The sequence below is a fragment of the Shewanella sp. 10N.286.54.B9 genome (assembly GCF_041468565.1).
Classification (GTDB): Bacteria; Pseudomonadota; Gammaproteobacteria; order Enterobacterales; family Shewanellaceae; genus Shewanella.
The window spans coordinates 57,672-115,342 of sequence record NZ_JBFRIY010000033.1 but is presented as its reverse complement, the minus strand read 5'-3'; the positions used below and the strand labels follow the sequence as shown (position 1 = coordinate 115,342).

At 42.5% G+C, this 57,671-nt stretch carries 44 protein-coding genes and 2 tRNA genes (2 of these 46 cut by a window edge); 27 read left to right on the top strand and 19 right to left on the bottom strand.

Annotation, left to right across the window (positions count from 1 at the left end):
- Positions 1 to 2,130 carry the 5' portion of a M3 family metallopeptidase gene (locus AB4135_RS12020; protein WP_371993129.1) on the bottom strand. The gene continues 48 nt to the left of window position 1, outside the view, so 2,130 of the gene's 2,178 nt are visible here — the first part of the coding sequence; it begins with the start codon at positions 2,128 to 2,130; its stop codon lies off the left edge, out of view.
- Between the two features lie 215 nt (positions 2,131 to 2,345).
- On the opposite strand from AB4135_RS12020, the gene AB4135_RS12015 reads away from it, so the two are divergent.
- The 8 genes from AB4135_RS12015 to rnd all read left to right on the top strand — a co-directional run bounded on the left by AB4135_RS12015 (position 2,346) and on the right by rnd (position 10,773).
- Positions 2,346 to 3,842: a dipeptidase gene (locus AB4135_RS12015; protein WP_371993127.1), complete on the top strand. Its 1,497-nt coding sequence runs from the start codon at positions 2,346 to 2,348 to the stop codon at positions 3,840 to 3,842.
- Positions 3,843 to 4,098: 256 nt separating this feature from the next.
- Complete coding sequence (gene tsaB, locus AB4135_RS12010) at positions 4,099 to 4,815, top strand: tRNA (adenosine(37)-N6)-threonylcarbamoyltransferase complex dimerization subunit type 1 TsaB (protein WP_371993126.1); 717 nt, start codon at positions 4,099 to 4,101, stop codon at positions 4,813 to 4,815.
- A gap of 57 nt (positions 4,816 to 4,872) precedes the next feature.
- Positions 4,873 to 5,181, top strand: a complete 309-nt coding sequence (locus AB4135_RS12005) for a hypothetical protein (protein ID WP_371993124.1) — start codon at positions 4,873 to 4,875, stop codon at positions 5,179 to 5,181.
- Entirely contained in the window at positions 5,174 to 5,881 is a 708-nt protein-coding gene (locus AB4135_RS12000; RefSeq protein ID WP_371993122.1) for a M50 family metallopeptidase, read from the top strand. Before AB4135_RS12005 ends, AB4135_RS12000 begins: the two co-directional genes overlap by 8 nt.
- Before the next feature lie 84 nt (positions 5,882 to 5,965).
- The gene (locus AB4135_RS11995) at positions 5,966 to 6,799 is read left to right on the top strand and encodes a class I SAM-dependent methyltransferase (protein ID WP_371993121.1); all 834 of its coding nucleotides are present in this window, start codon (positions 5,966 to 5,968) and stop codon (positions 6,797 to 6,799) included.
- Between the two features lie 8 nt (positions 6,800 to 6,807).
- Positions 6,808 to 7,689: an alpha/beta hydrolase gene (locus AB4135_RS11990; RefSeq protein WP_371993119.1), complete on the top strand. Its 882-nt coding sequence runs from the start codon at positions 6,808 to 6,810 to the stop codon at positions 7,687 to 7,689.
- Positions 7,690 to 7,868: 179 nt separating this feature from the next.
- Positions 7,869 to 9,542: a long-chain-fatty-acid--CoA ligase FadD gene (gene fadD / locus AB4135_RS11985; RefSeq protein ID WP_371993117.1), complete on the top strand. Its 1,674-nt coding sequence runs from the start codon at positions 7,869 to 7,871 to the stop codon at positions 9,540 to 9,542.
- A gap of 121 nt (positions 9,543 to 9,663) precedes the next feature.
- The gene (gene rnd / locus AB4135_RS11980) at positions 9,664 to 10,773 is read left to right on the top strand and encodes a ribonuclease D (protein WP_371993115.1); all 1,110 of its coding nucleotides are present in this window, start codon (positions 9,664 to 9,666) and stop codon (positions 10,771 to 10,773) included.
- A gap of 93 nt (positions 10,774 to 10,866) precedes the next feature.
- On the opposite strand, the gene minE is transcribed toward rnd, so the two are convergent.
- The 3 genes from minE to minC are packed head-to-tail and all read right to left on the bottom strand — an operon-like array spanning position 10,867 to position 12,630.
- Positions 10,867 to 11,127, bottom strand: coding sequence for a cell division topological specificity factor MinE (gene minE / locus AB4135_RS11975; RefSeq protein ID WP_020912397.1), 261 nt, complete (start codon positions 11,125 to 11,127; stop codon positions 10,867 to 10,869).
- Positions 11,128 to 11,129: 2 nt separating this feature from the next.
- Positions 11,130 to 11,939 (bottom strand): septum site-determining protein MinD, encoded by an 810-nt coding sequence (minD, locus tag AB4135_RS11970; protein ID WP_371993113.1) that lies wholly within the window; start codon positions 11,937 to 11,939, stop codon positions 11,130 to 11,132.
- Between the two features lie 25 nt (positions 11,940 to 11,964).
- Entirely contained in the window at positions 11,965 to 12,630 is a 666-nt protein-coding gene (minC, locus tag AB4135_RS11965) for a septum site-determining protein MinC (protein ID WP_371993111.1), read from the bottom strand.
- A gap of 159 nt (positions 12,631 to 12,789) precedes the next feature.
- Between minC and AB4135_RS11960 the strand changes: the two genes are divergently transcribed.
- From AB4135_RS11960 to AB4135_RS11950, 3 genes are all read left to right on the top strand, one after another.
- Positions 12,790 to 13,071, top strand: a complete 282-nt coding sequence (locus tag AB4135_RS11960) for a YcgL domain-containing protein (RefSeq protein WP_371993157.1) — start codon at positions 12,790 to 12,792, stop codon at positions 13,069 to 13,071.
- Positions 13,072 to 13,103: 32 nt separating this feature from the next.
- Positions 13,104 to 14,105: a lytic transglycosylase domain-containing protein gene (locus AB4135_RS11955; protein ID WP_371993109.1), complete on the top strand. Its 1,002-nt coding sequence runs from the start codon at positions 13,104 to 13,106 to the stop codon at positions 14,103 to 14,105.
- A gap of 186 nt (positions 14,106 to 14,291) precedes the next feature.
- On the top strand, positions 14,292 to 14,732 hold the full coding sequence (locus AB4135_RS11950; RefSeq protein ID WP_371993107.1) for a YcgN family cysteine cluster protein: 441 nt from the start codon (positions 14,292 to 14,294) through the stop codon (positions 14,730 to 14,732).
- Between the two features lie 95 nt (positions 14,733 to 14,827).
- Here AB4135_RS11950 and AB4135_RS11945 read toward each other — a convergent pair whose 3' ends face one another.
- Both AB4135_RS11945 and gloB read right to left on the bottom strand, forming a co-directional pair.
- Positions 14,828 to 16,390: a LysM peptidoglycan-binding domain-containing protein gene (locus tag AB4135_RS11945; RefSeq protein ID WP_371993105.1), complete on the bottom strand. Its 1,563-nt coding sequence runs from the start codon at positions 16,388 to 16,390 to the stop codon at positions 14,828 to 14,830.
- Positions 16,391 to 16,480: 90 nt separating this feature from the next.
- Positions 16,481 to 17,257, bottom strand: coding sequence for a hydroxyacylglutathione hydrolase (gloB, locus tag AB4135_RS11940; protein ID WP_371993103.1), 777 nt, complete (start codon positions 17,255 to 17,257; stop codon positions 16,481 to 16,483).
- A 107-nt stretch (positions 17,258 to 17,364) separates the two neighbouring features.
- On the opposite strand from gloB, the gene AB4135_RS11935 reads away from it, so the two are divergent.
- Positions 17,365 to 18,099 (top strand): class I SAM-dependent methyltransferase, encoded by a 735-nt coding sequence (locus AB4135_RS11935; RefSeq protein WP_371993102.1) that lies wholly within the window; start codon positions 17,365 to 17,367, stop codon positions 18,097 to 18,099.
- A gap of 16 nt (positions 18,100 to 18,115) precedes the next feature.
- Positions 18,116 to 19,012: a LysR substrate-binding domain-containing protein gene (locus AB4135_RS11930; RefSeq protein WP_371993100.1), complete on the top strand. Its 897-nt coding sequence runs from the start codon at positions 18,116 to 18,118 to the stop codon at positions 19,010 to 19,012.
- A 15-nt stretch (positions 19,013 to 19,027) separates the two neighbouring features.
- Here the strand turns inward: AB4135_RS11930 and rnhA are convergent, their stop codons facing one another.
- Positions 19,028 to 19,507 (bottom strand): ribonuclease HI, encoded by a 480-nt coding sequence (gene rnhA / locus AB4135_RS11925; protein ID WP_371993098.1) that lies wholly within the window; start codon positions 19,505 to 19,507, stop codon positions 19,028 to 19,030.
- Positions 19,508 to 19,578: 71 nt separating this feature from the next.
- Between rnhA and dnaQ the strand changes: the two genes are divergently transcribed.
- The 4 genes from dnaQ to AB4135_RS11905 all read left to right on the top strand — a co-directional run bounded on the left by dnaQ (position 19,579) and on the right by AB4135_RS11905 (position 22,000).
- Positions 19,579 to 20,307 (top strand): DNA polymerase III subunit epsilon, encoded by a 729-nt coding sequence (dnaQ, locus tag AB4135_RS11920; RefSeq protein WP_220739913.1) that lies wholly within the window; start codon positions 19,579 to 19,581, stop codon positions 20,305 to 20,307.
- Between the two features lie 10 nt (positions 20,308 to 20,317).
- Positions 20,318 to 21,637, top strand: coding sequence for a TIGR03503 family protein (locus tag AB4135_RS11915; RefSeq protein WP_371993096.1), 1,320 nt, complete (start codon positions 20,318 to 20,320; stop codon positions 21,635 to 21,637).
- A gap of 126 nt (positions 21,638 to 21,763) precedes the next feature.
- Positions 21,764 to 21,840, top strand: a tRNA-Asp gene (locus AB4135_RS11910).
- Positions 21,841 to 21,923: 83 nt separating this feature from the next.
- Positions 21,924 to 22,000 (top strand) — tRNA-Asp (locus AB4135_RS11905).
- A 114-nt stretch (positions 22,001 to 22,114) separates the two neighbouring features.
- On the opposite strand, the gene AB4135_RS11900 is transcribed toward AB4135_RS11905, so the two are convergent.
- Positions 22,115 to 23,110 carry a bifunctional oligoribonuclease/PAP phosphatase NrnA gene (locus tag AB4135_RS11900; protein WP_371993094.1) on the bottom strand — a complete coding sequence of 332 codons (996 nt, stop codon included), beginning with the start codon at positions 23,108 to 23,110 and terminating at the stop codon, positions 22,115 to 22,117.
- Positions 23,111 to 23,900: 790 nt separating this feature from the next.
- Here AB4135_RS11900 and aspT point away from each other — a divergent pair.
- The 5 genes from aspT (at position 23,901) to AB4135_RS11875 (ending at position 30,573) form a co-directional block, all read left to right on the top strand.
- Entirely contained in the window at positions 23,901 to 25,604 is a 1,704-nt protein-coding gene (aspT, locus tag AB4135_RS11895; protein ID WP_371993092.1) for an aspartate-alanine antiporter, read from the top strand.
- 98 nt (positions 25,605 to 25,702) lie between these two features.
- Positions 25,703 to 27,322, top strand: coding sequence for a bifunctional aspartate transaminase/aspartate 4-decarboxylase (locus AB4135_RS11890; RefSeq protein WP_371993091.1), 1,620 nt, complete (start codon positions 25,703 to 25,705; stop codon positions 27,320 to 27,322).
- A 268-nt stretch (positions 27,323 to 27,590) separates the two neighbouring features.
- Positions 27,591 to 28,769 (top strand): patatin-like phospholipase family protein, encoded by a 1,179-nt coding sequence (locus tag AB4135_RS11885; RefSeq protein WP_371993089.1) that lies wholly within the window; start codon positions 27,591 to 27,593, stop codon positions 28,767 to 28,769.
- A gap of 19 nt (positions 28,770 to 28,788) precedes the next feature.
- Entirely contained in the window at positions 28,789 to 29,217 is a 429-nt protein-coding gene (locus tag AB4135_RS11880; RefSeq protein WP_371993087.1) for a hypothetical protein, read from the top strand.
- Between the two features lie 247 nt (positions 29,218 to 29,464).
- Positions 29,465 to 30,573, top strand: a protein-coding gene (locus tag AB4135_RS11875; RefSeq protein WP_371993086.1) for an IS3 family transposase whose coding sequence is annotated in 2 segments (ribosomal slippage) — positions 29,465 to 29,717 and positions 29,717 to 30,573 — 1,110 coding nt in all. Because the reading frame shifts where the segments join, the coding sequence is not laid out codon by codon here.
- 802 nt (positions 30,574 to 31,375) lie between these two features.
- Here AB4135_RS11875 and AB4135_RS11870 read toward each other — a convergent pair.
- The 5 genes from AB4135_RS11870 to AB4135_RS11850 all read right to left on the bottom strand — a co-directional run bounded on the left by AB4135_RS11870 (position 31,376) and on the right by AB4135_RS11850 (position 38,501).
- A complete protein-coding gene (locus AB4135_RS11870; RefSeq protein WP_371993084.1) occupies positions 31,376 to 33,475 on the bottom strand; it encodes a carboxylesterase family protein in 2,100 nt (699 codons plus the stop codon).
- A 403-nt stretch (positions 33,476 to 33,878) separates the two neighbouring features.
- A complete protein-coding gene (locus AB4135_RS11865; protein ID WP_371993083.1) occupies positions 33,879 to 35,561 on the bottom strand; it encodes a hypothetical protein in 1,683 nt (560 codons plus the stop codon).
- Between the two features lie 446 nt (positions 35,562 to 36,007).
- Positions 36,008 to 37,399: an FUSC family protein gene (locus AB4135_RS11860; RefSeq protein ID WP_371993081.1), complete on the bottom strand. Its 1,392-nt coding sequence runs from the start codon at positions 37,397 to 37,399 to the stop codon at positions 36,008 to 36,010.
- A gap of 12 nt (positions 37,400 to 37,411) precedes the next feature.
- Positions 37,412 to 38,275 (bottom strand): HlyD family secretion protein, encoded by an 864-nt coding sequence (locus tag AB4135_RS11855; protein WP_371993079.1) that lies wholly within the window; start codon positions 38,273 to 38,275, stop codon positions 37,412 to 37,414.
- Between the two features lie 13 nt (positions 38,276 to 38,288).
- On the bottom strand, positions 38,289 to 38,501 hold the full coding sequence (locus AB4135_RS11850; protein ID WP_371993077.1) for a DUF1656 domain-containing protein: 213 nt from the start codon (positions 38,499 to 38,501) through the stop codon (positions 38,289 to 38,291).
- A gap of 229 nt (positions 38,502 to 38,730) precedes the next feature.
- Here AB4135_RS11850 and AB4135_RS11845 point away from each other — a divergent pair, with 229 nt between their 5' ends.
- From AB4135_RS11845 to AB4135_RS11830, 4 genes are all read left to right on the top strand, one after another.
- The gene (locus tag AB4135_RS11845) at positions 38,731 to 39,639 is read left to right on the top strand and encodes a LysR family transcriptional regulator (protein WP_371993075.1); all 909 of its coding nucleotides are present in this window, start codon (positions 38,731 to 38,733) and stop codon (positions 39,637 to 39,639) included.
- 328 nt (positions 39,640 to 39,967) lie between these two features.
- Positions 39,968 to 41,650, top strand: a complete 1,683-nt coding sequence (locus tag AB4135_RS11840; protein ID WP_371993074.1) for a hypothetical protein — start codon at positions 39,968 to 39,970, stop codon at positions 41,648 to 41,650.
- A 79-nt stretch (positions 41,651 to 41,729) separates the two neighbouring features.
- Positions 41,730 to 42,899, top strand: a complete 1,170-nt coding sequence (locus AB4135_RS11835; protein WP_371993072.1) for a BamA/TamA family outer membrane protein — start codon at positions 41,730 to 41,732, stop codon at positions 42,897 to 42,899.
- A 658-nt stretch (positions 42,900 to 43,557) separates the two neighbouring features.
- Complete coding sequence (locus tag AB4135_RS11830) at positions 43,558 to 45,375, top strand: cation:proton antiporter (RefSeq protein ID WP_371993071.1); 1,818 nt, start codon at positions 43,558 to 43,560, stop codon at positions 45,373 to 45,375.
- A 68-nt stretch (positions 45,376 to 45,443) separates the two neighbouring features.
- On the opposite strand, the gene fadE is transcribed toward AB4135_RS11830, so the two are convergent.
- Positions 45,444 to 47,891, bottom strand: coding sequence for an acyl-CoA dehydrogenase FadE (gene fadE / locus AB4135_RS11825; protein ID WP_371993069.1), 2,448 nt, complete (start codon positions 47,889 to 47,891; stop codon positions 45,444 to 45,446).
- A gap of 243 nt (positions 47,892 to 48,134) precedes the next feature.
- Between fadE and AB4135_RS11820 the strand changes: the two genes are divergently transcribed.
- Complete coding sequence (locus tag AB4135_RS11820) at positions 48,135 to 48,911, top strand: class II glutamine amidotransferase (protein ID WP_371993156.1); 777 nt, start codon at positions 48,135 to 48,137, stop codon at positions 48,909 to 48,911.
- A gap of 126 nt (positions 48,912 to 49,037) precedes the next feature.
- Here AB4135_RS11820 and AB4135_RS11815 read toward each other — a convergent pair whose 3' ends face one another.
- The 5 genes from AB4135_RS11815 to AB4135_RS11795 all read right to left on the bottom strand — a co-directional run.
- Positions 49,038 to 49,655: a MarC family protein gene (locus tag AB4135_RS11815; RefSeq protein WP_371993067.1), complete on the bottom strand. Its 618-nt coding sequence runs from the start codon at positions 49,653 to 49,655 to the stop codon at positions 49,038 to 49,040.
- A 116-nt stretch (positions 49,656 to 49,771) separates the two neighbouring features.
- Complete coding sequence (locus AB4135_RS11810) at positions 49,772 to 50,863, bottom strand: two-component system response regulator (RefSeq protein WP_371993066.1); 1,092 nt, start codon at positions 50,861 to 50,863, stop codon at positions 49,772 to 49,774.
- 37 nt (positions 50,864 to 50,900) lie between these two features.
- The gene (locus AB4135_RS11805) at positions 50,901 to 56,399 is read right to left on the bottom strand and encodes a response regulator (RefSeq protein WP_371993064.1); all 5,499 of its coding nucleotides are present in this window, start codon (positions 56,397 to 56,399) and stop codon (positions 50,901 to 50,903) included.
- 276 nt (positions 56,400 to 56,675) lie between these two features.
- On the bottom strand, positions 56,676 to 57,482 hold the full coding sequence (locus AB4135_RS11800; protein ID WP_371993062.1) for a DUF3108 domain-containing protein: 807 nt from the start codon (positions 57,480 to 57,482) through the stop codon (positions 56,676 to 56,678).
- A gap of 30 nt (positions 57,483 to 57,512) precedes the next feature.
- Positions 57,513 to 57,671: the 3' portion of an MGMT family protein gene (locus tag AB4135_RS11795; RefSeq protein WP_259649875.1), read on the bottom strand. It continues 195 nt past the right edge of the window; 159 of the gene's 354 nt are visible here — the last part of the coding sequence; its start codon lies beyond the right edge, outside the window — the gene reads right to left on this strand; it ends in the stop codon at positions 57,513 to 57,515.

The window sequence follows — 57,671 nt, the reverse complement described above, 5'->3', positions numbered from 1 at the left end:
TTCTTTACCACGGAACTGTTTATACAGTTTCATTGGATCTTCGCTACCGCCTTGCGACAGAACGTTATCTCTAAAGGCATCAGCTGTTGCTTTGTCAAAAATACCGTTCTCTTTGAACGCTTCAAAAGCATCAGCACCTAAGATATCTGACCAAAGGTAGCTGTAGTAACCTGCAGAGTATCCGCCAGAGAAGATATGCGAGAAGTAAGTACTGCGGTAACGTGGGGCGATTTCACTGATCAATCCCATTTTGTTCAGTGATTCAGCTTCAAATTTTGCAGCATCTTTTGGCATAAAGTCAGTCACTGTGTGCCAATCTAAATCAAGCTTGGTTGCCGCCATGTACTCTACAGTTGCAAAGCCTTGGTTGAATTTGCTCGCAGCTTGAATTTTCTTTACTAGCTCTTGTGGGATCACTTCACCGGTTTTGTAATGCTTAGCAAACTGCGCCAATACTTCTGGTTGCGTCATCCAGTTTTCCATCACTTGTGATGGGAACTCAACGTAGTCGCGTGGTACTGAAGTCCCAGCTTGAGAGCGATATTCAACATCTGACAACATACCATGTAGTGCATGACCAAATTCATGGAATAGTGTGCTAGCTTCATCGAATGTTAACAGTGCCGGCTCGTTGCCTACTGGGCGTGGGTAGTTCAGAACGTTCACAATGATTGGCTTAGAATCAACACCGTTCATGTTGTACTGTTGACGATATGAGTTCATCCAAGCGCCACCACGTTTGCTGTCGCGTACGTAATAGTCACCCATAAAGATTGCCATTAACTCGCCATCTTTGTCGTAGACTTCCCATGTACGCACTTCATCATTGTACTTAGGCAGGTCAGTACGCTCTTTCACTGTAATACCGAATAAGCGGTTGGCAGTATAGAATACACCTTTAAGGGTGTTTTCTAATGAGAAGTAAGGGCGTGTTTGCTGCTCATTAAAGCTGTACTTAGCGACACGGATCTTGTCTGAATAGTACCACCAATCCCAACCAGCAAGCTTAAAATCACCGCCTTCAGAATCGATTAATTCTTGCATATCGGCAACTTCAGCTTCAGCTTGCGCTAATGCAGCTGGCCATACTTTGTTCAGCAAGCCGTATACGTTTTCAGGTGTTTGTGCTGTGCGCTCTTCAAGTACAAAGTGAGCGTGAGTTTTGTAACCCATTAGTTGTGCTCGTTCTGCGCGCAATGCCGCCATCTTCGCAAGGATTTTTTTGTTATCGTTTGCGTTGTTATTGTTACCGCGCTCTACATAACCTTTATAGATTTTCTCGCGCAGTTCTCGGCTATCGGCATAAGTTAAAAATGGCGTGATTGAAGGGCGTGAAGTGGTAAACACCCATTTGCCTTCATGGCCACGTTTTGTCGCTGTTTGCGCTGCAACGCTGATCACATCTTCCGGTAAACCGGCTAAATCGGCTTTATTATCGATAACGAGTTCGAATGCATTGGTTTCAGCGAGCAGATTGTCACCAAACTCTAGGCTTAGCTTACCAATTTGTTCATTAAGTGCGCGCAGTTTGGTTTTGTCTGCATCACTTAAGTTAGCACCGCCACGAGTGAAAGACTTATAGGTGTCTTGCAGTAGTTTTGCTTGAGCAACATTTAAGTTCAGTGCGTCACGTTGGTCATAGACGGCTTTTACTTTTTGAAATAGTGCGTCGTTTAACAATACGTCATCACCAGCGGCAGAAAGCATCGGAGAGACTTCCTTCGAGATAGCTTGAAGCTGCTCGTTGGTGTCTGCGCCTGTTAAGTTATAAAAAACGCTGGCAACTTTGCTGGTTAACTCACCTGAAAACTCCATAGCTTCAATGGTATTTGCAAAAGAGGGTGCTTCAGGGTTATCGATTATCGCTTGAATTTCGGCTTTATGTTGTGCAATACCCGCTTTAAAAGCAGGTAGGTAGTGTTCAGGCTTAATCTTTGAAAAATCTGGGATGCCGAAATAGGTATCATATGGCTTAAAGAATGGGTTGCCGGCATTGTTGTCAATTATTTGCTGAGCAACAACATTGGGTGCTGTTTGGTTGTCGGTTGTATTATTCGCGCTGCTGCATGCGCCAAGAGAAAGTGTGATTGCTATAGCTGCAACCAAAGGTTTGAGGGTTGATCCCTTCATAGTTTAAATCCCCGAATTTTTACTTGTTTTAATTTTCGCCAATATCTTTGCATTGACGTTAACGTCATTAAATATCACGGTTAGTGGTGTTAAATCTATTAAAAATACGTATTGTTTGTAACAAATGTTTTGAATGGGCATTTTTTATAACTTTACCCGCAAAAGTTGTGGCAAACTGAGTTGTTTTTCTACTAATAATTATAAAATGGACACCCATGAAACGTTTAGCCTTGCTGTTTATCACTCTGCTGTCTCTTCCCTGCAGTGCAATAGAATCTCAATCAGACAAAGTTGCTCATTACGCTGTTGCACAATATGCCGACGATATGCTTGCTAGTCTTGCGACACTCGTAAAATTCAATACAGTTGCGATTGAAGGGCAAACGCCTGACACCAATCCACAATTCATTGGTTTCAAACAGGAACTTAAAAGTTTGAGCGACAAACTAGGTTTAGATTATGTTGACCATGGCTATGTGATTTTGATTGGACTTGGTCAACAGGAAGACAAACTTGGCGTGATTACCCACGGTGATGTACAACCAGCCAACCCAGCATTGTGGCAGCAAAGCCCATATTTATTAGATATGACATCTGAGCCCGGTAAACTTATTGGCCGCGGCACCGAAGATGATAAAGGGCCAATCGTGACTGCGATGTATGCGATGAAGTCTATTAAAGATAAGCAGATAAAACTTAATAAACGAATAGAGTTGATGGTTTACATGGCGGAGGAATCCGACTGGGAGCCGCTTAAAGCGTTTTTGAAGAACTTCACTCCAGCCAATATCAACATCACTATCGATGCTGAATACCCTGTTGTGACGGCCGAGAAGGGTTGGAGCAAAATTGAATTTATGATCCCAAGTGTTAATCTCGAGGTTTCATTTAAGGGGAAAGCTACACTTGAACGCTTCTCTGGTGGTTATTTTGCTAGCCAAGTGCCTCAACAAGCTCAAGCAGAAATTAATTTTGCTGATAAGGAGTTAATTCAGCAGTTAAAGGCAGCAGCTAAAACACAACCCGCAATGACATATCGTTTTGCGCAAAACGGTTCGACAGTTACTATTTTTGCTGATGGTAAAGCAGCCCACTCTTCAACACCTGAAGATGGTGTCAATGCGGTGACTCATCTGGCACAACTGCTCGCTATCCATCAGTGGCCTAAAAACACAGCATCACTTACACAGCAATTTATCCATGAAATGGTTGGCATGGGAATTTATGCAGAGCAGTTTGGTGATATTGCATATAAAGATGATTTTATGGGGCCGATGAGTTTAGCGCCTACCATCGTGAAAACAGGTAAGCAGGGCACACAAGTAATGATTAATCTGCGTCGGCCTATAGGCAAGACGCCAGAGAGACTCGACCGCCAGACTCATGAAGCACTGGAGCGTTGGCAGCAAAAACATCAAGTTAAGTTAGCAAAGGTTGAAACCTATTGGGGAAAGCCTATGGTGATGCAAGATGCGCCGCATCTTAATACACTGCTCGATGTCTATTCTCATTTTACCGGGGTTAAAGATCCGCAACCGGTTGCTATTGGCGGTTCAACAAACAGTAAATTGTTCCCTAACGCATTGAGCTTTGGTCCTGCTATGCCAGGCATTGAGTATACAGGGCATACTGAAAATGAATTTATCACCTATAAGCAGTTTATGTTGAATCTAAAAATGTACACGGCTGCTTTTGTTGAGTTAGCTAAGTAATAGACAGTCTAGTGAGCATATGCGCTGCTAGGTTAGCGGCTAAAGATAGATTACAGTCAACGGCAGTAAAACTATTTTGCAGTTCTACTTAAAGCCAGCGGGGGAGTTAGGTATAATCCCCGCTCTTTATCGTTAACTAAGCTGCATTTTATATATTTAACACTGAATATATTGACAGCTAGTATTCGCTACATACGTGGGAGCTTACGTGACAGCTTTCGTGTTGAGCCTGAATTTTGAGTTTGGTAAGTAATAGATGACAGAACAGTCCATAGAAGCAACTTCGCTGAGCATACTCGCTCTAGATACATGTACCGAGTCGTGCTCTGCTGCGTTAACCCATAATCGACAAGTGTATTGCGAGCAAGCAGATGCACCGCGCGAGCACAGCCAAAGGTTATTGCCAATGGTTAAGTCGGTGTTATCTCAAGCTGATATCAAGTTGAGTGATGTCGACTTAATCGCTTATGGTCGAGGCCCAGGTAGTTTTACCGGGATCAGGATCTGCACCAGTATCACCCAAGGTTTAGCATTGGGGCAATCACTCCCTGTCATCGGGATCTCAACCCTTGCGACCATGGCACAAGCTGCTATTGAAGCTGGAGCCAAACAGGTTTTAGCTGCTATTGATGCGCGTATGGGTGAAGTCTATTGGGGGCAGTTTATTGCCGTTGATGGTATTGCCACATTAGCCAATGAAGAGGTTGTTAGCGCACCAGAATCGATAGTGTTAAGCTTGGATGAAACGCAAACGATTACCGCCTGTGGCACCGGTTTTGATGCCTATCCACAATTACTGGCAATCGCTGGTGGCCTTCCTGTGTGTGAGCTTGCTAAATTTCCAGATGCTAAGTATATGGCGATATTAGCGCAACAAGGTTATCTAAATGGCTTGAGCACGAGTGTTGACGAGCTTAAGCCTGTCTATTTACGTGATACCGTGACCTGGAAAAAATTACCAGGAAAAGAATGATCTGAACTTAAGCTGATTACGCATAAGACAGTGATTTAATAAGTTAAGGACGATTGGATGCAAATTAATTCAAGTCAACTTACCGCTTCTAAAGTTGAAGTCAATAAGTCGATAGGAACTAATCAGCCTACTGCTGTGCGGGTGGATGCTGCCGAACAAGTGCTGCCGATCCAAGCACAGCAGTCTTACCAATTTAACGACTATAACGAAGATGAAGCCGCACTTAAATCTCGACTCGGTGCTCATATAGAGTATGAGAATGATACTCGTGGCCAGCGAGGGGCTGTGGCTGAATACCTTACTAATCAGCATGCAGCAAAGCGCGAAGAGATCCAACAGATGGTAGGCATTGATACCTATGCCTAGCACTTTGCAACACTCGTCAAAGACTCCAATTTCGTCTGGTACGCCTAGCAGAGGTAGATTTTTTCTCGAATTATTGGTGGCTTTTCTGGTCACAAAACTACCGTTTGTGAGTGTGCCGTTTAAATGGCTCGAAAGCTATTTTCATGAGTTATCACATGGCTTAGCGACACTTTTCACTGGTGGAGCCGTTAGTCATATTCAGCTGTTTCCTAATGGAGCTGGACTTTGCTTCAGCCAAGGTGGTTGGTCATTAGCCATTGGCTTTGCAGGTTATTTTGGTGCTGCGTTGTGGGGCTATTTGATTTTTACATTTGCGACTTGGCCTAAGGGGATCCGCTTTAGCTTCGGTCTGTTAGGCGCGGGCGTTATCTTAACGACTTTGCTCTGGGCAAGAGATCTACTAACCATTTCGATTCTAGTGTCGCTCGCATTGTTATTTTTAATGCCGTTAAAGCTTAACCTTAATCGATATTTAGCCACCAGTTTGCGCATTATGGGCTTGATGGTTATTTTAAATGCATTGGCGAGTCCTACCGTATTATTTGGCCTTGAAGGGCAGGGTGATGCCAATATGCTTGCAGAGCAAAGTTGGATACCCGCTTGGTTCTGGGTGCTCGTTTGGCTTGCAACGAGTGCGTTTATGCTATTTCTATGTTGGCGCCGAGTTGACCGTCAAGCAGAAAAACGCCAGATTAAATAACAAAGTGTAAATCTCTGTTTCTTAGGCTTGGATTTTAAGCTATTGACTGTTAGGTTGATGCCAGCCTTTATATGGAGATATCTAATGAAAATGAATACCCTAGCCGCCAGCCTAATTCTGACTAGCGCGTTTGGCCTATCAACACTAAGCGCTACTGCAAATGCGCATGTCCACGAAAATGCCGCACTCGATACCGCGGTATCTAGTGATTTTCGCCAAACTAAAAATTCAGCCCGTGATACATACCGACACCCCAAAGAGACCATTGAGTTTTTTGGCGTAGAGCCTTCAGATACGGTTATTGAGTTATGGCCGGGTGGCGGTTGGTATGCTGAAATACTGGCGCCTTACCTTGCAGAGAAAGGCCATTATATTGGTGGGAATTTTAATGCTAACCCCGATGATGAAAAGCAGCGCAATGGCTACCGAGCCAAGGCGGGCAAAAAGTTTGAAAAGTGGATCGCGGATAATAAAGCAAAACTGGGTAACGCCTCCACCGTCACTTTCGATCCTCCTAGTTTTTACGCAATGGGCGACGACAACAGTGCTGACGTCGTACTCACTTTCAGAAACTTACATAACTGGGCAATGAAAGGTTATTTAGAGCCTGTATTTGATTCGGCTTATAAAGTGCTTAAATCTGGTGGTACATTTGGTATCGTTGAGCATCGAGCGAATCCTGGTATGGACGCTAAGACAGGTTATATGGATCAAGCTCAAATGATAAAACTAGCGGAAAAAGCGGGTTTTACCTTTGTAGAAAGTTCAGAGATTAACGCAAATGCAAAAGATACTAAAGATTACCCAAAAGGTGTTTGGACCTTACCGCCACGTTTAGCACTTGATGATCAAGACAAAGAAAAGTATCTCGCAATTGGTGAAAGCGATAGAATGACGCTGAAATTCACCAAAAAATAATAAGCAATATGGAAAAGTCTTGCGCGCAAGAAAATGAAATAACGATTCAATTACCCCATATAAAATTAGCTGCAAAACTATGGGGTTCGCAGGACAAACCATTAATATTGGCGTTGCATGGTTGGTTAGACAACGCCAATAGTTTTCTCCCTTTAAGTCACTATTTAACTGACTATCAAATCATGGCAATAGATTGGCCTGGTCATGGGCTATCTGAGCATCGCCCAGGCAAATATCCCCTGCATTGGATTGATTACCTCTATGATTTGGATGCGCTGTTAACAGCGTTGCCTGCAGAACAACAACCCACAGCCATTTTAGGACACTCTTTAGGGGGCATTATTGCATCCGCTTACACGGCTGCATTCCCTGAAAAGGTCGCAACTTTGGTGTTAGTCGAAGCATTATCTCCTCTCTATGAAAAAGAGAGTAAAGTGAAGCCACGTCTTAATAACAGCTTTAAATCACACCGACGTTACCTGCAAGTTGAGGCTAGAAACAGCAATGTTTATCGGGATATTTCTGTTGCTGTCAATGCTCGTCATAAACTTACTGCGTTAGATGTGGCATGGTGCGAAATTCTAACTCAACGCAATATGCAAAAGCTTGATTGTGGAGTAAGCTGGCGCAGTGATCCCCGCTTAAAATTAGATTCCCCATTGAGACTCGCTTATTCCCAAGTTGACGCATTAATGCAGGCCCATGAGGTCGATACATTGTTGATTCTGGGTAGCCAAGGCTTCACCCAACTTAGCAGTGCAATTCCCACTGCGAAACGTTGGTTCAATCAGCTTGAAGTCGAGGAAATTGAGGGAGATCATCATCTTCACATGGGTAGTGCGAAAGCGGTTTCATTTGCCATAGATAGATTCCTTAAAGCCAAAGGCTGAAAAAGGGACTAGGTTTTTCGTTACATATATGTGATGATAATCAAAATTTAAACGCTTGTATGATTTATTGGCGTTTCTTATAAATATAAAGATTTGACAGTGTTTAGCTTGTTTATTGGCAAGCTGCAAACGACCGTTGAGGTATTGTTTCCCTTAGGTGGAAATATTAGGAGATTTTTGTGGATCAACTTTGGATTAATAACCTGCCAGACGATGTGCCTTCTGAAATAAATGTAGAGCAATATGCCTCGTTAGTGGATCTATTTGAAACATCGGTTTCTAAATATGCTGATCAACCTGCATTTGTGAATATGGGGGCAACGTTAACCTATCGCAAATTAGAAGAGCGCAGCCGCGCGTTTGCTGCATACTTGCAAAATGAATTGAAGCTGAATAAAGGCGACCGTGTTGCCATCATGATGCCAAATTTATTGCAATATCCAATTGCTCTGTTTGGCATATTACGCGCAGGCATGGTTGTTGTTAACGTTAATCCGCTATACACCCCCAGAGAGCTTAAACATCAATTGACCGACTCTGGTGCCAAAGCGATTGTGGTAGTGTCTAATTTTGCCCACACATTAGATAAAGTCGTTGCAGAGACCCCTGTTGAAAGCGTTATTTTAACTGGCTTAGGCGATCTGTTGAGTGCGCCTAAACGTACAGTGGTTAATTTTGTCGTAAAGTATATTAAAAAGATGGTGCCTAAATACCATCTTCCGCAAGCTATTTCGATGCGAAAAGCGTTATCGAAAGGGCGACGTATGCAATATGTTAAGCCCGTGGTCAAAAAAGATGATTTAGCTTTCTTACAGTACACTGGTGGTACAACAGGTGTTTCCAAAGGGGCGATGCTTAGTCACGGCAATGTGGTCAGTAATTTGCTGCAAGCTGACGCAGCATACGGCTCGTTACTGGTTAACGGTAAAGAGTTCGTTGTCACTGCGCTGCCGCTTTATCATATTTTTGCTTTAACAGTTAACTGCTTGTTATTCATACATAAAGGTGCGAATAACTTGTTGATTACTAACCCAAGAGATCTGCCTGCTTTTATTAGTGAGTTAGATAAACACCCTTTCACAGCACTAACTGGCGTCAACACCCTGTTTAATGCACTAGTGAATTCTGAAGAGTTCACTAAGCTAGATTTCACCGATCTTAAACTGTCTATTGGTGGCGGTATGGCTGTGCAACGTGCAGTAGCCGATAAATGGCAAGGGATCACTCAAACGCGTTTATTAGAGGGTTATGGCCTTACCGAAGCATCACCATTGGTCACTTGCTGCCCTTATAACCTAGAGGGCTACAATGGCTCTATTGGCTTTCCTGTATCGAACACTGATATTCAAGTCAGAGATGAAGAGGGCAAGATACTCGCTCAAGGCGAGACTGGAGAGTTGTTTGCTAAAGGACCGCAGGTCATGGTCGGTTATTGGAATCGTCCCGAAGAGACTGCGAATGTTATCGATGCTAATGGCTACTTGGCAACGGGCGATATTGGTTACATGGACGATAAAGGCTTCTTCTTTATTGTTGATCGTAAAAAGGACATGATTTTAGTTTCTGGCTTTAATGTGTTCCCGAACGAAGTGGAAGAGGTTGTTGCCTTGCATCCAAAAGTCATCGAAGTGGCGGCCGTTGGCGTGCCCCATGAGGTTTCGGGTGAGCTTGTAAAAGTATTTGTGGTCGCAAATGATAAATCTTTAACCAAAGAGGATATTATCAAGCACTGCCGCGAACATTTGACGGGATATAAAATCCCTAAGCTGGTAGAATTTAGGGATGAACTGCCCAAAACGAACGTAGGAAAAATTCTACGTCGTGAATTGAGAGATGAAGCTAAGAGCGATTAACTGCGATTAGTTCTTTCATAAAAGAGTGGTAGTTGCCACTTTTTATAGACTAAAGCCGGCGAATGCCGGCTTTTGCATTATTTGGTCGAGTTAAGCTTATTTCAGGATTTTGGAGAAGACTTTGTTAGCGTTTCAATATATTGACGATGATACCAGTTTAGCGGCGCTAGTCGCGCAATACCGTGAAGCCAAATTACTGGTGATAGACACTGAATTTGTCAGAACTCGTACTTATTACGCTCGCCTAGGGCTTATTCAAGCTTATGACGGTAAAACCCTCGCCCTGATTGATCCACTCGCAGTGAGTAATCTCGACCTATTTTGGGCTTTATTGACCGATAACAATATCATTAAGCTACTCCACTCATGCAGCGAAGATCTCGAAGTTTTTGCCAAGAATGGAGCTTGTCAGCCCAATAAACTGTTTGATAGCCAAATTGCTGCAGGCCTTTGTGGCATGGGCTATGGGCTAGGCTATGCAAAGTTAGTTGAGCAAACACTGGATATCACGCTTGATAAGGGCGAGTCTCGCACCGATTGGCTAAAGCGACCATTGAGCGAAGCACAGCTAAATTATGCCGCAAACGATGTTTACTACCTCTACGAGCTATACCCACAACTGGTTGAGAAACTAGAATCGCAGGGCAGGTTAAGTTGGGTCTATGAAGATGGTGAGCGTATGACCCAAGGTCGTCTTGATGCCCCGGATCCTGAAGTTGCTTACCTTAAAGTAAAAAATGCATTCCAACTGTTGCCGCGACAGTTAGCAGTGTTAAAAGCGTTAGCTAAATGGCGCCTTAAACGTGCACTGATTAAAGACTTAGCGCTTGGATTTGTCGTCAAAGACCACGCCTTGATTGCACTGGCTAAAAAGATGCCTAAAAACAGTAATGATCTGTATAAACTAACAGAGCTTACCGAGCAAGAGAAGCGGATTCATGGTAAAGAACTGGTTAAAATTATTGCCAATGTTAGTTTTGAAGAACTACCAAAACCTTTGGATGTACTTGCGTTAAAAACAGGCTATAAAGCAGCTTTCAAAAGCATCAAACAGTGTATTGCAGAGCAAGCAGAAACGCAGAACGTACCGATTGAACTGCTTGGTTCAAAGAAGTTGATCCATGAATATCTACAATGGGTATGGGACGGTAAAACCGCAGAGGTACCTTTAATACTCAGTGGTTGGCGTAAAGGTATTGTCAGTGATGCGCTTAATGACCTTAAGCTTTAACGGCTAGAAATTGTTAGTCGTCATTTAAATTAGAAACACCCGCGAAATGCGGGTGTTTTTGACTTAAGTAGTGACTTAAACAGTAAATTAAATTTAGCTCTGCTCAGGCAAAGTTACATTAAGCTCAAGTACTGATAGGTTGTCGTCATTCTGATCAAGTTGCACGGATACTTGGTCTGCGCCCACTTTTACATATTTACGAATCACCTCAATGATCTCCTGCTTCATTTGCGGAAAATAATCGGGGGCGTCTCTCTCGCCACGTTGATGAGCGACAATGATCTGCAAACGTTCTTTGGCTGTTGCCGCAGTACTCGGTTTCTTCTTCGTTTTAAAATAATCAAGTAATGACATAATTAGCTACCAAAAATTCGTTTTAAGAAACCTTTCTTCTCTTCCGTAAGGAACCGGAAAGGCAGTTCTGCACCCAGTAAGCGCTCAACAGCATCGCTATAAGCCATTCCCGCGTCGCTCTCATTATCAATAATAACAGGTACGCCAGAGTTTGATGCTTTAAGTACTGCTTGTGACTCAGGAATAACGCCCAATAGCGGTATTGCTAGGATCTCTTCTACATCTTCTACGCTAAGCATTTCACCGGTTGTTACGCGGGCTGGTGAGTAACGGGTAAGAAGAAGAAACTCTTTAACTGGCTCAAGCCCTTCTTCAGCACGCTTAGATTTGCTTTGTAGCATACCTAAAATACGGTCTGAATCTCGGACAGAACTCACCTCAGGGTTGGTTGTCACAATGGCAATATCGGCAAAGTAGAGTGCCATCATAGCGCCCGTTTCTATACCAGCAGGCGAATCACAAATAATGTACTCGAAATCCTTTGCCAAGTTATCGAGGACTGTTCCAACCCCTTCTTTGGTTAAGGCATCTTTATCGCGAGTTTGGGAGGCTGGTAATACAAATAACTTAGGGCATCGTTTGTCTTTAATCAGTGCTTGGTTTAGATTTGCTTCACCATTAATGACATTAACAAAATCATAAACGACACGTCGCTCACAACCCATGATTAAATCGAGATTACGTAGGCCAATATCAAAATCAATCACTACGGTTTTATGGCCTTTTAATGCTAGGCCAGTTGCAATAGCTGCACTTGAGGTTGTTTTCCCCACACCGCCTTTTCCAGACGTGACAACAATAATTTGCGCCATTTATTATTCCTTTTTATTTGCGCTCTTACAGAGGCAATGATTCAACCGTAAGCGAGTCGCCTTCTAGGCGAATACAACCACTCTGTGCGGCTTCGTTTTGCTGAAGATGTTCAGTTAACCAGTATTGACCAGCAATCGATACCAGTTCTGCTTCAATTTTTTGTGCCACTATCACGGCATTCTTGTCACCGGCTGCGCCAGCCATAGCTTTGCCGCGCAATGCACCATAGACGTGGATACTGCCATCGGCGATAACTTCGGCGCCATTGCCAACTGCGCCTATGACGATAAGATCGCCGTTTTTCGCATAAATTTGCTGACCAGAACGGACGTTCTGTTTGACAATTTTAGTGGTCTTTGGCATTTGAGGTTGGCTAGTCGCCGCTTTTCCCGATTTAACAATGGCTAAACCAATTGATTTGGCCATATCATTAATAACAGGTAATGCGTTGGTGATACCGACAATAATAAGTTGGCGACTGGTTAAAATCTCTTTTAAACCTAAAAGGTCGAAGTCACTGGTTTTAATCGCACTTAAATTAACCACTAAAGGCGCACCAAGAAAAAACTGAGGTGCAATCGCAAGTTTACTGTCTAATTCCGTTGCTATAACTGCCATATCCTGGCTATTAATATGCAGAACAGAAAGAGTAAAAGAGGAGCCTTTTAATTCGAGGCTGGGTGTTTGCATTCCTGTATGACTCTCTAGAAAAATTCAGCGCAACGCTGATATCCATTAAATTACCGCCAAACCCAGCATTTTCGGGCAGAACGGGTATATTCCTAACAGTCCATGTTATAGTGTGACGCATAAGCTGGCAAGTTGAATAGTCTGGAAATTGAGTCGTATATGATCTGTGCTGTGTATAAAAGTTTAAGAAAAGCGGATAGCTACCTTTTTGTGGAAAAACGTAATGAATTTGAACGAGTTCCTGAAGCATTGATGGCAATGTTTGGCGAGCCGCAATTGGTGATGATGCTGCCAATTGATAAGCGTGATCACCTCGGTTTTGCTGATATTAAAAAAGTAAAAACTGAGCTGAATGATAAAGGATTTTATTTACAGTTACCGCCACCTGTGGTTAATTTGTTAGAACAACATAAGAAAGACATTGGTTTTAACCCCGAATAACAGCATTTATTTTTTGGGGTAAGGGAATATTTATGCTACTGAGTAAGCAAGCTTTGACATTAACCTGTGGGTTAGTGCTCTCTTTTAACGCGATAGCAAGTGATACAACGAGTGCAAACAAAGGGAGTTTTAGCGAGTATGTCGCCGAGCTGAAACTTGAAGCTGCAACGCAAGGCGTGACAGAGCAGACCATCAATGATGTTTTTCCCAAAATAAAAATGTTCAAAAAGGCGGTTGCTTCAGACAAGGCACAGCCTGAAACGAAATTGACTCTTGAAACATACCTACCAAGGGTCGTGCCTGACTGGAAAGTTGAAAAAGCGCGTAACTTATTCAAAACTCATCAAGTCGAACTTGAGAGGATCGGTAAGTTATACGGGGTGCAGCCGCGTTTTATTGTTGCTTTATGGGGCGTAGAGTCAAACTTTGGCAAGCTTACTGGTAGTTATCCAGTGTTATCAGTCACGGCTTCATTAGCTTATGAAGGACGTCGTGAAGCCTTCTTTAAAAAAGAGTTTTTCGCAGCGTTGAAAATAGCTGAAGAGCAGCAATTTACCTTTGAGCAGATGAAAGGTTCATGGGCTGGGGCCATGGGGCAAACTCAGTTTATGCCAACCTCATTTCTAGCTTATGCTCAGGACGGCGATGGCGATGGTAAAAAAGACATTTGGAATAACAGCAGCGATGCGTTTGCGTCTGCGGCTTACTACCTACAGCAAGCGGGCTGGAAAGAGTCTGAAACTTGGGGCAGGCAGGTAAAGACGCCTACGGACTTCGACGCGAAACTCGCCGATTTAGACGTTAAAAAGACCTTTTCACAATGGCAAGCATTGGGGGTTAGACGCTTTAATGGCAACGATCTTCCAAATCGAGATGACATGATGATCTCTATGGTGATGCCTGATGGTGAAACTGGTCGTAAGTATTTAGTTTATGATAATTATCGTGGGCTTCTACGTTGGAATAAATCGAATTATTTCGCCATTTCAGTTGCTTATCTATCTGAACGTATCAAGTATCCACCCATTAGCTAATACCAATAAGTAAGTAACGAAAAATAGCGGCTAATGAGCCGCTATTTTACTATTTGGCCATAATTTTATGTTCAGCCATATTCATTTTTCAAGCCTGCAATAACTGCGTTCACAAAGGTGCAACGACAGTGGTGGCTGGTGTACAATAGTGCTTCTTTTGAATTGAACCGAGTTGTAAGTTTTAGCATGGCATTTTGGAATGAAAAAACATTAGCAGAGATGGACACTTCTGAGTGGGAGTCCTTGTGTGATGGATGTGGTAAGTGTTGCCTCAACAAGTTGATTGACGATGAAACTGAACAGCTTTACTACACCAACGCAGCCTGTTTGTTATTAGATGCTAAGCAGGGTCATTGCAAGAGTTATGAGCAGCGCTTTAGTTTTGTGCCTACCTGCACTAAGGTGACCATGGAGAACTTAGCAATGCTAACTTGGTTACCGGATAGCTGCTCATACAAAAGGTTAAATGAAGGTCGGGGTCTACCTAGTTGGCACCCTCTTAAAACAGGCTCTAAAGAAGCGATGATTGAGGCTGGGATGTCAGTGGCAGGTAAAGTGACTTGCGAAACCAAGATCCGTGATATTGAAGATCACATCGTTATTTGGCCAATGAAAGATGTTGATTAACCTCCCGTCACAGCGCCTTTAATAAAAATGCCGACAAGGTAACTTGTCGGCATTTTTTGTTTTTCTTCAGTAGCTATAAAGGTCTACCTAGGGGACTAAGCTCTTACTTTTGTCATATCAACATAAAGTTTAAGTGTTTGCCCTGGTTGAATATATTTACTCTTTTCAAGTTTGTTCCAACGCACAAGATCACTGACCTTAACATTGAATTTACTGGCTATTCTGGCGAGAGAATCACCGCTACGTACCTTATAGTTAACGGTACGCATCACTTCCTTTAATCCTTGGTTGCTAGCGGTACTGTTACCAGTCCAAATCACTAGGTTTTGCCCGATCTGCAACGGATCTTTAGGTGCCATACTATTCCAGCTTGCAAGCTGAGCCGTTTTGACTTTGTGCTGCTTCGCTATTTTCCAAAACGAGTCACCAGACTTGACCGTGTAGTTCAGCTTTTGCTGACCGCGAGTCTTATTCTGCTTACGGTTTTTGCGTTGGTCAGCTGAAAGTAAGTATTCATCTAAATTCTTCGCTGCAACGGGAATAAGTAGGAATTTACCAGCAACAATGGTATTGCCATTAATATCATTGACTGACTTTAACGCAGATACGGTTGTACGGTAACGTTTAGCGATAAGACCTAAGCTGTCGCCAGACTTAATTTTATAGCGTTCCCAGTTAAGTCTTTCATTGGTTTTAGTGTCGTTCAGCGCTATTTTAAACGCCGAGGCTTTCTCAACCGGTAACACTAAGTTGTGAGGCCCATCAGGTGCTGTCGCCCAGCGGTTAAAACCTGGGTTTAACTTATGTAATTCTGATGTGGTCATACCGGCAATGTCAGCCGCTAAAGCAAGATCAATTTGACTGCCAATCTCTACGACTTCAATCTGTGGCTCGTTGCTGATAGGTGTTAGCGTAATACCGTATTTATCGGCATTTTTGATCACATCAGCAAGCGCTAAAAGCTGTGGTACATAGCGCTCAGTTTCACGCGGTAGGTTCAAGTGCCAAAAGTCAGTGGGGATCCCTTTACGCTTGTTTCGCTTAGCGGCATTAATGACACGCCCTTCACCGGTATTATAGGCTGCAATCGCATATAACCAGTTATCGCCGGTTTTGTCGTATAAATACTCAAGCATATCAAGTGCAGCAACGGTTGCAGCTGGTACATCTCGGCGGCCGTCATACCACCAGTTCATCTGCAGGCCAAAGTGACGTGCCATTGGTGAGGTAAATTGCCATAAACCTGATGCAGCGCCGTGTGAATAGGCAAATGGGTCAAATGCGCTTTCTACAATCGGTAATAATGCCAGCTCTATTGGCAAGTTACGTTGCTCTATCTCTTCAACGATTAAGAACATGAAAGGCGTAGCCCGCTCTGAAACACGTATTAGGTGCTGCGGGTGCTTGATATACCAGTCGCGGTACTGTCTAACCAATTTTTCATCTGGAATATCCATCTTAAGTTCTAGACGAATGCGCTCCCAAATATCAGTTACCTCAACAACTTCGGCGACATCTGGCTTTACAGGTTCTTTGGTGACTTTTTCTGCGACGACAGGTGTAACAGTAGGTCCTTCTGCAGTCGTTTGGTTGCTTAAGTGTTGGCAACCTGTCAGCAGGGCAATCCCCCCTGCGACAAATAAAATGGGTACGCGCATCTAAAATGTGTGTCCTTTATTTAGGCCCAAAAAAACCAGACTATATCTGGCTTAGCGGCACTGGATTAGCGAGACATTGTAGAGTATTTTTTAAAAGTTGTCTTTCCATTGACGCAGAAGTGCAAAGCAATTCACGTCACTTTTTATAGGTTGTTGGAATTGCTCAACTAAAGATTGCTGAATTTCTGTGCTATAACTACGTAAAAAAGGGTTTATCGCTTTTTCTTGGGCTATTGACGATGGCAAAGTCGGTATATTACTCGCTCTTAGGTGTTCGGCATGGCGAGTGTACTGTTGAAGTTGAACGTTGCTAGGATCGACACTATTGGCAAAGCGAAGGTTTGCTAAAGTGTATTCATGGGTACAGTAGACTTTTTTATCGTCTCCAATCTGGGCCAGCCGTGTTAACGATGTCAGCATTTGCTGTGGTGTTCCTTCAAACAAACGGCCACAGCCCGCGCTGAAAAGCGTATCGCCGCAAAAAAGCGCATCTTCTATAACATAGGCTATATGACCTAATGTGTGCCCAGGTACTTCAATCACTTCTGCTTTAAGGTCAATACCTTGTAGTGTTAAGCTTGTACAATCTTGTAGCGGGTTGCTAACCCCTTCAATATTTTCCGCTGCAGGTCCATAAACAGGGATATTGCTGCCATAATAGCTTAGAAGCTTGGTAATACCGCCTGTGTGGTCATGGTGGTGATGAGTGATGAGCACTCCAAGAAGCGGGATCTGTTTATCGCTCAAGAACTTAATCACCACATCGGCATCACCAGGGTCGACAACATAAGCACCATTAATATTTGGAGCTTGAATAGCCCATATATAGTTATCATCAAAGGCAGGTAATGGTGTGACAGTTAACATAATCAGTCCTAATAATTTGAGCGCTAAAACAAGTTTACTTAGAATAGCTATTGTTTGTACATGGCTTTCGTTATTAAAGTAGAACATCAGCAACTTAGGAGATAGCATTGACTCATTCAGGTGTTCCGCTAAAACCCTATCATTGGTCAGAGTTACCAAATGGTCAGGTGATCCGTGAAAGCGTTGAAGAAGCAATGTTTTCGTGGTGGCCGAGAGTATTCGGTTATTACATGTTAAGCCTTGGACCATTGAGTGCAAAGATTGATAAAACAGGCGTTGGAGTCAGTTGCCAATACTCTTTGTTCGATGAACCGGAAGCCGACATACTGGCAGATTACACTCAATTGCCGATCCAAAATGCCAGTGTCGATGCCGTGGTAATGAATTTTTTACTGGAGTTTGAAACCGATCCCTATCGTTTGCTACGGGAAGTCGATCGGGTGTTGATCTCTGGTGGTCACCTTATTATTGCTGGCTTTAACCCGTTAAGCCCGATGTTTGTTGGCAAAATGCTGCCTAAATACCAGCAAGAGATCCCTTGGAATGGTCGCTTCTTTATGCCGTCGAGAGTTAAAGATTGGTTAGGGCTTTTAGGGTATCAAGTGGTAGCCGACGAGCGTTTGTTACACCATCATCTGCTAAAAGAGCTTAAAACTGACAGTATCTGGTCACACGCGTTGAAGTCGTGGCTACCAAGTAGTGGCAGTGTTTATGTGTTAGTGGCAAGAAAGCTTGAAACACCGCTAACCCCAGTTAGAGCTAAGCGCAAAGTTAAACAGCCAAACTGGTCAACGGCGCCAACAGCAGGGCGTACAGGCCATACTTCTCAGTCTTCAAAATAATGGATTTACACAATTAATGCGTATTACCTTAAAACAACTCGCCATTTTTGAAGCCGTTGCCCGTAGCGGCCAAGTGGCAAAAGCTGCTGAAATGGTTAATCTGTCATCTCCTGCAGCCTCTATGGCGCTCTCTGAGCTTGAGAAGCAACTTGATGCGCGCTTATTCGAACGTATAGGTAATCGACTTAGATTGAACTCCCAAGGCAGTATGTTGTTGCCACTTGCGACAGATGCATTGCAAAAAATTGATCAAATAGAACATGCTTTTTCGCCGGCAGGCAGTGAGCTTGGCGGGGATCTAAATGTGAGTGCCAGCTCCACCATAGGTAACTATTTATTGGCGAAAAGCGCAGTGGCATTTTGTCAGCAGCATACCAATACCCAAGTTAATGTTGATATTGATAACAGCCAAGCGGTCATTAATGCTGTGCTCGAATTTCGAAGTGAAGTGGGTTTTATTGAAGGGCAATGCCTCGATAGCCGCATTGCTGTAGAAGCGTGGCATAAAGACTGCTTACTCATTTTCTGTCATCCAGCACATCCGCTTGCAGGGAAAACGGTAATGCCCAGTCAACTAGCAGGTCAACCTTGGGTGATGAGAGAAGAGGGCTCTGGCACCCGAGATTACTTTGTAAATGCTGCAAACATGCTTGATATGCAGCCGCAAGAAAAGTTTCGATTCTCGACTCCTGACGCGATTAAACAAGCGGTTAAACAAGGAGCCGGATTAGGTGTGCTGTCGGAATTAACTCTGGAAAAAGAGATCTGTCGTAAAGAACTGGCTGTCATCAATGTCGAGGGCTTATTGCTTGAACGAAAATTTTACCGAATACACCATAAGAGCCGAAATTTTACCGCTATCGGTGCGGCGTTCATCGATTTTTGCCAAGATTTTTTAAACACCGATAGCTAGAGTTGTCTAAAAAGATTAACTCTGCTGCGCGAGATAGCCGCTGTCTTCCTGAGTTGGCTTTTTCTCAGCGGCTTGGCGCGCCAAGTCATCACAACGCTCGTTCTCAACATGGCCTGCATGGCCTTTAACCCAGCGCCAATCAATTTGGTGCCGCTGCGAAACAGCATCAAGACGCTGCCATAAATCGACATTTTTTACCGCTTGCTTGGTGGAAGTAACCCAGCCGTTGCGTTTCCAGCCATGGATCCATTGAGTGATCCCTTGGCGCATATATTGGCTATCGCTGGTTAATATCACTTGGCAGGGGACTTTTAGCGTCTCTAATGCCACAATGGGAGCGAGCATCTCCATGCGGTTATTAGTGGTCAATGCAAAACCATCGGCCAGTTCGTGAGTATGTTTTTTATACTTCATTACAATGCCGTAGCCCCCAGGCCCGGGGTTTCCTAAGCAAGAACCGTCGGTAAAGATAGAGATCTGTTTCAGTCCAGTCATCAAGTTGGTACCATAGCGAAAGTGCTGGGCGAGTATACCCAAAAATTTAACTGAGAAATGCATTAATTCACATGAACATTATTTCAAGCGCTAAACGCCAAATTATTCTCGATACCGAAACCACAGGTATGAACCAATCTAGTGGTCCTATTTATCTTGGTCATAGAATCATTGAGATTGGTTGTGTTGAAGTGGTTAACCGCAAGCTAACCGGACGTCATTACCACGAATACATCAATCCGCTGCAGCCGATTGATGAAGAAGCGATAGAAGTTCATGGGATCACCAATGAATTTGTCGCAGACAAGCCTAAGTTTCATCAAATAGCGCAGAGCTTTATTGAGTTTATCGACGGCGCAGAAATCGTGGCACATAACGCAAACTTCGACGTTAGCTTTATGGATCATGAGTTTTCGATGTTACAGCCTATAGGGCCGAAGACTGCTGAAATTTGTCAAATACTCGATTCTCTGGCCATCGCCAAGCACCTTCATCCTGGACAGAAAAATAACCTAGATGCCTTGTGTAAGCGTTACGGTATTGATAACTCTCGCCGCGATCTTCACGGCGCATTACTTGATGCCGAGATCTTAGCTGACGTTTACCTCATCATGACGGGTGGGCAAACTAAGTTTAATCTATCAAGTGAAAAAGCGGGTCAAGAGGGCGGTGGTATAAATCGACTCCCTAAAGATCGAGCAAAACTTAAAGTGATCAGCGCATCGGCCGATGAACTAACTAGACATGAAGAGCGACTCGACTTGGTCGCTAAATCTGGGCAGTGTATCTGGCGAGGATAGATTTTTATCTATGATTAAACGCGTAACAACATATGTGGCGGCGATACTTATTGGGCTTTTGCTAAGCCGTATCGCCATTGCTGACGTCATTCTTTCATCTCAAGCTTCTGAATTAAAAAACCGTTTTAGAATTGACCATATGGTCGATAGTGTCACCTTGCTTATTCAACGGGAATACGGCAGTGCACCAGTGATTGTGGTGCAGCCAGATGGCAGTAAATGGTACGCCAGTCGTCACCCAGAATCTGTAAAGTGGATGGATGGATTGACCGGGGATATGATCACCATTGAAAACCCGATGCCAGGTCCTTGGCAGCTTATTGGGAGAGTGGTAGAAGGGTCGGTTATCGATAAAGTCTCCAAACTTGCAATCGACGTTGATCCTATCCCACAACCTCTTTACCAAGGTGAACGTCTAAAGCTAACAACACGTTTGATTGGGGATGATGAGCAAGTTCGCTTACCAGGCTTAGATTACCTGATGAGTTGGACGGCGAAATTTATCAGCGACAACAATCCAGGTGATGAAAACTTTGCCGCTGGCAGTTTTATTGTAGGTAACTATCGCGACAATGGTGAAAAGCTTGATGAAACTCCTGATGACGGGATCTTTACCAGTAAAATAAACCTAACCCAAGCTTGGGGCGGTTATACTTTACAAGTCGATGCGAAGAACGCCGTGCTTGAGCGCCAATATTCTGAAGCATTTACCTTGTCAACACGACCTATTAATGTAGAGATTGTCGCGCCAGAAAGCGCTGAAGCGGGTCGGTGGGATCTGCACCTCACCGTAGATGCCAATGAGTTGTTGTTATCGCAAACGCACATAGAAGCTGAAATAGTCGGTCCTGCTGGAATGCGGTTATTAGAAACAATTTCAGATATTACTGAAGCTGATAGTCGGTTTCACTTAAAACCTGTTAATGACTTTGGTAGTTATCGAATCAAGTTAACAGCAGTGAGCACCACTAAAGCTGGGCGCGAGATCTACTTGACCTTGCCAGAGCTATTTTTTAATTTTGTGAAACCGCCAGAGCCGCCGCCTTCAAAAGAGGAACTTGCGGCAAAGGCTGAATTACTCGCTAAGCAGGCAGAAGACTCAGCAAAACAAGATGCAATATTTTGGTTGATTACTATCAATACGGGTTTACTTATTTTGGGCATTTTGATTTTACTGTTTGTCCGTAAACGGAGTAATTTGAAAAAAGCATTAGCTGCAACCCAAGCAAGAATAGATAAAGAGTCCCGTCAACAGAAGATGACTATGGAGCTTGATGAGATTGATCTGATGATGCCGGAAGATTTTGATGAACCTAAAACTGGAAATTAAACAAAAATCACGAATGCTGTACGTTAAATATCAAAATTGAGTGTTTTTTAGCTGGTTAGTAATGTTTGCTGCAAAAACTTATTGACGGAGTTTAACAGTCTACGTATTATTCATCGCACTTGATGTGGAGCGGTAGTTCAGTTGGTTAGAATACCGGCCTGTCACGCCGGGGGTCGCGAGTTCGAGTCTCGTCCGTTCCGCCAATCAAGTGCTAAAATTTAAGCTATTTGTTAGTGACATAACGAATAGAATAAGAACTAAGATAATTGGTTTTTATTAGAGTTTTGGAGCGGTAGTTCAGTTGGTTAGAATACCGGCCTGTCACGCCGGGGGTCGCGAGTTCGAGTCTCGTCCGTTCCGCCAATAAAGACGAAAGCCTCTGCAGAAATGCAGAGGCTTTTTTCGTTGCTGAACTTTTGTTGCAAGTAAGAGTGTAATCTTGTGACTTACACTCTTTATTGGCTGATTTGAGTTTGTTTAAGCACTGCGTCTCAAAGCTAAAATTGAATCTATTATTGGCGATAAGTGAAGCTCTTTATCTGTGATGAATTCACTGAAAAAATCTTTAAATACAATACCGCCTGCCATGTGTGGATGGCCGCCACCAAAACCAAAGTTTTTAATGTTTAGTTGTTCTCTCACTACCTTAGCAACATCAACATATTGGCATTCTGAGCGCAGTGAGAGCTGAATACCACGTTGACTGGACTGTGCGACGACCACAACATCTAATTCATTAACCGTCAGTAAGAAGTCACCTAAAATACCTAGCATGTTTTTTGGGCAATCAATCGACACCGTTGCAAGCCCCACACCGTCAGTTTGTTTTACTGACTGGCAAACGTGCTCAAATAAGTTGAGCTCCGAATAAGTGATTTCATTGCGACAGATTTTATTCACTAATGCCAAATCTGCCTGTTGATTGAACATTACAAAGGCTTTTAGATCAGCAGAACAAACGCCACGGGTCATATGTGCGGTGTCAATCTTAAGACCGACTAATAATGCAGTAGCAACGTCTTTAGACATGTTAATGTTGAAAGCTTGGTAATACTCAAACAATATCGTTGCCGTAGCCCCATAGTCTTCTCTTACATCACTAAACCATAAATTATTTGGTGGGGTAACCACATGGTGGTCAATCACTGCTATCTCTTCACCCGTCATATCGGTGACATTGCGCTCGCCAATACAACCATCGATGGTAATGATTTTATCCATGGTGGTTAGCTGAGCTTTGCTGCAATGGCTCACTGGTATGTTTAGCCACTTAATCATGTTAGATAATGATATACGGTCAATTTCGCCGTTATAAACAATAATTGCATCAATCCCCAGCTCTTTGAGTAGTACTGACATGGCATAGGCAGAAGCAATGGCATCGTGATCTGGGTAATCATGAGCTTGAATAACAACACGCTGTAAAGAAGATAACCGTTGTACAAAATTAATTAATGCCGATGTTTTAATCATATATTTTACTTTATTATTAATAAGTGTTCGGAGTAACTTTATAGCCTCAACAACATAACACTACAGCCTTCTTTTAGTCTGAAATACATTGGTAAGGGTCAATTAAGAGGTGTTATCACTTCGAGTAAATATACTCCGCAAACCTCATCCTTGATTCTTACTGTGCTTTGACAGTCACAATTCCGTTTATTTACCGACAATAGCCTATTTTTTTTGAGTTTGCCATTGCTTTGGTTATTTGTTGAGGCTTTGATTTACCTGCAAATAATGTTGATTGTGTTTCGTGAAAGGGACCTAGTCGTTAGTCATCATTGGCTGTGAAATAATGCTCCATCAGTAATAAATTAGTAGTACGCCCGTTTGCTCAGTGCTCTATCATTCTCGACACTGTCTAATATATTGATCTCAGATCATTAATTACTCCTTTGAAGCTTGGTAAATCCCCCGTTAATAGTAAAGTTGCTCCGTTATAAACCTTTAACCTTGAACTTCATTTTAAGCTTTATAACACTCTAACCTGATCCTATTGCAGTAAAAATTGCAGTAAAAAGTTAAGCCTAATCCAGTCTAGGGTGACTTTAAAAGAGACATAATTAGACTGTGTTGTTCCCACTTCTGACCCGCTTTAAATAAGTCAACTCGTTAACTTGATGGGTTCGGTCCTTCAAACAGCATTAATTTGTTTGCTCATTAGTCTCTATTATGCCCGCCGTAGCCAGTGATGAGTCACTGAGTTCGACCAAAAATGTAAACAAACTCTTTAAACCTAAAACTCTAGGCAACAATAATTATGCATATTATTGAAAATTTATTTGCTATATCACCTTATATTGCGCTGTTTATTACGCTCGCATTGGGTTATGCCGTTGGCAAAATCACTATTGGCCGTTTTGTCCTTGGTGGTGTCGCGGGAACCTTATTGATGGGGGTCTTAATTGGTCAATTTGGTGTGCAGATTGACCCAGGTGTAAAAACCATCTTCTTCGCATTGTTTATCTACGCAGTAGGTTATCAAGGCGGGCCACAATTCTTTAGTGCGCTCAACTTTAAGACGATCAACATTCTGCTATCGGCAGTGGTGATGACCGTTACTGGTTTAGTCTGTGTACTCGCCGCAGCTAAGTTCTTTGATCTTGATAGTGGCACTGCAGCAGGCCTTGCCGCTGGTGGATTAACCCAGTCAGCCATTATAGGTACAGCAGGTGATGCTATTGCCAAATTAGGCGGTGTCACTGAAGAAGCTAAAAGCTTAATGCAAACCAACGTTGCTGTCGGTTACGCAGTGACTTATATCTTCGGCTCACTTGGCCCAATCTTAATGGTGTCGTGGTTAATCCCTTCAGTCATGAAGTGGGATATTCGTGAAGAAGCCTTGAAATTAGCTGATAAATTATCAACGGGTAAACCTGAGCTAGCACCCGGTGAATTCAACGCTATCACCGATTTAGTCTCTAGAGCCTATGAACTCGATAGCCAGAGTCAATTGATTGGTAAAAATATTCAAGAAGTTAATCGGGATTTGTTAGATGTTGCTATTGAAATGGTGACTCGTGATGGTCAAACCATTGAAACTAACAAATCTGTAGCGCTTCAAGTTGGTGACGTAATTGTACTGACTGGTCGTAGACAAACGATTGCGAGTAATGCTGCAGCTGAAGGTCATGAAGTGACCTTGCCTGCACAAACATCACTGATTGAAGAGAATCGTCAGCTAGTCGCTAAAAACGCCAAATTTATCGGTAAAACCTTAGCGCAGATAAAAGCTGAAACCAATAGGGATGCACGTCGTGGCGTTTATATCACTGACGTGATCCGCGGCGGAAATTCACAACTTATCACCCCTGATCTAGTGGTTCATAAAGATGACATTATCCAATTAACGGGTTCTGCCATTGATATTAACCGTGTTGAAAAAAACATCGGTAAACGCTTGAGTTCTGCTTTTGCAACTGACTATGTGTTCTTCGGTATCGGTATGGTGGCAGGCTTATTAATTGGCTTGATTCACTTCGAAATTGCTGGGATCCCGGTAACGATAGGTTCTGGTGCTGGTTGTTTAATTTCTGGCCTATTTATGGGCTGGTTACGAAGTCGTAAACCGAATATCGCAACCTTGCCGCTAGGTGCAACAAACTTTATTCGCGACTTTGGTTTAGCAGTATTTGTCGGCATTGTTGGCCTACAAGCAGGTCCACAAGCAATTGATACCGTTAAAGAGCATGGTTTAACTTTGTTGTTCTTAGGTATGGCTGTGACCATCATTCCACAGATTGTTTCGTTCATTTTCAATTATTACGTGCTTAACATTCGAAACCCAATTGAAGCGCTAGGTTGTATAAGTGGTGGCCGTAGTGCTAACCCCGCCTTTGCAGCGTTACTTGAAAAAGCAGGTAATGCCACTCCAGTGTTCTCATTCACTGTGACTTACGCCATTGCCAATGTGTTGCTAACCCTTTGGGGACCAATCATTGTCGGCATTATCTCCGCTAGCTAGTTAACCTCAGACGGCCGGTGTTAGTGATAACCACCTAGCATCGGACGTTACCCAAATTTGTTCAATTTACAAAATTTAAGCCAATAAAGGTGCATATTATGACTACTCAACATACGCCAGCTATTGCTGCAATAGATTTCACAAAATTCGCAGACTTAAGCCCATTCGAACTTAAAGACAAACTGATTGATGTCGCTAAATCTGTGCCAGACCGCGCTCTACTTGATGCAGGTCGTGGTAACCCTAACTTCTTAGCGACACTGCCTCGTAAAGCATTTGTTGGTTTAGGTGAGTTCGCGATTGAAGAATCTGAGCGCACATACTCATATTTAAACGAAGGTTTTGGTGGTATTCCTGATGGTGTAGGGATTGTTGAACGCTTTGATACTTTTGCTAAAGCGAATAAAGCAAAAGAAGGCGTACAGTTTTTACAAAAAGCAGTGAGCTATGCAAAAGATCGTTTAGGTATTGAAAAGCAAGTATTCCTTAACGAATTTGTTAATGCATACCTAGCGTGTAACTACCCAGTGCCTCCGCGTATGCTGACAAATATCGAAAAAGTGGTTAAGCAGTACATTGGTGAAGAGATGTATGGCACTGTGCCAATGAATGAAGACTTTGATTTATTTGCTACTGAAGGTGGCACAGCGTCAATGACGTATACATTTGCAACTATGTTCCATAATGGTTTACTTAAAAAAGGCGATAAAATTGCCTTAACAACACCCATTTTTACGCCTTACTTAGAAATACCTGAGCTTGCTGAGTATGACTTGGAAGTTGTAGAAATTCGTTTAGATGAAGAAACGTGGCAGTTACCGCAGTCAGAAATTGAAAAATTAGCTGACAAAGACATTAAGCTGTTATGTGTCGTGAACCCGGCAAATCCGGCATCAGTGAAATTTTCTGATGACACCATGACAAGACTTGCTGACTTTGTGAATACTCAACGTAGTGACTTATTCATTATTACTGATGATGTGTATAGCACATTTGCTGATAACTTTGTGTCGTTGTTTGCGATACTGCCATACAACACTTTATGTGTGTATTCATTCTCTAAATACTTTGGCGCGACAGGCTGGCGTTTAGGCACCATTGGTATTCATCACAAAAACGTATTTGATGATGCTATGCGTGCATTACCAGAAGCCCACCAGCAGCAATTGGATAATCGTTATAAAACCATGACGCCAGAACCTCGTGATGTGAAGTTTATTGACCGTATCGTCGCTGATAGCCGTGCAGTCGCATTAAATCACACCGCAGGCTTATCATTACCACAGCAAGTACAAATGGCATTGTTCTCGTTAAGTTGTTTAATGGACATCGAAGGCAACTATAAAGCCGCTTGTAAGCGTATTATTCGTGAACGTTATATTACCTTGTATAAAAATATGGGCATTGAAGTTGAAGCGAATGAAGATCGTGTTGATTACTACACCTTGCTTGAGCTCGATACTCTCGGTGGCAAGTTATATGGCGCTGAATTTGTTGAGTGGTTTAAAGCGAATGGCAAGGGTAAAGACTTTCTGTTTGTCCTTGCTCATAAAACTGGCGTGATTTTGCTACCTGGTAAAGGTTTTGATGTGGTGCATTCATCTGTACGAGTATCACTCGCCAACCTCACACATCACGAATATGAGTTGATAGGAAAAGAAACTCGCATTGTACTTGATGACTACTTTACTGAATATACAGGCTCGCTAACAGCCTAAAAGGTTAAAACATTTTCAAGGTATTTAAAAGGATCCTGCTTGAGAAGGATCCTTTTTTATATACGGAAAACTAGCGCCTTAAGAGGGGTTAATCCTTCATATGCGATTAATCGTTTACCACCATGCCGTTTACACTATTGAACAATATACCGCGTTCTACAGTTCGCATTATTCATTTGGGCACAGGCGTTTTCAGCAGGGAGCAATTGTCGCCTATTAACAATTAATGTCACTACTGCAACAAGTGATCTTAGCGGAGGAATTATTCATGGTTCGTACTAAAGGTTCAATAATCATCGTGTTTTTAGCGATGTTTGTCACGGCATGCAGTTCAACACACACGTTAGATAATCGGGTGAGTAAAGAGAACTACCGAATGGCGACACTTGAGGCGGTGAATGATACTCATGATGGCGAACCATATAGAGTATGGGCCGATGACTCATCCGACTTTTTGTTCAACGAAATAGACGGTACCACTCCGCTGAGAGTCGATGGGGATAGGCTCAATATTCTGGTGCTATCTGGTGGAGGAGCTAATGGTGCATTCGGTGCTGGAGTAATTAATGGTCTCTATGATAACCATCAATTGCAAGAGTATAGCGTGATCACGGGGATCAGCGCGGGTTCGCTCATTGCGCCTTTTGTCTTTGTCGGCGGGCAAGAGATCTCACGCTTAAAGAGTGTCATGTTAAGCATCAATGACGAGATGATCCTAGGGGAGGAGAACTTTCTCAATACTATTTTTAGAGACGCATTTACAGATGGTCAGAAAATGTATGAGTTTATTGAGAACGTATATACACCAGAAATGATTGCGTTAATTGCAGAGCAGCATAAAGCGGGCAAGCGTCTATTTATCGGAACAACACACTTCGACTCCGAAGAGTTAGTTGTTTGGAACATCGGTCGTATTGCTGAAAGTGACCTACCTAATAAAATCGTTTTGATCCATCAAATTATTGCTGGAAGCGCTTCAATACCCGGGGTATTCCCACCACAGTTTATTGAGGTTAACCACAATGGACAAGCATTAGAAGAGCTGCACGTTGATGGTGGCTTGACTGTTCAAATGTTTTTTGAGGTGGTTAATATCGATTATAGCAAAGTGAACAAAGCCCTCGGACTTACGACGAAACCACAGGTGCACGTGATCCGTAATGGAATGCTCAAGGTACCTTATCAGGCAACGGAGGATAAAGGTGTTGAACTATTAAGTAGAAGTTTAACCAGTATGACGGTGCAGCAAGCGAAAGGGGATCTCTATAGAATGATTTACTTTAGTAAAATGAGCAACTTAAACCTCGCCTTTACATATATTGATGAACAATTTGATGTCGTCAAAGAAACAAAAGATATGTTTGATCTGCAGTACATGAAAGCTTTATATGATTATGGTTATCGCAAAGCTGAACACAATAAACTTTGGGACACTGAAGTTCCATAAATTTACCTAGGTTACCAACATGAACAAAACACTTATTAATATCTGCGTTCTTACTTTAGCCGGCTATGTCAGTGGCGTTTCCGCACAAGATCTTGACACAACACAGCTTGAGCAAAATATGGAACAGCTGATCACGGTCAAGCAAGAAGGTGAATTGTTTGTCACGATTGATGAGGAGGCAAGTTATGAGTCGATTGAATACAAGGGCTTTCTTCTAGAGAGGTTTAGCGAGATCTACGTAAGTCGTCAACAAGCTAAAGAGTTCAAGCTTGAACAAGCGAGTAAATTTTACATTTATGGTGAAAAAGATATTGATACTGTAAGCCGAAAGATTGAAAAGAGGATTAATCTAGATACGCCTAGATTTTTCTCTGTTGATTTATACCGAGATTATCACGGACAGTCTGGAGAATTTAACTTTGTCGCGAAAGTAATAGAGTATAAATAACTCTCAAAGCCCGCTCTTATGCGGGCTTTATTCTATGCACTTCTACATTACCATTCAGTGACTAAACCTGCAGTGCTTTATACCAATCCCATTCGGTCGCTTGATAATTTAGTAGAAATATAATCGCTTTAATCTACCGATTAACCAAGCGGGTTGTTGCTAATGATTACTCGCCGGGTAATCCCCCCGAAAAACCACGGTGTTCATAAGTAGAATTTTCTCGTAATCTGTAACTAGGAGATTCTCAATGAAAAAATCAAGATTTAGCGACAGCCAAATACTATCAATTCTTAAGCAAGCTGATGCAGGCTCACCTGTTCCAGAGCTTTGCCGTGAGCACGGTATGAGCAGCGCCTCTTTTTACAAATGGCGCTCCAAATATGGCGGTATGGACGCCTCGTTAATGGGACGACTTAAAGAGCTAGAAGATGAAAACCGTCGCCTTAAAAAGATGTATGCAGAAGAGCGACTCAAAGCCGAGCTGATCCAGGAAGCCATGGCAAAAAAGTGGTAAAGCCGTCTCTGCGGTGCGAGATGGCAAGGAACGCCGTAAGCTCTAGGGAAGTGAGTATCCGTTTGGCCTGTAGCACCTTCCACGTCAGCGAAAGTTGCTATCGCTACCAGCCTAAAAACTCAGACGAAAACGCTGTCATAGCTGACTGGCTAATTCGATTGACGAACAACCAACGTAACTGGGGTTTTGGCCTGTGCTTTCTTCATCTACGTAACGTCAAAGGCTTTGGTTGGAACCATAAACGTGTTTATCGAATTTATCGTGAGCTTGAGTTAAACCTTCGTATCAAACCTAAGAAGCGATTGGTTCGTGAAAAACCACAGCCACTAGCGGTACCTGAAAAAGCCAACGAATGTTGGTCAATGGACTTTATGCATGATCAACTTGCAGACGGCCGTTCAGTCAGATTATTTAATGTGATCGATGACTTTAATCGAGAAGGGTTAGCTATCGAAGTGGATTTTTCTTTGCCAGCAATCCGTGTGCAAAGAACACTTGAGCAGATCATTGAGTGGCGTGGAAAACCGAAGTCTATACGGTGTGATAATGGGCCTGAGTATATCAGCAGTTTACTTGTAGCTTGGGCTGAGAAGCATCAAATAGCGCTTTGCTATATCCAACCAGGCAACCCTCAGCAAAACGCCTATATCGAACGCTACAATAGAACTGTACGTTATGATTGGCTATCTCATTACCTGTTTGACTCTGTGACCGAGCTACAAAACTTTGCAACTGAATGGCTTTGGGTTTATAACAATGAACGACCAAACATGGCATTGGGAGGAATAACCCCCATGCAGCGTTTAGCCCAAATTAACAAGTCTACTTCTGAACTCCATTAAAAATGGGGGGATTACCGCTGCAACAGTGGGTGCACTGGGTGATATAGGGACATGGCGACATTAGTCTTTATCAAAATTATACCAATCAGTATAAAGATTTGATCGCTCAGCGAGAGTTTAGTGGCTTTGAGGTAAGGTCATTAAATGCTCCTCGGTAACTGCTCCTCGGTAACTGCTCCTGCGTTACTCTCGATAATTGCTCCTGCATTATTCTACCTTCGACCATCCTTGGTCTCGTACCTCCTATATCCATATAGTCGTGCATGAATGACATTCACCACATCTGACCTCCAGGGATGGAGGGAATGCCTTAAGCATGTCAGGAACATGCTAGGCCATGTGGTTTGCAGTGAATGAAAGAGCATAGTTAATCTAGGTTCAAGTTCATTAACGCAGCATCAGAGTCGCTAAAACTCGCCTGTAGGAGTGTTTTGGCTTGCTACTTCTGCGTAAATAAATTCATAAGGGAACAACCATTATGTCATTATTCACTTTGAATTAGCCTGCCTTGAGTTAGCGTGCCAAAAACGCTCTGAGTAGATCAACTTCTTATACTGATGGGTATTACACCTATCGTACTGCTGAAATTATTTTGATTTAAAAGTATAGAACAGCAACGGTTACAATGCTTTATACATAAACAGGAGATGGGGCGAAATGGAGGTCAGTTGAAGTAGGTTTTGGAGCGCCGTTTGTTATTTAAATCAACATCTTAATTAAATTCACTTCGTGATATTCGTTGGTTTATTGATAGCGACTGGCACAAACGCTAGCCGCTATTTTATGACGCGATATTTAACTATTAGTTGTCAAAGTAACCAAATATCAGCCCTTGATTATCAAGCCCAGTTAAACGTCCATCTCTTAATTTTGCGTCAATACCTGGTTGCATTGTTTTGTCCCATTGAGTGACTGCTCGAATATTAGACTCAGAGTCAATGACAAGAACGTTATCAGTGGCAGTATCATACTGATTATTGGAAAATAATTCATCGTTAAACCAAAGACGCGACATCTTATCCATTAACTCAGTATCTTCACTGCTTGGTTTTATCAGGCTACCGGCCATGTTGTACGGTTGATTAAACATAAAGGGTAACTCCGCTCCATCGCAGATTTTACCTATGCAGGCAATCGATTTCAGTAAGTCGTTAAGATAGATCTCTTCTCCTTCGTTATATACTGTCCAGCTATTAAAACTCGCTTTATAGCTGAACTGATATAGTGTGACAGGGGTAAGTCCTTTATCGCTACTTTGTTTGGCTTTAACATGAGCTGGACCACTATAGGTCATGTCATTAACCAATTGATTAAACTGCGTCATGTTAGTCGTTGCACCCGATAATTCACTTTCAGCATTGGGCGCGAAGTCAGTCAATGCTAAAAGGTTATTGATGAGCTCGCCATTACCTAAACCAAAGAAAAACTTGCTGATTGCTTGGTAAGCGGTGTCTGGAAGGATATCGCCTAATTCTAACTGCGCGGTGATCTCATCCGGTGTGAGTTGATCAAGTTGTTGTGCCAGCAAATCAAGGTTCTGCTGAGATGCTAACCAAGCTTGGATCTCAGTCGCTGATAGGCCAATATCGTTAGGCGTATCATTCATCTGTTGGATCGATTGAATGAGAGTTGGGACCAATGACGTTAGACTCGGTAAGAATGCCGTAGTGGCTGCATTATCACGATTAAAACCGATAACCGTTGGTACTGTAAAATCAGTTTTTGCTGGCTGCTCGATTAAATGGTAACCGCTGATTTCGGGCTTCAGAAAACCTTTTGCACGATACTCAATGTAAGGCGAAAATGGGGTTAAATGAGACAGCGGGGTACTTTTACTATCCAACTTAGCGGCAAGACACAAGCCACTACCTACCAAATCGTTGGTATCGATACAATCTAAACCAGACCATGCGCCGATTTTTTGTACGGGAGCCAGTGTTTTTGCTTGTAACTGCATGATCTGCTCAATGTCGAGATCATTGAGTGATAAAATCGGTGCACTTTCACCGAACAGGTCGACAGCATACTGCTGCAGTTTATCGTTAAAGGCTTGCGCCTGCTCGTAAGGTTTATAGTCAAAACCATAGGGGTTACTTTGCATTATTGCACGTTGAAAGTAATCTCCCGTAATACTCTCTTTACTCTGATTTTGTTGTAAAATACCAGCGGACATCGCACCAGCACCTTGCCCCATTACGGTAACGTTTTTAGGATCTCCGCCAAATAAGTCGATGTTTTTGTTAACCCACTCTAATGCACGCTTTTGATCGCCTAAGCCAAAATTACCACCTTCTGGTTGTTTACTGCCATCAACCCAATAACTGCCCAAAAGGCCAAGGCGATAGTTGAATGTCACCGCAATAAAAGGTTTGTCATCTAGTGCCCCTTGAGCTACTACATTATCAGCTTGGATAAGAGGTTCAGCACCAGAGCCTGTCTCAAAATCACCACCATGAATAAAGACATACACGGGTAACGAAGCTGTCGCATCGGTATGTTCTGGGCGCCAAATATTAAGGTTCAAGCAATCCTCAGCTTGTGTTTGAGTTGTTTTACGATTCTGCGGGCAAGAATTACCAAAGGTTGTTGCGTCATTGATGGATGCAATAGCGTTGACTTCACTGTGGGAAAAGCGATGCGCGGTAGCGTATGGGATCCCTTTAAAAGATTCGAGTTCGATTCGGGTTGCTTGACCGTCAAGATCATTGACTACGACTGATTCTTTTAACGCTTTTATATTACTGTCACCTATTTTTAGGTTAATTTGTTCCGTTGGTAAAGGCTCTACCGGCTCAGGGAGTTCAGGTAAAGGATCGGTGTTTTCAGGTTTGTCATCATCACTACAGGCAGCTAACGATAGTGAAATAAATGCAGCAAATGCTAGGCGTGAAAGCGTGGTCATTAAAGACTCCATGTAACAGTTCATTAAATTTTTGATCTTGTAGAAATGACACTCAACTCTCTGTATTAGAATTGAATCGTGTAAACGCCATTATCTGGTTCAATCTATGGGTGCATGATAGTGCTATTTTTAATCACAACGTAATCACCTATGAAGGATGAAACCCTCTTAAGTTGAGCCTAAGTTACTGTCAAATCGACGAGGGCTAGTTAAGAGTGAGTACTTTGTTGAAATTAGACTTTTTAGTCTGATTTTATGAATGAACCTTGGTATAAAGTGAGAAAGCCGAGCGACTCAAAATAACGAATATTGTGGGGGATTTCTTTACTGTAGACATAAAGCGACCCAGCGTTAGGCTGAGTCGCGAAGGAGTATTGAAACGATGGTATTATAGAGCTTGGTGCTAGAATCGATAACCAAGATTGAGGGTAAAGGAGTTTCTTGTTTCCCCTTTATTGTATAAACCGGTTAAGTTTAAATTGCGGCCTATTTGTTTGTTAAATCCAATGAGGTAGGCCCACTGATTGAGTTCCACGCCAACATCATAAGTAAAATCACGGCCTAATGCATCGATATAGCCAAGGTTACCGGTCATTGATGACTTTAGGCCTTGGTATTCCGCACCTATGAACACTTGTGCGCGAAAATCTAGAAATTGATAGCCCAGCATGGGTTGAACAGTAATAATGCTATCGCCCCAGTTTTCTTGGCCATCTAAACGCGTTTTAGAGTAAGTCGCCGTTACCGAAGCAAAAAACTCTTTATAACCAACAGACAGTGTCGTGCCGACTCCAGCTAAATCATATTCAAGGTGCAAGGGGACACTAAGCTCTCCCGGCGAACATACATCCACACCTTGGCTTGCTATCGCGCTACAGGCGAGTTTACCCCCGACAACGCCGAGCTTATCCTCAAAGACATCTTTCATTTTACCGGTATATTGAGCGTCAACAACCGCATCTACGTTCACATTGCCGACAAAGCCAAAGACATTCCAAAATGGTAAAATATTCATATCGGCTCTAAACGTATAGCTTTCGGCGTTAACCGTTCCTATTGAACTTGAAGGATCAAAAAAATCATCCAAATTAGCACCCATAATATTAAAAGAGTCAAAACCTACATCCATATTTTGGTTACGATATGCCACAGAGAAGCCAAATGGCAAAGGGACATCGATACCTTGCTGGCGTACTAAATCTCCCATGAGTGGAAATAGCCTATCAAGATCTACTTTCTCTTCACGAATACGAGGATCTGATACGGTAGAAAGTAAGCCTTCATCCATCACCATTACACCATGTACATCGTCGTAAAAAGCAACCGGTGTAATGGTGTTGCGATAACTAACCGCTTTTTTACCTTGTTTGCCGCTTGCCTCAATCACTTTGCTTTTCATTACGGTTTTTCCGCTAGCTAGCGTTGTAAATTCAAGGTTTTGTGAATAATGTTCAACTCGATATCCATCATAATCGTAGGGCTTAGTATTGGTAATAACCATTTTGGTTGCTTTACCATTCATGACTGTTAACTTGACGCGCATAAACCTGAAATAGGCAATATCTTGTGGTAGCCCGTATTTAGAATAGTTAAAGCTAATCTCTAACTCTTGCGGAGAAACGTTATTAATGATGACTGAGGATTTATCATAGCTGTCCAAATAATTTTTTAAGCGATACTCAATTTTTGTTAATTTCTCAATATTTCCGATAACATCTTCTTTAGTATCTAACTTATTTTTATCATATTTGATTCTAAGGTCGATATTACCCCGATTATCAATGCTTTGAACTAAGAATACAGCAGAGTCAGTCACTTCATCACCGACCTCTATCCGGCGCTGAACATGCTCGACCAGTTGATCGCCGTTAGAAAGAGAGCTTAAGCCGAGTTGTAAAATATCATCAGAAATACCGTATTGTTCGAAAATACTTTGTTGCTTGGTATTTACGGGGGTATTTATTTCATTTATGTCAGCTGCAGTGGCGTAGTGGCCAATAGTCAACGCGATGGTCAAAGGTATCGTTTTAAGCACTGTGCCGGCTATAGATACATTGTTAACGAGTCGAGCGTGAATATTCTGCATTGCTTTACCTTTAATATTGCCGGTTATGGCGGGTTAAATATTGAAATCTGGTATTAGAAACTGAATCCGTTATAAGATTTTTAAACAAGTTCAGTTCGTTAAAGTATTTGTGTGAAGCTTTTGCTCGCCTCTTGTGATGGGGGTATTTTATGAACAAATTCAAAAAAGCGAGAATCGTCTATGAAGGACGCCACCCTTCAATAGCAAAATGGTAGGGTAGGGTAGAAGCGAAAGTGATGTTGTTATTGGCTTTATTGTCTTTGTGAATAGTTATAAATAGTTTTATATCGAAATGATCAAGACTGACTTATTGATGCCCCTCACAGAGAGTGAAGAACATCTACATGGCGTTTATGGCTATATGTCAAAACTAAGATATTTGGATACCTAAGCAGCTTAGGTATCCATGGGTATTTCAATATTAAGTAGGATACTATTTAGACCATTTAAATTTGAAATAAGCGAACATAGAAATGTGATATCGATAAGCATATCAACATGATAACTAACATTAAAACGGGTGTGATGATGTCATATTGTGGTGTTCCATGCATTGCATTCATGGTCATCAATAGCAGCAGGTTGCCGCCCAACATTCGATGAACTGCAAGTGACGGTTTACGGCATAAACCATAGATAAACAACATATTGAACACATAAAAAGCGATGAGTTGCCAAAGCTCAGTAATATGGGGTAATAATAAACTGTATTGGGCAATAAAAAGTGTTCCCCAACCCAGAGCAACCCATTGTGCTTGTTTAATCAGCGAGCCAGGCATTTGCACTGTTATATTGGCCAAAGCGGCACCAATGAGCGGGAAAATAGGCCCACTAGGAATGGCGAAATAGATCCATAATCCGAAACAAGTCGCAGAGATAGCCATGGCCGTGAATGCTTTTCTAAGGTTTAATTGCCATAAATTTGGGTTGGGATTATTACTAAGGTTCTGTTTTGAATTATGAGCGAGTTCGTTCCAATACTCATTTAACATTTTAATGTCGGCGCTATCTCCACCAATAGCTTTTTTGAGTAAAGTAAGTTCACACTGCAGCTGCTCAAGGCTATCTTTGAGTGTTTGCTTACATTTGACGGCGGTTATAAGACTATTTAAGCGTTGGATATGCTTTTCAGTGTGGCCACAAGCATTGGTTATATCCTGCCATTTAGCTTTGTGATGCTGTAGTCGGTAACTGGCCACTAAGGGAAGTGATAACAGCTCATTAAGTCTATCAACTTGCACTTGGCTAATAGGTACAGCGGAGTTGCTCGTTAGCCGTTTACTGTCGGCTAACGACTTTTCGAGCGCGAGATACGCCGCTTCAAACTGCTTAGTGACAATATTCAAGGTATCGAAATAAATGGACTCCGTTGTCGTTGGCCATAGAAAACGATATACCGCTGAATACACCAGCACACCCAGGGTCGTTTCTTGAATCCTTAATATAGCGATATTAAATGAAACTTCGCCGCTGGCACTGCCCATCATCGCTACTATCGAAAAGACCATGAATGCCATTGTGAATGCGTAGCCGTATTTTAGGTGGTTACTAAAAAAGACGCTAATGCCCAAAAATACCACAAAGAGGCTAATAAAAATAAATTGATCTTGGGAAAAAAGACTGATCAGTATCAGGGCAATGCAGATACCGATGAGTGTACCTAGTAGGCGTAGCTGACCTTTTTTTACTCCATGACCAAATGTCTCGTTCGCGGAGATAGCAATAATGGTGACAGCCGCCCAGTAGGGTTTATCCCATTGAAATAGCAACGCTAAAGCAATGGCCAAACCAATAGATAGGGAAATTTTTATGGCTTCTTTTGTTGAGGGGTTTAGCATAACACTCTCACTTTAAGATTTTACTATTTTGACCGATGCAGTCATACCTACACGTAACTGTAACTTGGGCGGAAGAGCGCTAAGTCTTATCTTGACTGGGATCCTTTGGGCGAGCCTTATCCATTGAAAACTTGGGTTTACATTGGGTAATAGAGAGTTGCCAGTACTGCCATCGGATTTTGCGATACCGTAGCCAATGCTTTGCACCTCGCCTTCGAGTATCTCGTCGTCATGCATAAGGAGTGTGACCTGAACTTTATTATGGATATTGACGTCGTTGAGATCTGTTTCTTTGAAAAAGCCTTCAACCCAAAAGCTTGATTCATCAATTAACGCAACAACAGGGGAGTTGGCAATGACTTGCGAACCCACTCGATAGTTTAAGTTGGTGATGTATCCATCAGTAGGCGCTGTTACTTGGGTGTACTTAAGGTTTAATGTCGCTTCATTGACCTGTGCTTTTGCAAGTAATACGTTAGCTTGAGCCGTTTCAATAGCATTTTGTAAGTTGTTTAACGTTAATTCTGATTGTGCTCCAGGCGTCAACTTTTCGAGATTAACAGCGCGGTGAGCCTCATTCTTAGCTTTCGCTAATAAGGCTTCAGCCTGCTTTTGACTAGCAATCCCTTTATTGAGATTAACTTGGTAAATGCTAGGGTCTATTTCAAACAGCAGATCGCCTTGCTTAACATGAGCATTATCAGCTACCAACATGTTGATTATTTGGCCTGTAACTCTGGGAGTTATCTGAATAACATGGGCGCGTACTTGTCCATCTCGTGTCCAGGGGTTAGCTAAGTATGTTTGGTATTGCTGGTAAATTATGCCCAAAGCAGCGGTGACAATTAACAGCGTAACTATATAACGTTTAAACATTGAATCGTCCCTTTTAAAAAATAGCAATAAATTGGCTGATAATACCAACAAAGATGATTATGATAGACAGCTCCACAATGGCGGGAGCGACTACATCTTGGTACCAGCCAAGTCTAGTGGCGATATAAGTGAAAACGCTCGTCAACAAATATGCTAGAGTTCCAACAAGTAATAACGGAGGAAAATAGACATCGCCGAGTGCTATTTCATGAGGCATTGTGTTCATACGTGTAGCCTTACTGGGTAGAATGGGGTTAAACAAGGCGCTTTTTGAAAGTCTTATTTAGTAGAAGACTGATATTACCCGCTTTAGTGTTTGCTGGTTAATCACCTATGATGGACGAGCCCCTACAAATATTTAAAGTGTAATCAACAGCAGGCTTAGTCTAATCTTAGACAAATAGGATTGATAACGGCTATTTTTCGTGATATCAAGCGTTTTACGGAGTGGGATTATGAATTTCAGTTTAGAGCAACTACTTGCTTTTGTTACTGTTTATGAACAGCGAGCCTTTAGCAAAGCGGCTGTTAAATTGAATAAACACCGCACGACTATCGGTCAGGTTATAACTAATTTAGAAGATCAGCTCGCGATTACTTTATTTGAAAGAATAGGCCGGATAGTTGAACCAACAGAAGATGCGACCTTGCTCTACTATTATGCGAAACAGGCAATTGAGCAAACTCGCACTTTTGACCGTGTTGCATTAAGTTTGTCATTCGGTGAATTGGCATCAATCACGATCGCTTATTCTAGCTTTATCCCTCAGCAGTTATTAACGGTAATACGACGCAAGCTTATTAGTGACTTCCCATCAATGAGGGTCAATTTATTAGTAAGGTCTAAAGCTGAGATTAAGCAAGGTATTCAAGAGGGGACGATTCACTTTGGTATGGTAAACATATTCGAAAGTAAAGTGATTAACAGTATTGATTCAGTATTAATGCGCAATATGCCCTTTGTACCTTTTACCTCTGTGGATAGCTCTTTAGCGCAGTTACCTGGGGATCAAACCTTCAATAAAATGAAATCAACTCGACAATTTGTGCTTAAATCGATGTTAGATGATGATATGGCTGAAAGAGTCATTCTCTCTTCAAACTATGAAGTACTCGACCAACAAACGTTAATTATTAGAATGGTGCAAGAAGGATTAGGTTGGGCTTTATTACCACGTAGCACCTTACTTGCAGAGTACTATTCTGACAATATTGTACAGATAAAAGCCGACCAGATTAAAGAAGGCGTTAATGTCCCTGTATCTCTTTGGTGCCCGCACTCTAAGCAGATCGCAATCGTAAAAAAGTCAATTGTTAAATGTATCACAGACCATATTGATGCCGTTGATGCTGTTGCACGTTGATTAACTCACATTGGCAACTTCTTATACATGAGTTGCCGATGATATGACTAAGATGAGCCCCTATTAACGGTAAGAGCATAAGCTAAACCGCTTCGTAAAAAGATTTCCTAACAGCTGTCGCTATAGGTGAGGATGTCATCCTTCATACGCGATTACCTTCCCCCTGTCTTAGTCCATAGAATTGCTTCCCTGAGATGCAGCTTTGTACGTAATGATATCCAGTTTTATATGGAAAACATAAGCGAATATACCTTGGTGCCGCTCATCAATTTTTAACGGCACATAGCTTTAAAGCTGAGCATGCCTAAACCATAAAAGTGATCAAGCTATGGGCACACTACAATATATATTAAATACATCACCTTACTTTCCTATTTTGGCTACCTTAGTATTTGGATTTTTAATTGGGAAAATAACCATAGGCCGCTTTTACCTCGGTAGCATTCTCGGAATATTAATTATGGGGGTAGTTATTGGCCAAATAGGGGTTGAAATAGATCCATCATTAAGATGGATATTATTTGGTCTTTTTATGTATGTCGTTGGATATCAAGGTTGCTATCAGTTTATTAATACCCTACAAATTCATAAAAAGTCGATATTACTTGCAAGCATATTGATGAGTGTTGTTCCTTTAATCGCGGTTGCGATAGCGAGCCAGTTATTTGATATAGGCATATACACTGCGATTGGCATTGCTGCTGGTAGTTTTATTCATCCTGAAATAATGTCGGTAACCACTGAAGCAATTCAACAATTTGTGGGGCTAAGTAATCAGGGCAAAACAGTGGCTATAAATGAGCTTTATATGGGGTATGCGTTAACGGTCATTTTTGGTATTGCGGGCCCAGTCATTATCCTAAAATGGATATTTCCCATAATGGTGAAGTGGAACAACACTGATAAAGATCTACACCTACAGCAGGGTTCATTCTATGATAATTCCAGTAGAGGGAACCGTGCCAACACTGTCGCTAATGTTGTCCGACGTTCTTTTCAAGTGAATGTTGATAGTACGGTAATAGGAAAGACGATTCAGCAACTTAATGCTCCCTCTGTTGATGTTACTTTTGAATTAGAGTCGAATGATAAAGATGAGTCCAGCCATATTAGCGCAGGTGATATCATTACGATTACAGGTCGAAGTAATACTCTATTTTATTTCGATGATAATATATTAGGAAGTGAATTATCGTTAGAAGATAATGTGTCTATTGTCGATGGCAGTACGATGGTAATGATCAGTGCTAGCCATTTTGTTGGCAGTACATTGCAGCAAATTAAACGTAAAGTGAATGAAAATACATTCCGTGAAGTGTGTTTTACTAGAATAGTCAGAGCAAGAAAAGAGATACTTATTACGCCTGAAATAGTATTGCAGAAAAACGATATTCTGCAGCTGACAGGCAATGACGTAGATATTAAATTAGCTGAAAGTTACTTCAAAACGTTTGCTGAAGATGCTTGGTATCATCAGCTGTTATTTGGATTTGGGTTGGTCATTGCTTATTTGATCAGCCTTTGGCATATCAGCCTTGGTGGCCTATACCTTTATTTTAGTTTGGGCATAACGAGTTTAATTTCAGGCGGTGTCATTGGTTACTTGTGTAATAGGAACGTGCCATTAGCCTTATTTCCGAATGAAACAGCGTGTCATATTCGCAGGCTGTCACTCGCTGGTTTTGTTGCTATCTCAGGGCTTTATTTCGGTCCTATCACTATGAGTGTAATCAGCGATGTTGGCGTTGATGTGTTTCTCATCGGTTGTGGCGTCGTTATTACTTCTCAGCTGGTTTCTTTTGCTATTTGTTATTTATTATTTAGGCTTAAATCCTCTGCGGACATTTCAAGTATTGTAAACGGAAGTCATAGTGCGGGCATTGGTTTTCCAGACTTATATGGCCGGGACTTTAATCGTTCAGTAATATTTTCATTTTCTGTGTCTTATGTTTCTTCGAGTGTGTTAATGCTAATGATGGTCTCAATAGTACTAAGATTCATACCAAGCTAATTAAATGTATTAAAATAATATTTAAGTTTGGTTATTTAATTAGTAAGTCAGTTTATATTTAATGAGTAGATAGATAATAATGAGTAAGAATATCTTGTTGTGCATGTTGCTTACGGCTTCATCTTCAGTTGTCGCTGAAAAGTCGTATTTCTTTGATGAAAAAGATGGTCAATTCGATTTAGGTTACCATTTAGCTGAGAATGCATATGGCTTTCTGCCAATTCCTGTATTAATTACCGAGCCTGCCGTGGGCATTGGTGGGGGTCTTATTGGCTTATTTCTTCATGAGTCAGAAGAGGAAAAAGAGCATCGCAGGCAGCAGGCTTTAAGTTCTATAGACGGGGGGGCTCAGCTTATTCCTGCTGCGATGACAATGGTTGGCGCTGGTGGTACTGCAAACGGTACCTGGTTTGCGTTGGCGGGGCACCGACACTCATGGATGAATGACAGTATTCGATACACCGTTATTGGGGGGGCTGCTAATGCCAACCTAGAAATATATACCCGTTTAGGCGGGCTTTTACCTCCTGAAAATGCAATACAGTTTGATACCACGACGGAAGCACTTTTTGCATTACAAAAAGTGCAGTTTAGAGTTGCTGGTACGCCCCTGATGCTGGGTATGAAACAATTGTGGACAGAGTCTAGCGTTAGTTCTTCCAATGCGTTAGTTGATTGGATCCTACAAAACACATTGGGGGATAAAAGCACCACCTCAGGTTTAGGGTTACTTGCTGAGTACGACACCCGCGATAATCTGTTTTTTCCTAAAAAGGGCTATAAATTCTCTGCTGAATATATGTTTTATGATCAGAGTTTAGGCTCTGATACTGACTATCAAACTTTGGGGGTATCTGGTGAAATGTTCTTTCCTTTTTCAAAGCATTGGACCTTTGCGCTAGCGGGAAGTTTTGATGAGTTGTATGCCGGAGACACCAGTTTATCGCCGACGACTAAACCTTATGTGGATCTTAGAGGCGTTGCCGCTTTTCGCTACCAGGGCGAACAAGTAGGCGTTATTCAATCGCAATTGATGTATCACATTGATCATCGATGGACGGTATCTGCATTTTATGGCTATGGTATAACCAATGATGAGTCTGTTGAGCAAAGCGGCGGATCAGTCAATGCGTACGGTGTGGGCTTTAGATATCAACTGGCACGGCGCTATGGCATTCATATGGGGATAGACCTAGCCACCAGCGGTGACGAAAATGCTATTTATTTTAAATTGGGTTCAGGTTTTTAGTACTTCTAGCTTGCTGATTGTAGAAGGTTAGGCTGGCAGCCCCAAACGTTTTAGTTCGCTATTAGTTTTATCAAGCTACGCTTTCGCTTCGCCCACACAAGAGCCGAAAGGAAAAGTGCTTGTCCCCGCTATTGATTACATAAGAGTCAAGTTCTCAGCGCCCCGGCGATATTTAAACAGTAAAATTTTCAACGGAGGGCGAGATTGTTGTCTGTTCGATTGGTGACTTAAGTGTACCTGCAGATTTTACTGCATGTGAAGATGTATCGGGTTCAAAGCCTCTAATGCCAAGAGTTAGTGCTTTGATAACCCAGTGCAGTGGTAACTGAGGCTGTCAAAAATATCGATGTTTTTGTAGAGTTTACATGGTGAATTGTGTTCCATACAGGATTTGGCATTTCCTCCACTCTTGGAGGTCAGAAGTATTAGCAGCGAGCCTCAGTTACCTCTGCACGTAAGCCGACCGCAGGTCATTGGAACTACCTTTGGCGGAAGATAACTCACTTTTATCCAATAGTGAGTTAGCGCTTAGTGAATGTGCACATTGATGATCTCTTATCGAATTCTATAGTTAACTTATAGCGATAATTTTTACATTGGACGCTTTTACTTCTATGTTAACAATGTAGTGACGCCAATTATTGAATAAGGAAATTGTATGCTTGAGCAGATCACCGCGATGCTCGCTTTGTTGGGGGTTTTATCCCTTTTTTGTCAATGGCTTGGCTGGCGACTTAGGCTGCCTGCCATTTTACCTTTGTTACTCTGTGGACTACTGCTTGGGCCAGCTGTTGACTTTTTAAACCCAGATGCAATTTTTGGCGATCTACTATTCCCGATTATCTCGTTAGGTGTGGCGGTGATTTTGTTTGAAGGCGCGCTGACGTTAAACTTCAAAGAGATCAGTGAACATGGAGGCATGGTAACGCGTTTAGTCACTGTAGGCACGGCTATCACATGGGCGTGCATCAGTGTGGCAACGCATTATCTGTTGGGGTTTGATTGGCTGATGGCTATCCTGTTTGGCGCATTAGTCGTGGTGACTGGGCCGACGGTTATCGTGCCTATGCTGCGTAGTGTTCGGCCTAAAACAGAGCTTGCGAGTATTTTGCGCTGGGAAGGTATTATTATTGACCCTATCGGCGCCATCCTTGCGGTGTTGGTGTTTGAATACATAGTTGTCGCTGCCGATCCCACTACTCACGTACTGCATGCATTAGGGGCTATGCTCGTGGTTGGTTTGGGTTTTGGTGCATTAAGCGGTTATCTAGTGGGATTAATTTTGCGGAAAAACTTGCTACCCCATTATTTGCGCAACACCGCTGTACTGACCTTAATGCTTGCGGTGTTTGTCGGTTCTAATTTATTGCAGGAAGAGGCGGGATTGTTGTCAGTGACTGTGATGGGGATTTGGCTGGCGAATATGAAAGGAGTTGAGATCAGCGATATTCTCGAATTTAAAGAAACGCTAACGGTACTGTTGATCTCAGCGTTGTTTATCCTACTCGCGGCCAGACTTAATGCCGATGCACTATTAAGTCTGGGTTGGCAGGGTTTAGCGTTATTAGCGGTAGTGATGCTAGTCGCAAGGCCGCTGAGCATTTGGTGCTGCGGGATCGGAACCTCTCTATCCAGTGGCGATAAATGGTTTTTAAGTTGGGTAGCACCGCGCGGTATTGTGGCGGCAGCGATCTCTTCATTGTTTGCAATTAAACTCGAAAAGGCGGGTGTTGAGGGTGCTGAGTTGATTGTGCCTTTGGTGTTTCTAATTATTATAGGCACAGTGGTGATTCAGAGCTTAACGGCTGGCCGCTGGGCTAAAATATTAGGAGTGACCGCAGGCTCTTCTCAAGGCTTACTCATTTTTGGCGCATCGCAGTTTTCACGTGCACTGGCTAAAACCTTAGTGTCGAAGGGGGTGACTGTACTGCTTGCTGACAATAACTGGGACAATATCCGTTTGGCAAGAATGGATAATGTTCCCGTTTATTTTGGTAACCCTGCATCAGAGCATGCTGAGAACCACATGGATATGAGCGGGATAGGGCGAGTGTTAGTCATGTCGCCCTATCGCCAGCTTAACCCATTAGTGAGTTTTTACTTTCAAGACGTGTTTGGCGGCGAAAAAGTCTACGGGCTCAATAATAGTGATAGCAGCAATGGCAGTGCCAGGCATCAGTTATCGGAGTCATACCTGAAGCGTTTATGCCTATTTGGCGATGTGGTGTCTTATTCAAAATTGGCCAGTTTGATGGCTAAAGGCGCCACAATAAAAAGTACTAATCTAACTGAAAACTTTGATTATTCGATGTTCATGCAGCAATACGGTCAAACTGCAATTCCTTTGATTTATCTGCAAGAGGGTAAAGTTAAAGTGGTTAGTGCAGCTGATACAACACTGAGCCACGGTGTGGAGTTAATCAGTTTAATACCTGCCGATGCTACAGTTGTTGAGTTGAGTGCCAAAGAGGCTTAGTTGTTTTCACTCCATTAAAAAAGCCAGTCGAGATCACCGACTGGCTTTTTAGTTGTAGCTTGGACTTCTTATGCTGCTTGTTCCTGTTTAGTAAACTCAAGCACGCGGGCTTTTAACTCTTCAGGGTCAAAGTCATCGACATTGATAGATTTCATACGCCCAATCTCAGCACGCTCTAATAACGCGACTTCATCTTCGCTCAGTACACCTAATGCTTTGCCTTCAGCTGCTATCTTATCTAACCACATAAACGGTAGACGCTTACCTGCAGCTTTACAGACTTTGTCGTAGATAGGCTCTGACGCCAAGATATCCTTAAAGGTTTGCTCTTGAATACCTACAGGGTTGTGCTCGCTTGGTGTCCAGAACTGGCCCTTACCCATGCGCTCACGGCTGGCACAAGGTGTTTGCATGATCTTAGCAACTTTATGGTCAAGCACGTCAGTAGGACGTTTTAATGGACGACCAAATGGGAAGATAATGGCACGCAGTGGTAGACCTAGTCCCATAGGGAAGTTGTCCAGCAGATCATCGAGTGATGTTTGCAGCTTGTGCAGTGAATCTTCTACGGCCCATTGTACCAAAGGCAGGTCTTCAGATTGACGACCTTCATCTTCATAGCGCTTCAATGTGGCTGAGGCAAGATACAACTGACTGAGCAGGTCACCTAAACGAGCAGAGATGCGCTCTTTGCGTTTAAGGTTGCCACCGAGTGTCGCCATTGCAAGATCTGATAGTAATGCCAAGTTTGCGCTGAAGCGGTTCATTTGCTGGTAGTAACGCTTCGTTTTATCTGAATAAGGCGCGTTAGAGAAGCGGCTTGAGGTAAGACCTAACCAGAAGCTGCGGACTAAATTACTGGTGGTAAACCCGATATGGCCAAAGATAGCGGCGTCAAAATCACGCAGACCTTTGCTTGCGTCAGTATCAAACGCTGACTCCATCTCTGCCAGAACATACGGATGACAGCGAATTGCGCCTTGACCATAAATAATCATAGAACGGGTAAGAATGTTTGCACCTTCAACCGTAATGGCGATTGGTGCAGCTTGATAGCCACGGCCAAGATAGTTTCCAGGGCCTAAACAGACACCTTTACCACCGTGAATGTCCATGGCATCAATAACACAACCTTGCATTCTGTCGGTTAGGTGATACTTAACAATTGCTGAGATAACTGAAGGTTTTTCACCTAAGTCGATACCAGTGGTAGTTAAAGATGTTACTGCATCCATCAGGTAAGCATTACCGCCGATGCGCGCCATTGGCTCTTCAATCCCTTCAAGCTTACCGATAGGCAGTTTGAATTGACGACGAATACGCGCGTATGCACCTGTGGCTAATGCGGCAGTTTTAATTCCACCCGCTGAGTTAGAAGGTAGGGTAATACCACGACCAACAGATAGACATTCGACCAACATTCTCCAACCTTGGCCTGCCATCTCTGGACCACCAATGATAAAGCTAAGCGGAACAAATACTTCATTACCGCGGGTTGGACCATTTTGGAACATACAGTTAAGCGGGAAATGCCTGCGGCCAGTTTCAACCCCTTCAATATCAGTAGGGATAAGTGCACAGGTGATGCCTAGCTCTTCCTGCTTACCCAGTAACTGGTCTGGATCGCGAAGTTTAAATGCTAATCCTAGAACTGTCGCGACTGGCGCTAGAGTAATATAGCGTTTGTTCCAAGTCAGTTTCATACCTAGCACTTCTTCACCTTCCCACTGGCCTTTACATACGATGCCGAAATCTGGGATTGCGCCTGCATCACTACCAGCCTCTGGGCTAGTTAATGCAAAACAGGGAACTTCTAAGCCTTTTGCAAGACGCGGTAGGTAGTGATCTTGTTGAGCGGTAGTGCCGTAATGTTGCAGTAATTCGCCTGGACCGAGTGAATTAGGTACACCGACGGTTGATGCAAGTTCGCTGCTTAAACCTGCAAGCTTTTGTAGGACTCGCGATTGAGCGTAAGCTGAATACTCTAAACCGCCATATTTCTTTTTGATAATCATGGCAAAGAAACCATGATCTTTTAAATACTGCCAGATCTCTTCTGGTAGATCAGCTATCTCATGAGATACTTGATGTTGGTTAAGCATCTTACACACTTCTTCAACAGGACCGTCTAAAAAGGCTTGCTCTTCAGCACTTAGGGTCGCTTTTGGGTAGTTGTGAAGTTTGCTCCAATCAGGTTTTCCTGCAAATAAGTCGGCTTCCCACCAGGTTGTACCTGCTTCAATCGCTTCTTTCTCTGTGGTCGACATTTCTGGCATGATCCCGCGGTACATTTTTAGTAGTGGGCGAGTAATCACATTTTGTCTGAAAGAGCTGAGGTTGAGCGGTAGGGCGATAACAAGAAACGCAACCCATAAAAGCGGGCTGATAACTGCAGTACCTGTGCCGATCGCCATTACGATAGCGGCACCTATGGTTGCAGTGAGTAGGGAGACTCTTAGATAGGCAAAAGCGCCTATGGTAAAAATCATCGCCAGGATCCAAAGTAGGGTAGTCACTGTAATTCTCCTTTTAGTTGTGACTTATCACTTGCAGCGAGTCACTTATTTGCGGGTCTACTTCACAATTATAGCCTGTGGTCAGACCTGTGTCTCATAAAATCTAAACCCAAGTCAGCTTTAATACAAGCCTTTTTCAAACAAATGTTTAAATATTTTGTGTTAAGGGAGCATTCCACTATGCGTAGCAACTGGGTAGAATGGGAACATAGAGTTGTAGCTTATTGAATGGGATTAAGATTAATGTGTGAGTTGCTGGCGATGAGTGCCAATGTACCAACTGATATTGTATTTAGTTTTACAGGCCTTGCCGAAAGAGGCGGGGTAACCGGACCACATATTGACGGTTGGGGAATTACTTTTTATGAAGGTAAAGGTAATCGTACATTTAAAGATGCACGCCCAAGTAGCGAATCCGATGTTGCAAAGTTAATCAAATCCTATCCGATTAAAAGTGAAGTGGTGGTGAGCCACATAAGACAAGCTAACCGTGGTGGTGTGTCTTTGGAAAATACTCACCCCTTTACGCGTGAGCTTTGGGGACAGTATTGGACTTATGCTCATAACGGTCAGTTAAGTGATTATCAAGATAAGTTTATCTCTGCACGTTTTAATGCGGTGGGTGATACCGACAGTGAGATGGCATTTTGCTGGATTATGGATAAAGTGGTTGAGCAGTTTGGTGATAAAGCACCTGATGATATGCAGCAAGTGTATCGCTTTATTGCAACCTTAGCGGACGAGATCAGAGCCCTGGGCGTGTTTAACATGATCTTAAGTGACGGTGAACACTTAATGAGTTATTGCAGTAATAACTTGTGTTATATCACTCGATGCGCGCCTTTTGGCAAAGCTAAACTGATTGATACCGATGTGGTGATTGATTTTAATAAAGAAACGACCCCTAACGATGTGGTGACCGTTATTGCCACTCGTCCACTGACAAAAGATGAGCAGTGGAATGTACTTGCTGCTGGAGAGTGGAAGCTGTTTAAAAAAGGCGAGTTACTGATAGGCTAAGTTTGAATATGAATCGCCATTAACCATCGGCAAAAGTAATCGGTATATAAAAGGCAGCTATTAAGATCATAGCTGCCTTTTTGTTGTTACAGTTTTACGATTTTCAATTCGTGATCAAAACATAACTTAATGAATATTCGTAATCACTGCACTGGCGCCATCTATTACCATTTGCACACCGATAACCGCCAAAATAAGTCCCATTAAACGCGTGACTATACTTAAACCGCTTTCGCCAATGGCGGATATAATCTTTGATGAAAACACAAAGCAGATAAAAGTAATGAGGCAGAGTACTGCAAAGGAGACCACAGTTAAGGTTATTTCTTGCCAACCACCAGCTGCCGAGTAGTTCATCGCTGTAGCTATGGTGCCTGGTCCTGCAAGTAATGGTACGGCTAGCGGCGAGATAGCGATATTGTCATCTGAACTTGCCGCTGCAGTATGCAACTTAGAGCTTTGTCCATGTAACATATGATAACCGACAAGAAACACCAAAATTCCACCCGCTATACGCAATGCTGGCAGCGATATGCCAAACAGGTGGAAAATGGTTTTACCTAAAAATGCGAATAAAACTATGATGACGAAGGTAATCATTAGTGATTTAAAAGCAATCTTTCTCTGCTCTATATTGCTCATTTCGGCAGTTAGCCCTGCAAAAACGGTTGTGTTAGCAATAGGATTCATGATTGCAAAAAATGCCATAAATACGGTTAGTAAGTGTTCAACGAATTGGTTCATTAGTGTTTTTTCCTGTAAAAATAAATACTAACAGTTATTTTTGGCAGAATACGCGATTATTTTAGATTTTACTATCAGTGGTTTACTGCTTTTCTGAGCACGATTATGTTGCTCCGTTAATCTTGGTCGAGGAACTGCAGCGCAATCGCATTAAACTCATCTGTGATAGTTAAGAAACAATCAACCATGCTGGGATCAAAGTGGCTGCCACGCCCCTTGGCAATAATAGCGACTGCTTTTTCATGGCTAAATGCGGGTTTATAAACCCGTTTGCTAATTAGGGCGTCATATACATCTGCTACCGCCATTAATCTGGCTGATAAAGGAATAACGTCTCCGGCTAAACCTTCCGGGTAGCCTGAGCCGTCCCACTTTTCTTGATGTGAATAGGCAATCTCTTTGGCAAAGACTAAAAAGTTATCCGCCGCATCCATCGACTTCTCGGCAGCGATAATTGCATCACGACCATAGGTGGTATGTTTTTTCATGATCTCAAACTCTTCGTCTGTGAGCTTGCCGGGTTTGAGTAAAATATGATCGGGAATACCAACTTTACCAATATCATGTAAAGGCGCTGATTTATACATTGCAGTGATCGCTTCAGGCGAAAGTTGCTGTTGATATTGAGGCTTTTTCGCTAATGCTTGTGCTAAGACTCGCACGTAATGTTGGGTGCGACGAATGTGATTGCCTGTCTCTGGATCGCGTGATTCTGCTAGGGCTCCCATTGCTACCATGGCGACATCTTGTAATTCAGCTAATTGTTTGGTGCGCTCAATGACTCGCTCTTCAAGAATTTCATTTTGCCGCTCCATTAAGTCTCGAGAAGCCTTTAACAATAGGTGGTTTTTCACTCGCTCTTTTAGGATCGCTGGGCTGATAGGCTTAGTAATATAGTCAACGGCGCCGAGGGCTAAGCCTTTGGTTTCATCGTCCTCTTGTACTTTTGCGGTTAGAAAAATAATTGGAATATCTTTAGTTGAATCTTGAGCTTTGAGCTGCTGGCATGCTTGGTAACCATCCATTTCCGGCATCATGACGTCAAGCAAGATGAGATCGGGTTGGCGCTTTTCAATTATTTTTAACGCCATCTTGCCGCTCAATGCAGCTTGAATGAGGTAGTCTTGGGACAATATTCCTTTTACGACTTCGATGTTAGTCGCTGTATCATCAACGGCAAGAATTGTAGCTTTCTTTACATCGACCATTGTTACATTCCTTTATTATTGGTTTTAGTTAATGACATTAGTGGTTAGCTAATGTTTCTAGCAGTTGTTTAAGTTGTGACTCTGCGGTTTCAAAATCATATCTACTCAATGTATCAAGTAGTTGTTCTGCATATTGTTGTACGCTTTCGGGAAGCCGACAATCGAGCAAGGCTTCAATGCTGTCGGTGGCTGCAGAGTCAAAATCTTCGATCTGAATCTCTATTATCTTGAGCTGCTTAACAATATTTTCAGTCGTTTCTTGATCATTCTGCTCGCGAGTGTCTTTCGCTTGATGTAATGCCAACAGCTCATGGGTAAATGTTTTAATGAGTATGGCTGCTTCATCAAAGTCGTACTGTGACAATGCTTGATACAGTGATTTGCTCACTTGTGAGTCGCTCGCGCCTTTAAGTTGCTCAAAAAGGCTATCTAAACTGTCAACGGCCGTACTATCGAGCAGTTCTATTTGCTCATTAAGCGTATCGAGTCGTTCAACTAATTCAGTTTTGGATATATTGCTACTCTCTTTTTCGGTATTGGCTCTGTTGAGCGCTTGCTCAATGGTTATGAGCATTTTACTCAACAGTGTTTGGCACTCATTAAGCAGCAATTGCAGATCGGCATCAATAGCACACGTCGCGGCTTGTTTTTGTTCGTTCAGTGTGACCTCAATTTGTTCAGCGACTGGTACCACAAACATTGCACCAATGTTGCCCGCTACTCCTTTTAAAGTGTGGATGGCTATAATGGCTGCATTAATGTCATTGTCAGTTATTGCTTTTAGAGTCGTGTCCACTGCGTTTGCTTGTGACAGAGCCACTTTGGCTAACATTTTTTTATAGGCTTTACGGTTACCTGACATGCGAGTTAATGCGCTGTCTACATCGAAATCAGTAAGTACGATCTCTGGCTCTTCAGTTTCCTGTTCAACAGTGTTTATTGGCTGTGGCAGTTCTTTACCCGTTGGTTCAATCCACTTAGCCAGTGTTCGATAAACCTCTTGCGGGTTGATAGGCTTGGGAATATGATCATTCATACCAGCGTCTAGGCATTTTTCTCGATCACCACTCATGGCGTTGGCAGTCATCGCAATAATAGGTATAGACCGCTTTTCTGGCACTAACCGTATTGCTCGTGTCGCATCGTAACCATCCATAACAGGCATCTGTATATCCATTAAGATCGCGTCATAGTGATTGGCTAGCGCCATGTCGACAGCTTCTTTACCATTAGAGGCTGTAGCGACTTCGATACCTGCCATGCTGAGTAATTCAGTTGCTATTTCCTGGTTAATTTCATTATCTTCAACTAGCAATAAATGTGCGCCGACAATACCTTTGGCCGCTGAAATATCGAGCTTGCCAGCAGTACTGATATTGGATTGAGATTTAGATTTACCCATTACAGCCATCACGGTATCGAGCAAGGTGGAGGCGCTAACAGGTTTAGTAATAGCGCTGTTCAGTTTGACTTTACCCGACTTTTTAAGCATCTCTTCGCGATCATAAGCTGTGACGATAACCAGCTTAGGCGGCGAAGTTAGGCTGCTGTCTTCTTGGATGGCATAACAAAGCGCGAGTCCGTCCATTTGCGGCATTTTCCAGTCTGCGAGTAGCAGCTGGTATGGGGTACCTTGACTGTCTGCGAGTCTTATTTTTTCAAGTGCTTCGCTGCCAGTTGCTGCAAGATCAGGTCGGAAACCCAAGCTTTCGGATAAGGTGAATAGAATTTCACGGGCAGCAACACTGTCATCAACAATGAGGATCGGCAGATCTAACAAACTTGTAGATGAGGCTTTTTCTGTGGTGCACTTAGTTGCAGCGATGGCAAATTTAGCAGTAAAAATGAAGCTACTTCCTTCACCGTATATGCTTTCAACCCAAATATCACCGCCCATCATTTCTGTTAAGGTCTTACAAATCGTTAAGCCCAACCCTGTGCCACCGTATTTTCGGGTGGTTGATGCATCCGCTTGGCTAAATGATTTAAATAGGCGGCTTTGCTGCTCAGATGTCATACCTATGCCAGTGTCTTTTACAGCGAACTCTATCATCACATGTTGTTCATTTTGCTCAACAGCACGTGCTCGAACGATGATCTCTCCTTCGTCAGTAAACTTCATTGAGTTATTGGCTAAATTAATCAGCACTTGCCCAAGTCTTAATGGGTCGCCAATAAGATCAACGGGTAGATTTGGCTCTACATCCACCAACAACTCTAAGCCTTTTTGCTGGGTTTTATGAGCAATCATCTGTACTAGGTTGTCAAAACTGTCATTGAGATTAAACGCGGTCGTTTCTAGCTCGAGCTTGCCAGCTTCAATTTTAGAAAAATCGAGGATATCGTTAATTATGCCCAACAGTGATTCGGCTGCATGTTGGATTTTAGAGACATAATCAGACTGTTTACGCGTAAGTTCAGTTTGTTGGGTCAGATAGCTCATGCCAATAATGGCATTCATCGGTGTACGGATCTCATGGCTCATATTGGCCAAAAAATCACTTTTGGCACGAGTGGCTTCATCTGCGGTTGTTACTGCGATCTCAAGCTTTCTGGCATTTTCTTTTTCAGCTGTAATATCAATGAAGTTACCGACTAATCCAGCAGGGTTATCATTACTGTCTTTAAAGCCCGTAACCCAATATAAAGTGTCATGAATTTTACCGTCGCCAAAGGGGATCCTCATCTCTTTTTTGAGAGTCGATTGGTTAGAGATGACCGTTGTATCCTCTACTTGATAAAGTTGACGGTCCTCTTCACTTAAGTAAGTTAGATCTGTCACTTTCAAGCCGACTAAGTCTTTAGATTCAACTTGGAAAATGTCTTCGTAGGCTTTGTTAAAGCCTAAAAATTTACCATCAGCATCTTTATAGAAAAGCGGGATAGGGACGGTATCAATTAGTAGCTGTTGGAATGTCATCTGTTCTGCCAAAGAGCGTGTTGCGGCTTCGGCTTTATGCATTGCCGCGTTTAACGCTTCAGTTCTTTCTTTTACCAGCTCTTCTAACTCTTTTCGTGAACGGGTTAGCGCTCGTGTCGCGCGGGTACCGACTCTAAGGGTGAACAGGGTGCTAGCAACCAATAATGCCAGCGAAATGAATACAATCGACCAAGCGGTATATTTAAAGATATTGATTAGCGCAAAAGACTCTTCGACATCCACTTCTGCCGCCAGTCCCATTCCCAAGTTTTCATCCCATAACCAGCTACCTACGACTTTAACCCCGCGGTAGTCCTTGTATCCATCCAAATTAAATCCAGATTTTTCATTTGATATCTGCGCTGACATTTGGGTTAACGGCCAATTGTCTTTGGGCGAGACCTTAGTTTTGCTTTTGAGTAAGTTGACTCCGGGGTTGGCTATACGAACATTTAATGATGCGTCTTGCTCTTGAGATATCAAGCCTATATCACGCAGTTGGCTTTCAAAACGCACTTTCGATAGCAGTAAACCTGACTTATCGACGGCATAAGTCTCGCCGCTATGGCCAATAAAGCCTGCAGAAAGTATTGAGGAGAATATGCCATTAAAGTTTACGCGTTTTGTCACTATAGCTATGACTTGGTTGTTTTTATTCACTACGGGTGCAGCAAAAAACATGGTAGGGGGTTTGTCATCGATACTGGCATTGAACTTTTCATTTAAGAAAACATCGGAGCGGATCGGCGGCACAAATACACTTTCGCCTTGCAGTACTTTCTCAAGTAGCCCTGGACGTTGCTGCTCAATGACGTTAAGCCCGCCTACATTTATGTCTCTTCTCGATGAGAGGCTTATCTTATCTGGTGCGATGATAAAGAAACCAAAAGAGCCTGGTTCACGTTCTCGCTCACTAAAGAAATTACGCACCTGAGATTGAATCGACGCTTCAACTAGGGAGCTTTTATCACGCGGGAGTACCAGCAATTGCTCAATTAGAGCAACTAACTCTTCATTTTGCCCCACTTGCTGCAAGCTATTTAGCTCGTAATCTACCCAGAAAAATAACCTTTGATGGGTCGATGTTAATAGGGTTTGCAAGTTGTACTCTATTTCACTACGTGTTTTTTGTTCTGCATTTTGTGTCACCAAAGCGATAACTGTAATCAGTACCGCAGAGAGTATGGCAAGCCCAATATAGATTGAGCGCTTAAACTTATTAGAGCTAAAACGTGTCGCCAACTCTTTATCATTTGCCTTTAGTATGCGCGAGCTGATCACTGTACCCAGAATAAAAAGTGCCAGTACAATAGCCATGATGATGAACAAAGAATCTAAGTACTCTGGTTGCTCATCCTGGAAAACTTCAGGATCCGTGGCTAACCAATCGTTTTTCGTAAGCATTAAATCTCTTAGCTTTAATGAATCAAGCCCTTTTTGTAAAACAGAATGCAAGATTGGGGAGCGTTTGGTGCTAAAAAGATGAACTGATGTTGGCGGAAAAATATCTTCATCAATGGCTCTAATTTGATCTGTATTTCCTTGTAGTCGCATAGCGTGCTGAATAGCAAGCTCTGAGTCGACCAAGGCATCTGCTTCTCCTGATAAAACTCGTTCTATGGACTCGTCTATACCTGCGGTTTCAAGAATAGTGATATTAGGATATAAGCTTTGTAACTTTTTCAGGCTTGTATAGCCTTGAGGCAGGGCAATGGTGGCGTTAGCCAGATCGCTATTGTTAATGAGGTGGGTATTTTTTGCTTTTACATGAAATAACTCGCGCACCAAAAAGAAAGGCGTACTGTAAGTACCAAATGCTTTGCGATCTTCTTCAAAATAGGCATCGGGTAATAAATCTATTTCGCCGCGCTTAAAAGCTTCTAGATTGCTATTCCATTCACCTTGCTTAATTTCTAGCTGTAGACCGGTGTTATTAACAATTTTATTGACGATAGCACCGGCTAGTCCTCCAATAGTGCCATCAGCTTGCATAAATAACATTGGTGGCCAGTTATCTATTCCTATGACTATCTTGTTTTCAGCAACCCATTTCTTTTCTTCAGGCGTCAATTCTGCGATCTGGCTTTCGCTTCCCTTAGCACTATCTACTCTGGCGCTAAGCGTATCAGTAAAGGTGATTAAATAGCTTAGATATTGTTTTTTTAGCTGATGGTATTCGTCACCGTTGATTAACGCCATTGCAAGTTTGCGGTTGTCTTGCTTAATCGCCTCGATCATATGGCTTTCTAACGCGACGAGTTTTGAATTGGTTGTTTCAAGCGCTTTTACCAACTTATTATCTTCTGGGTTTTGTCGTGATAAAAGCTGATTAATGAGCTTGGTGAGTTTGGGTTCGTTGAGGTGATAGCGATTTAACCATTTTTCATCACCTGAGAAGCCATAGCTTAGCACTGAAGAGGTAAGGATCTCGTCGTAATATTTAAGCTCTGTCGCGATATTTTTAATTTCCGCAGTGGTTAGTTGTTCTTGGTAACTCTGCGGTTGTTCAGTTGCATCAGCGAGCGACAAGAACAAATTAACAGTAAGTAAGATAAACAAAATGATGTATTGGACAGTAGAAGTTATCTTTATCTTTTGTAATAAGGGGGAGGGCATAATCCATTACCTTGTAGCGCCTAGTGAGAGCTAAGTTAAAACTACACGACAATAGTGTTTCTAACAAGATAAACAGCAGTGGTTTAGACTGGTTAAAAGTGGTTTTTTATATTGTTTATTATATGTTTATTAGTGCTATAAACTGTTATAGAGTGGCGTGGAAGTGGATTTGTTGTTCGGCGTGGCGAAAGTAAGATTTTATACAGAATGAGCGTGAGCATCAATTCGTTATGACTAGAAGGCTGTTACTCGTTTAATTGAAAAAGAGGGTGACCTCTAGTTCACCGAGGTCACATTATCTGAATGTTCAGCTGCTACTCCACTGGTATCGCTGACTGCTTGTTTAGGCGCGATAGTCACTGCCGTTTTTTGTGGTTCGTACTTGTAGTTAAGTAAGGTTATGTCTAGTTGTTTGCTACCCTTTTCAAAGTGGGTTAAGCGGATGGGTAAGTAACTTAATTCTGGTGCCATCCAGAAAAAAGTTTGCCTTTTGCTGCTATCGCGCTTCACCTCAAACTTTATGGTTTGGTAGCTGCCACTTTCTATGTTGACTCGCTCCTTGCCAACAATTTTAAAGCCGTAGTCATCAATTTCACCCTCCTTTACCATGGTGTAATGCAGTTCCTCTTTATTGGCTTCCATGTCGAGCCTAAATTGTAATTGCACCATGAGAGGGTCAAATAGCTGCTCATCGTAAGGGAACTTTGCTCGTTCATCTTTATAACGGCTGTGGACCACATTTTGCCCTTTGGCAAAGGCTATTTGTTCCCTAAAATTAGGTCCTGTGCCAGTTCTTTCTACTGAGTAACGCATCGGAATGAGTTGATCTCCTTCTAGCGTAAACTCACTACGAATATGGCGTTGATCTGACAGCATCAGTAAACTCACGTCGCTATCAAAACGGTAGCGGAATTGATCACCCTCGGGAGCCGCTAGAATGTAACGTGCTCGGCCAAGTTCAATACTGCCATAGTTAACTTGGTATTCAGCGGTGTGAGGTGTTAGAGGCGTAGTGTCAGCAATAACGATGTTGCTTGTAAACAGTAAGCTGACCGCAAATATAATCGATAATTTTCTAAACAAATACGTATCCTTTACATTGAGTTTAGTGCTTCAAAAGGGTATTGAAAGTACTAATGTTGCCATATCCGGTCGCCACTCGTGATCTGATAATTTCACTTTACCGCGATTGACCATAACTCCTTCACCGCGTAGTCGCTCCATTTGATCAATATAAGGTTGGGTGTGCTCTGCAAAAGAGATTTTACCCTG

Coding starts and splice junctions, on each gene's coding strand:
- AB4135_RS12015 (WP_371993127.1), top strand. CDS start 2,346: ATGAAACGTTTAGCCTTGCTGTTTATCACTCTGCTGTCTCTTCCCTGC.
- tsaB (WP_371993126.1), top strand. CDS start 4,099: ATGACAGAACAGTCCATAGAAGCAACTTCGCTGAGCATACTCGCTCTA.
- AB4135_RS12005 (WP_371993124.1), top strand. CDS start 4,873: ATGCAAATTAATTCAAGTCAACTTACCGCTTCTAAAGTTGAAGTCAAT.
- AB4135_RS12000 (WP_371993122.1), top strand. CDS start 5,174: ATGCCTAGCACTTTGCAACACTCGTCAAAGACTCCAATTTCGTCTGGT.
- AB4135_RS11995 (WP_371993121.1), top strand. CDS start 5,966: ATGAAAATGAATACCCTAGCCGCCAGCCTAATTCTGACTAGCGCGTTT.
- AB4135_RS11990 (WP_371993119.1), top strand. CDS start 6,808: ATGGAAAAGTCTTGCGCGCAAGAAAATGAAATAACGATTCAATTACCC.
- minE (WP_020912397.1), bottom strand. CDS start 11,127: ATGTCATTACTTGATTATTTTAAAACGAAGAAGAAACCGAGTACTGCG.
- minD (WP_371993113.1), bottom strand. CDS start 11,939: ATGGCGCAAATTATTGTTGTCACGTCTGGAAAAGGCGGTGTGGGGAAA.
- minC (WP_371993111.1), bottom strand. CDS start 12,630: ATGCAAACACCCAGCCTCGAATTAAAAGGCTCCTCTTTTACTCTTTCT.
- AB4135_RS11960 (WP_371993157.1), top strand. CDS start 12,790: ATGATCTGTGCTGTGTATAAAAGTTTAAGAAAAGCGGATAGCTACCTT.
- AB4135_RS11955 (WP_371993109.1), top strand. CDS start 13,104: ATGCTACTGAGTAAGCAAGCTTTGACATTAACCTGTGGGTTAGTGCTC.
- AB4135_RS11950 (WP_371993107.1), top strand. CDS start 14,292: ATGGCATTTTGGAATGAAAAAACATTAGCAGAGATGGACACTTCTGAG.
- AB4135_RS11945 (WP_371993105.1), bottom strand. CDS start 16,390: ATGCGCGTACCCATTTTATTTGTCGCAGGGGGGATTGCCCTGCTGACA.
- gloB (WP_371993103.1), bottom strand. CDS start 17,257: ATGTTAACTGTCACACCATTACCTGCCTTTGATGATAACTATATATGG.
- AB4135_RS11930 (WP_371993100.1), top strand. CDS start 18,116: ATGCGTATTACCTTAAAACAACTCGCCATTTTTGAAGCCGTTGCCCGT.
- rnhA (WP_371993098.1), bottom strand. CDS start 19,507: ATGACTGGACTGAAACAGATCTCTATCTTTACCGACGGTTCTTGCTTA.
- dnaQ (WP_220739913.1), top strand. CDS start 19,579: ATGAACATTATTTCAAGCGCTAAACGCCAAATTATTCTCGATACCGAA.
- AB4135_RS11915 (WP_371993096.1), top strand. CDS start 20,318: ATGATTAAACGCGTAACAACATATGTGGCGGCGATACTTATTGGGCTT.
- AB4135_RS11900 (WP_371993094.1), bottom strand. CDS start 23,110: ATGATTAAAACATCGGCATTAATTAATTTTGTACAACGGTTATCTTCT.
- aspT (WP_371993092.1), top strand. CDS start 23,901: ATGCATATTATTGAAAATTTATTTGCTATATCACCTTATATTGCGCTG.
- AB4135_RS11890 (WP_371993091.1), top strand. CDS start 25,703: ATGACTACTCAACATACGCCAGCTATTGCTGCAATAGATTTCACAAAA.
- AB4135_RS11885 (WP_371993089.1), top strand. CDS start 27,591: ATGGTTCGTACTAAAGGTTCAATAATCATCGTGTTTTTAGCGATGTTT.
- AB4135_RS11880 (WP_371993087.1), top strand. CDS start 28,789: ATGAACAAAACACTTATTAATATCTGCGTTCTTACTTTAGCCGGCTAT.
- AB4135_RS11870 (WP_371993084.1), bottom strand. CDS start 33,475: ATGACCACGCTTTCACGCCTAGCATTTGCTGCATTTATTTCACTATCG.
- AB4135_RS11865 (WP_371993083.1), bottom strand. CDS start 35,561: ATGCAGAATATTCACGCTCGACTCGTTAACAATGTATCTATAGCCGGC.
- AB4135_RS11860 (WP_371993081.1), bottom strand. CDS start 37,399: ATGCTAAACCCCTCAACAAAAGAAGCCATAAAAATTTCCCTATCTATT.
- AB4135_RS11855 (WP_371993079.1), bottom strand. CDS start 38,275: ATGTTTAAACGTTATATAGTTACGCTGTTAATTGTCACCGCTGCTTTG.
- AB4135_RS11850 (WP_371993077.1), bottom strand. CDS start 38,501: ATGAACACAATGCCTCATGAAATAGCACTCGGCGATGTCTATTTTCCT.
- AB4135_RS11845 (WP_371993075.1), top strand. CDS start 38,731: ATGAATTTCAGTTTAGAGCAACTACTTGCTTTTGTTACTGTTTATGAA.
- AB4135_RS11840 (WP_371993074.1), top strand. CDS start 39,968: ATGGGCACACTACAATATATATTAAATACATCACCTTACTTTCCTATT.
- AB4135_RS11835 (WP_371993072.1), top strand. CDS start 41,730: ATGAGTAAGAATATCTTGTTGTGCATGTTGCTTACGGCTTCATCTTCA.
- AB4135_RS11830 (WP_371993071.1), top strand. CDS start 43,558: ATGCTTGAGCAGATCACCGCGATGCTCGCTTTGTTGGGGGTTTTATCC.
- AB4135_RS11820 (WP_371993156.1), top strand. CDS start 48,135: ATGTGTGAGTTGCTGGCGATGAGTGCCAATGTACCAACTGATATTGTA.
- AB4135_RS11815 (WP_371993067.1), bottom strand. CDS start 49,655: ATGAACCAATTCGTTGAACACTTACTAACCGTATTTATGGCATTTTTT.
- AB4135_RS11810 (WP_371993066.1), bottom strand. CDS start 50,863: ATGGTCGATGTAAAGAAAGCTACAATTCTTGCCGTTGATGATACAGCG.
- AB4135_RS11805 (WP_371993064.1), bottom strand. CDS start 56,399: ATGCCCTCCCCCTTATTACAAAAGATAAAGATAACTTCTACTGTCCAA.